Source organism: Arthrobacter parietis, assembly GCF_039530425.1.
GTDB classification, from domain to species: Bacteria; Actinomycetota; Actinomycetes; order Actinomycetales; family Micrococcaceae; genus Arthrobacter_D; species Arthrobacter_D parietis.
In genome coordinates this window covers 503,255-559,107 of record NZ_BAAAON010000002.1, presented here as the reverse complement: position 1 = coordinate 559,107, position 55,853 = coordinate 503,255, and the positions used below count along the sequence as shown (strand labels likewise).

At 63.3% G+C, this 55,853-nt stretch carries 55 protein-coding genes and 1 tRNA gene (2 of these 56 running past the window's edge); 32 read left to right on the top strand and 24 right to left on the bottom strand.

Features of this window, described 5'->3' with window-relative positions; translation table 11 throughout:
- The 5 genes in view from ABFX19_RS10805 to tkt are tightly spaced (at most 49 nt apart) and all read right to left on the bottom strand, a layout consistent with a single transcriptional unit that may run on beyond the window.
- Positions 1–341 carry the 5' portion of a glucose-6-phosphate dehydrogenase assembly protein OpcA gene (locus ABFX19_RS10805; protein ID WP_346028288.1) on the bottom strand. The gene continues 601 nt to the left of window position 1, outside the view, so only the first 341 of its 942 coding nucleotides appear in the window; its start codon is at positions 339–341; the stop codon falls past the left edge of the window.
- Entirely contained in the window at positions 338–1,879 is a 1,542-nt protein-coding gene (gene zwf, locus ABFX19_RS10800; protein WP_277357179.1) for a glucose-6-phosphate dehydrogenase, read from the bottom strand. The genes ABFX19_RS10805 and zwf overlap by 4 nt, the downstream gene beginning before the upstream one ends.
- Positions 1,880–3,517, bottom strand: a complete 1,638-nt coding sequence (locus ABFX19_RS10795) for a glucose-6-phosphate isomerase (protein WP_346028287.1) — start codon at positions 3,515–3,517, stop codon at positions 1,880–1,882.
- Between the two features lie 6 nt (positions 3,518–3,523).
- Positions 3,524–4,636 (bottom strand): transaldolase, encoded by a 1,113-nt coding sequence (gene tal, locus ABFX19_RS10790; protein WP_277357177.1) that lies wholly within the window; start codon positions 4,634–4,636, stop codon positions 3,524–3,526.
- Between the two features lie 49 nt (positions 4,637–4,685).
- Entirely contained in the window at positions 4,686–6,857 is a 2,172-nt protein-coding gene (tkt, locus tag ABFX19_RS10785) for a transketolase (protein ID WP_277357230.1), read from the bottom strand.
- Positions 6,858–7,302: 445 nt separating this feature from the next.
- Between tkt and ABFX19_RS10780 the strand changes: the two genes are divergently transcribed.
- Positions 7,303–8,253, top strand: a complete 951-nt coding sequence (locus ABFX19_RS10780) for a heme o synthase (RefSeq protein ID WP_277357176.1) — start codon at positions 7,303–7,305, stop codon at positions 8,251–8,253.
- A gap of 30 nt (positions 8,254–8,283) precedes the next feature.
- Positions 8,284–9,189: a dihydrodipicolinate synthase family protein gene (locus ABFX19_RS10775; RefSeq protein ID WP_277357175.1), complete on the top strand. Its 906-nt coding sequence runs from the start codon at positions 8,284–8,286 to the stop codon at positions 9,187–9,189.
- A gap of 2 nt (positions 9,190–9,191) precedes the next feature.
- On the opposite strand, the gene ABFX19_RS10770 is transcribed toward ABFX19_RS10775, so the two are convergent.
- From ABFX19_RS10770 to ABFX19_RS10760, 3 genes are read right to left on the bottom strand one after another with little or no spacing between them, the layout of a single operon-like run.
- The gene (locus ABFX19_RS10770; protein ID WP_277357174.1) at positions 9,192–10,142 is read right to left on the bottom strand and encodes a COX15/CtaA family protein; all 951 of its coding nucleotides are present in this window, start codon (positions 10,140–10,142) and stop codon (positions 9,192–9,194) included.
- A gap of 4 nt (positions 10,143–10,146) precedes the next feature.
- Positions 10,147–10,887, bottom strand: a complete 741-nt coding sequence (locus ABFX19_RS10765) for an ABC transporter permease (protein WP_346028286.1) — start codon at positions 10,885–10,887, stop codon at positions 10,147–10,149.
- Entirely contained in the window at positions 10,884–11,831 is a 948-nt protein-coding gene (locus ABFX19_RS10760) for an ABC transporter ATP-binding protein (protein WP_346028285.1), read from the bottom strand. Before ABFX19_RS10760 ends, ABFX19_RS10765 begins: the two co-directional genes overlap by 4 nt.
- A 191-nt stretch (positions 11,832–12,022) precedes the next feature.
- Between ABFX19_RS10760 and ABFX19_RS10755 the strand changes: the two genes are divergently transcribed.
- The 6 genes from ABFX19_RS10755 to ABFX19_RS10730 all read left to right on the top strand — a co-directional run bounded on the left by ABFX19_RS10755 (position 12,023) and on the right by ABFX19_RS10730 (position 17,221).
- Positions 12,023–12,862, top strand: a complete 840-nt coding sequence (locus ABFX19_RS10755) for a helix-turn-helix transcriptional regulator (RefSeq protein ID WP_346028284.1) — start codon at positions 12,023–12,025, stop codon at positions 12,860–12,862.
- Complete coding sequence (sufB, locus tag ABFX19_RS10750) at positions 12,862–14,337, top strand: Fe-S cluster assembly protein SufB (RefSeq protein ID WP_056547588.1); 1,476 nt, start codon at positions 12,862–12,864, stop codon at positions 14,335–14,337. The genes ABFX19_RS10755 and sufB overlap by 1 nt, the downstream gene beginning before the upstream one ends.
- On the top strand, positions 14,337–15,635 hold the full coding sequence (gene sufD / locus ABFX19_RS10745) for a Fe-S cluster assembly protein SufD (protein WP_277357170.1): 1,299 nt from the start codon (positions 14,337–14,339) through the stop codon (positions 15,633–15,635). Before sufB ends, sufD begins: the two co-directional genes overlap by 1 nt.
- Positions 15,635–16,012 (top strand): non-heme iron oxygenase ferredoxin subunit, encoded by a 378-nt coding sequence (locus tag ABFX19_RS10740; RefSeq protein ID WP_277357169.1) that lies wholly within the window; start codon positions 15,635–15,637, stop codon positions 16,010–16,012. The genes sufD and ABFX19_RS10740 overlap by 1 nt, the downstream gene beginning before the upstream one ends.
- A gap of 73 nt (positions 16,013–16,085) precedes the next feature.
- Positions 16,086–16,859, top strand: a complete 774-nt coding sequence (gene sufC / locus ABFX19_RS10735; protein ID WP_056547845.1) for a Fe-S cluster assembly ATPase SufC — start codon at positions 16,086–16,088, stop codon at positions 16,857–16,859.
- Positions 16,860–16,891: 32 nt separating this feature from the next.
- Positions 16,892–17,221 (top strand): metal-sulfur cluster assembly factor, encoded by a 330-nt coding sequence (locus ABFX19_RS10730; protein ID WP_056547596.1) that lies wholly within the window; start codon positions 16,892–16,894, stop codon positions 17,219–17,221.
- 74 nt (positions 17,222–17,295) lie between these two features.
- On the opposite strand, the gene ABFX19_RS10725 is transcribed toward ABFX19_RS10730, so the two are convergent.
- Complete coding sequence (locus ABFX19_RS10725) at positions 17,296–17,820, bottom strand: O-acetyl-ADP-ribose deacetylase (RefSeq protein ID WP_277357168.1); 525 nt, start codon at positions 17,818–17,820, stop codon at positions 17,296–17,298.
- Positions 17,821–17,933: 113 nt separating this feature from the next.
- Here ABFX19_RS10725 and ABFX19_RS10720 point away from each other — a divergent pair, with 113 nt between their 5' ends.
- Together ABFX19_RS10720 and ABFX19_RS10715 are read left to right on the top strand one after the other, a co-directional pair.
- The gene (locus tag ABFX19_RS10720; protein ID WP_277357167.1) at positions 17,934–19,340 is read left to right on the top strand and encodes a class I adenylate-forming enzyme family protein; all 1,407 of its coding nucleotides are present in this window, start codon (positions 17,934–17,936) and stop codon (positions 19,338–19,340) included.
- Positions 19,318–20,508: a thiolase family protein gene (locus tag ABFX19_RS10715; protein WP_404800678.1), complete on the top strand. Its 1,191-nt coding sequence runs from the start codon at positions 19,318–19,320 to the stop codon at positions 20,506–20,508. The genes ABFX19_RS10720 and ABFX19_RS10715 overlap by 23 nt, the downstream gene beginning before the upstream one ends.
- Positions 20,509–20,536: 28 nt before the next feature.
- Here the strand turns inward: ABFX19_RS10715 and ABFX19_RS10710 are convergent, their stop codons facing one another.
- The 3 genes from ABFX19_RS10710 to ABFX19_RS10700 are packed head-to-tail and all read right to left on the bottom strand — an operon-like array spanning position 20,537 to position 22,553.
- Positions 20,537–21,169 (bottom strand): energy-coupling factor transporter transmembrane component T family protein, encoded by a 633-nt coding sequence (locus ABFX19_RS10710; RefSeq protein ID WP_346028283.1) that lies wholly within the window; start codon positions 21,167–21,169, stop codon positions 20,537–20,539.
- A 29-nt stretch (positions 21,170–21,198) separates the two neighbouring features.
- A complete protein-coding gene (locus ABFX19_RS10705; protein ID WP_277357164.1) occupies positions 21,199–21,909 on the bottom strand; it encodes an energy-coupling factor ABC transporter ATP-binding protein in 711 nt (236 codons plus the stop codon).
- An 8-nt stretch (positions 21,910–21,917) separates the two neighbouring features.
- On the bottom strand, positions 21,918–22,553 hold the full coding sequence (locus tag ABFX19_RS10700) for a biotin transporter BioY (protein WP_277357163.1): 636 nt from the start codon (positions 22,551–22,553) through the stop codon (positions 21,918–21,920).
- Between the two features lie 140 nt (positions 22,554–22,693).
- Here ABFX19_RS10700 and ABFX19_RS10695 point away from each other — a divergent pair, with 140 nt between their 5' ends.
- On the top strand, positions 22,694–24,292 hold the full coding sequence (locus ABFX19_RS10695) for an ABC-F family ATP-binding cassette domain-containing protein (RefSeq protein WP_277357162.1): 1,599 nt from the start codon (positions 22,694–22,696) through the stop codon (positions 24,290–24,292).
- Here the strand turns inward: ABFX19_RS10695 and ABFX19_RS10690 are convergent.
- From ABFX19_RS10690 to ABFX19_RS10680, 3 genes are read right to left on the bottom strand one after another with little or no spacing between them, the layout of a single operon-like run.
- Positions 24,289–25,104 carry an SURF1 family cytochrome oxidase biogenesis protein gene (locus ABFX19_RS10690; protein ID WP_346028418.1) on the bottom strand — a complete coding sequence of 272 codons (816 nt, stop codon included), beginning with the start codon at positions 25,102–25,104 and terminating at the stop codon, positions 24,289–24,291. The two genes, ABFX19_RS10695 and ABFX19_RS10690, sit on opposite strands and share 4 nt — an antisense overlap.
- A 2-nt stretch (positions 25,105–25,106) precedes the next feature.
- Complete coding sequence (locus ABFX19_RS10685; RefSeq protein WP_428831030.1) at positions 25,107–25,388, bottom strand: hypothetical protein; 282 nt, start codon at positions 25,386–25,388, stop codon at positions 25,107–25,109.
- Entirely contained in the window at positions 25,385–25,795 is a 411-nt protein-coding gene (locus tag ABFX19_RS10680) for a DUF3099 domain-containing protein (RefSeq protein WP_277357161.1), read from the bottom strand. The genes ABFX19_RS10685 and ABFX19_RS10680 overlap by 4 nt, the downstream gene beginning before the upstream one ends.
- A 125-nt stretch (positions 25,796–25,920) precedes the next feature.
- Between ABFX19_RS10680 and fabG the strand changes: the two genes are divergently transcribed.
- Complete coding sequence (gene fabG, locus ABFX19_RS10675; RefSeq protein ID WP_346028282.1) at positions 25,921–26,664, top strand: 3-oxoacyl-ACP reductase FabG; 744 nt, start codon at positions 25,921–25,923, stop codon at positions 26,662–26,664.
- Between the two features lie 67 nt (positions 26,665–26,731).
- Complete coding sequence (locus tag ABFX19_RS10670; protein WP_056547622.1) at positions 26,732–27,475, top strand: SDR family oxidoreductase; 744 nt, start codon at positions 26,732–26,734, stop codon at positions 27,473–27,475.
- 31 nt (positions 27,476–27,506) lie between these two features.
- On the opposite strand, the gene serB is transcribed toward ABFX19_RS10670, so the two are convergent.
- Entirely contained in the window at positions 27,507–28,388 is an 882-nt protein-coding gene (serB, locus tag ABFX19_RS10665) for a phosphoserine phosphatase SerB (protein WP_404800680.1), read from the bottom strand.
- Positions 28,389–28,543: 155 nt separating this feature from the next.
- On the opposite strand from serB, the gene ABFX19_RS10660 reads away from it, so the two are divergent.
- The 5 genes from ABFX19_RS10660 to lplAB all read left to right on the top strand — a co-directional run bounded on the left by ABFX19_RS10660 (position 28,544) and on the right by lplAB (position 32,491).
- Complete coding sequence (locus tag ABFX19_RS10660) at positions 28,544–29,329, top strand: ABC transporter ATP-binding protein (protein ID WP_346028281.1); 786 nt, start codon at positions 28,544–28,546, stop codon at positions 29,327–29,329.
- Positions 29,330–29,345: 16 nt separating this feature from the next.
- Positions 29,346–30,122 (top strand): sulfite exporter TauE/SafE family protein, encoded by a 777-nt coding sequence (locus ABFX19_RS10655; RefSeq protein WP_056547625.1) that lies wholly within the window; start codon positions 29,346–29,348, stop codon positions 30,120–30,122.
- 1 nt (position 30,123) lies between these two features.
- A complete protein-coding gene (locus tag ABFX19_RS10650) occupies positions 30,124–30,978 on the top strand; it encodes a TrmH family RNA methyltransferase (RefSeq protein ID WP_277357158.1) in 855 nt (284 codons plus the stop codon).
- Between the two features lie 81 nt (positions 30,979–31,059).
- Positions 31,060–31,314 carry a type B 50S ribosomal protein L31 gene (locus tag ABFX19_RS10645; protein WP_056547629.1) on the top strand — a complete coding sequence of 85 codons (255 nt, stop codon included), beginning with the start codon at positions 31,060–31,062 and terminating at the stop codon, positions 31,312–31,314.
- Between the two features lie 103 nt (positions 31,315–31,417).
- Positions 31,418–32,491 carry a lipoate-protein ligase LplAB gene (lplAB, locus tag ABFX19_RS10640; RefSeq protein WP_346028280.1) on the top strand — a complete coding sequence of 358 codons (1,074 nt, stop codon included), beginning with the start codon at positions 31,418–31,420 and terminating at the stop codon, positions 32,489–32,491.
- A gap of 4 nt (positions 32,492–32,495) precedes the next feature.
- On the opposite strand, the gene pepN is transcribed toward lplAB, so the two are convergent.
- A complete protein-coding gene (gene pepN / locus ABFX19_RS10635; RefSeq protein WP_346028279.1) occupies positions 32,496–35,102 on the bottom strand; it encodes an aminopeptidase N in 2,607 nt (868 codons plus the stop codon).
- Between the two features lie 118 nt (positions 35,103–35,220).
- On the opposite strand from pepN, the gene ABFX19_RS10630 reads away from it, so the two are divergent.
- The 3 genes from ABFX19_RS10630 to ABFX19_RS10620 are packed head-to-tail and all read left to right on the top strand — an operon-like array spanning position 35,221 to position 38,595.
- Positions 35,221–36,828: a circularly permuted type 2 ATP-grasp protein gene (locus ABFX19_RS10630; protein WP_346028278.1), complete on the top strand. Its 1,608-nt coding sequence runs from the start codon at positions 35,221–35,223 to the stop codon at positions 36,826–36,828.
- Complete coding sequence (locus tag ABFX19_RS10625; RefSeq protein ID WP_277357154.1) at positions 36,821–37,747, top strand: alpha-E domain-containing protein; 927 nt, start codon at positions 36,821–36,823, stop codon at positions 37,745–37,747. Before ABFX19_RS10630 ends, ABFX19_RS10625 begins: the two co-directional genes overlap by 8 nt.
- The gene (locus ABFX19_RS10620; protein ID WP_346028277.1) at positions 37,744–38,595 is read left to right on the top strand and encodes a transglutaminase family protein; all 852 of its coding nucleotides are present in this window, start codon (positions 37,744–37,746) and stop codon (positions 38,593–38,595) included. Before ABFX19_RS10625 ends, ABFX19_RS10620 begins: the two co-directional genes overlap by 4 nt.
- Before the next feature lie 56 nt (positions 38,596–38,651).
- Here the strand turns inward: ABFX19_RS10620 and glgC are convergent, their stop codons facing one another.
- Positions 38,652–39,893, bottom strand: a complete 1,242-nt coding sequence (gene glgC, locus ABFX19_RS10615) for a glucose-1-phosphate adenylyltransferase (protein WP_235563243.1) — start codon at positions 39,891–39,893, stop codon at positions 38,652–38,654.
- Positions 39,894–39,977: 84 nt separating this feature from the next.
- Between glgC and glgA the strand changes: the two genes are divergently transcribed.
- Positions 39,978–41,171: a glycogen synthase gene (gene glgA / locus ABFX19_RS10610; RefSeq protein ID WP_346028276.1), complete on the top strand. Its 1,194-nt coding sequence runs from the start codon at positions 39,978–39,980 to the stop codon at positions 41,169–41,171.
- Here the strand turns inward: glgA and ABFX19_RS10605 are convergent.
- Positions 41,168–43,255 (bottom strand): acyl-CoA dehydrogenase family protein, encoded by a 2,088-nt coding sequence (locus ABFX19_RS10605; protein ID WP_277357151.1) that lies wholly within the window; start codon positions 43,253–43,255, stop codon positions 41,168–41,170. The genes glgA and ABFX19_RS10605 overlap by 4 nt on opposite strands.
- A complete protein-coding gene (locus ABFX19_RS10600) occupies positions 43,252–43,974 on the bottom strand; it encodes a TetR/AcrR family transcriptional regulator (RefSeq protein ID WP_404800676.1) in 723 nt (240 codons plus the stop codon). Before ABFX19_RS10600 ends, ABFX19_RS10605 begins: the two co-directional genes overlap by 4 nt.
- A 110-nt stretch (positions 43,975–44,084) precedes the next feature.
- On the opposite strand from ABFX19_RS10600, the gene ABFX19_RS10595 reads away from it, so the two are divergent.
- From ABFX19_RS10595 to ABFX19_RS10570, 6 genes are all read left to right on the top strand, one after another.
- On the top strand, positions 44,085–45,422 hold the full coding sequence (locus ABFX19_RS10595; protein WP_346028275.1) for an acetyl-CoA C-acetyltransferase: 1,338 nt from the start codon (positions 44,085–44,087) through the stop codon (positions 45,420–45,422).
- 2 nt (positions 45,423–45,424) lie between these two features.
- Positions 45,425–46,765 (top strand): 3-oxoacyl-ACP reductase, encoded by a 1,341-nt coding sequence (locus ABFX19_RS10590; protein ID WP_346028274.1) that lies wholly within the window; start codon positions 45,425–45,427, stop codon positions 46,763–46,765.
- On the top strand, positions 46,765–47,688 hold the full coding sequence (locus ABFX19_RS10585; RefSeq protein WP_346028273.1) for a MaoC family dehydratase: 924 nt from the start codon (positions 46,765–46,767) through the stop codon (positions 47,686–47,688). The genes ABFX19_RS10590 and ABFX19_RS10585 overlap by 1 nt, the downstream gene beginning before the upstream one ends.
- A gap of 156 nt (positions 47,689–47,844) precedes the next feature.
- Complete coding sequence (locus ABFX19_RS10580; protein ID WP_346028272.1) at positions 47,845–48,810, top strand: trypsin-like serine peptidase; 966 nt, start codon at positions 47,845–47,847, stop codon at positions 48,808–48,810.
- A gap of 101 nt (positions 48,811–48,911) precedes the next feature.
- Positions 48,912–50,150, top strand: a complete 1,239-nt coding sequence (locus tag ABFX19_RS10575) for a kynureninase (protein WP_346028271.1) — start codon at positions 48,912–48,914, stop codon at positions 50,148–50,150.
- 72 nt (positions 50,151–50,222) lie between these two features.
- Positions 50,223–50,306 (top strand) — tRNA-Leu (locus tag ABFX19_RS10570).
- A gap of 149 nt (positions 50,307–50,455) precedes the next feature.
- On the opposite strand, the gene ABFX19_RS10565 is transcribed toward ABFX19_RS10570, so the two are convergent.
- Positions 50,456–50,773, bottom strand: coding sequence for a hypothetical protein (locus ABFX19_RS10565; RefSeq protein ID WP_277357145.1), 318 nt, complete (start codon positions 50,771–50,773; stop codon positions 50,456–50,458).
- 224 nt (positions 50,774–50,997) lie between these two features.
- On the opposite strand from ABFX19_RS10565, the gene ABFX19_RS10560 reads away from it, so the two are divergent.
- A complete protein-coding gene (locus ABFX19_RS10560) occupies positions 50,998–51,240 on the top strand; it encodes a hypothetical protein (protein WP_277357144.1) in 243 nt (80 codons plus the stop codon).
- A 58-nt stretch (positions 51,241–51,298) separates the two neighbouring features.
- Here ABFX19_RS10560 and ABFX19_RS10555 read toward each other — a convergent pair whose 3' ends face one another.
- The gene (locus tag ABFX19_RS10555) at positions 51,299–51,901 is read right to left on the bottom strand and encodes a DUF6318 family protein (protein ID WP_346028270.1); all 603 of its coding nucleotides are present in this window, start codon (positions 51,899–51,901) and stop codon (positions 51,299–51,301) included.
- A gap of 183 nt (positions 51,902–52,084) precedes the next feature.
- On the opposite strand from ABFX19_RS10555, the gene ABFX19_RS10550 reads away from it, so the two are divergent.
- Together ABFX19_RS10550 and ABFX19_RS10545 are read left to right on the top strand one after the other, a co-directional pair.
- Positions 52,085–53,386 (top strand): M20/M25/M40 family metallo-hydrolase, encoded by a 1,302-nt coding sequence (locus tag ABFX19_RS10550; RefSeq protein ID WP_346028269.1) that lies wholly within the window; start codon positions 52,085–52,087, stop codon positions 53,384–53,386.
- Positions 53,386–54,543: an acyl-CoA dehydrogenase family protein gene (locus ABFX19_RS10545; RefSeq protein WP_277357141.1), complete on the top strand. Its 1,158-nt coding sequence runs from the start codon at positions 53,386–53,388 to the stop codon at positions 54,541–54,543. The genes ABFX19_RS10550 and ABFX19_RS10545 overlap by 1 nt, the downstream gene beginning before the upstream one ends.
- Positions 54,544–54,553: 10 nt before the next feature.
- Here the strand turns inward: ABFX19_RS10545 and ABFX19_RS10540 are convergent, their stop codons facing one another.
- Positions 54,554–54,787: a DUF5703 family protein gene (locus tag ABFX19_RS10540; RefSeq protein WP_277357140.1), complete on the bottom strand. Its 234-nt coding sequence runs from the start codon at positions 54,785–54,787 to the stop codon at positions 54,554–54,556.
- 41 nt (positions 54,788–54,828) lie between these two features.
- Here ABFX19_RS10540 and ABFX19_RS10535 point away from each other — a divergent pair, with 41 nt between their 5' ends.
- Complete coding sequence (locus tag ABFX19_RS10535) at positions 54,829–55,095, top strand: hypothetical protein (RefSeq protein ID WP_277357139.1); 267 nt, start codon at positions 54,829–54,831, stop codon at positions 55,093–55,095.
- Between the two features lie 58 nt (positions 55,096–55,153).
- On the opposite strand, the gene ABFX19_RS10530 is transcribed toward ABFX19_RS10535, so the two are convergent.
- Positions 55,154–55,853, bottom strand: the 3' portion of a protein-coding gene (locus tag ABFX19_RS10530) for an aldo/keto reductase (RefSeq protein ID WP_346028268.1). It continues 236 nt past the right edge of the window; the window shows 700 of its 936 coding nt (coding positions 237–936); its start codon lies off the right edge, out of view; the stop codon is at positions 55,154–55,156.

The window sequence follows — 55,853 nt, the reverse complement described above, 5'->3', positions numbered from 1 at the left end:
GGGAGCAGAAGCGCCGAAACGAGAGACTCGCTTTCTCCTGCCAGCTCTCCGTAACCGCGCAGGACGATCACCTCGGACGCGCCGGCGTCGCCGCCGACCCGGATCTGCGCGTCGAGCCGAGTCTGTGCGGAGTCGGTTCCCTCGGCCAGAACGATGATGCGGCAAGGATGTTCCCTGCTGGCTTCATTTGCAGCGAGGATCGCTTCTTCCTCGTGGCCGGAACGGGTGATGACCACCAGCGTCAGCACCCTGCCAAGGGCGACAACGCCGCCCTTGTCCCGCATGGTCATGATTTCCTTTGAAACCTTGGAGGTTGTTGTATCAGGTAGATCGACGATCATGGCCGCCTCCAGGTCCTTCCATCACGGGCCAGCAATTCATCAGCGGAGTCCGGACCCCAGCTGCCGGGAACGTATTTCTCGGGTGCTGAGGGGAGGGTTGACCAGTACTCTTCGAACGGATCGAGTATCTTCCACGACAGTTCCACCTCCTGGTGGCGCGGGAACAGCGGCGGTTCTCCGAGCAGCACGTCGAGGATCAGGCGTTCGTAAGCTTCCGGACTGGATTCGGTGAAGGAGTGGCCGTAACCGAAGTCCATGGTTACGTCGCGCACCTCCATCTGCGTTCCGGGAACCTTCGAACCGAAACGGATAGTGGCGCCCTCGTCCGGCTGGACGCGAATGACTACGGCATTTTGTCCGAAATCTCCCTCCCCGTGATCGCGGAACAGAAGATTCGGTGCACGCTTGAAGACGACGGCAATCTCCGTGACCCTGCGGCCCAAGCGTTTACCGGCGCGGAGGTAGAACGGTACACCGCTCCAGCGCCGGGTATTGATGTCCAACCGGATTGCTGCGTAGGTTTCCGTCGTGGAATCGGCTGGAATACCGTCCTCGTCCAGGAAGGCGTTCACCAGTTCGCCTCCCTGCCAGCCGCCGTCGTACTGTCCCCTGGCAGAGTGGGTGGACAGATCGTCAGGCAATTTGACGGCGGCAAGAACTTTTTCCTTCTCAGCGCGTAAATCCTCCGCGTTGAATGAGATCGGTTCCTCCATAGCTGTCAGGGCCAACAGCTGGAGCAGATGGTTCTGGATGACGTCGCGCGCAGCTCCGACACCGTCGTAGTAGCCGGCCCTGCCGCCGATGCCGATGTCCTCCGCCATGGTGATCTGGACGTGGTCAACGTAGTTGGCGTTCCAGAGCGGCTCGAAGAGCTGGTTGGCGAAACGGAGAGCGAGGATGTTCTGGACGGTTTCCTTGCCAAGGTAGTGGTCAATCCGGAAAACCGCATCGGGAGGAAAGACCTGCTCAACGATCGCGTTCAGCTCACGGGCGGATTCCAGGTTGTGGCCGAACGGCTTCTCGATAACCACCCGGCGCCATTTGCCTTCCTCCGGCTGAGCGAGGCCATGCTCGGACAGCTTCTGGCACACCAGCTCGAACGCCTTGGGCGGAATGGAGAGGTAAAACGCGTGATTACCCCGGGTTCCGCGCGTTGAGTCGAGGTCCTCGACGGTCTTCTTGAGCTCTATGAAGGCGTCGTCGTCGTCGAAGTTTCCCTGAACAAACCGGATGCCGGCTGAAAGCTGTTCCCACACCGACTCGTCAAAGGGGGTTCGGGCGTACTGCTTCACCGAGGTCAGAACCTCCTGGGCGAAGTCCTCATCACTCCAGTCCCGGCGTCCGAACCCCACCAGCGCGAAACTCGGAGGCAGCAGTCCGCGGTTCGCGAGGTCATAGACAGCCGGCATCAGTTTTTTGCGCGCAAGGTCACCTGTCACGCCAAACAGGACCAGCGACGACGGTCCAGCGATCCGGTTGAGGCGTCGGTCCCGTGGGTCCCGCAGTGGATTTCTGAACTTGGTGCTGTTATCAGGCATCTACCCGTTTCCGTTTTCAGCTGATCGGGCGGCCAGGTGATCAATGACGTCGTGAAGCTGCCGGATGCCCGCAGGGCGGTCTGACAGGTGGAGGCGCAGGACCGGACGGTGCGCATCTTCGAGAACCTTTGCGTCTCCTGCGGCCTGGGCAGCGATCAACTCACCGAAGCTGAAGGGCCGTTCGGGAATTACCAGGTCCTCTGTAGTAGCTCCGGTTATCTGGAGGTACGCGCCCACCGGTGTTCCGCCCTTGTGGAACTGCCCGGTGGAGTGCAGGAAGCGGGGCCCCCAACCGAACGTCACCGGACGGCCGGTTGCCCGCGCCAGGGCCGGTCGGATCCTGGCCAGCGGAGCCTCAGCGATGCGGTCGAGATACGCCTGTACCGCAAGGTAGCCGTTCGGCTCCAGCGATCCGATCAATGCCTCGAGCGCTTCACCGAGCGTAGCTGCCGAGCCGAGCAGGCTTCGGCTGCCGCGAACCTCGACAGCTCCGTCCACGAAGTTCGGGGCTGCGGCCCCGGGCCGCTCGTCCAGCAGTCCGCGGGCGGCCTGCTTGGCCGCCTCCACATCCGGCTGATCGAATGGGTTGATACCCAGAAGCCTGCCGGCGACGGCGGTTGCGAATTCCCATGCCAGGAGCTGGCTGCCGAGGCTGCCTCCGACGGCGATGGCGTTCCCGGCCGGCTCGGTGTTGGAGTCGGGAGAGACCAGATGGACTGCCAGTACGTCCGGTGCACCCGAGGACAATTCAGGAGCGCCCTGTTCTGCAACAACGGGAAGGACTCCTGTTCCCAGCTTGCCGGTTGATTCGGCAATGAGCTGTTCGACCCAGTCGCCGAGGCCGATGATTCCGGACCCTTCGTCAACGAACACGATCTTGTCGCGTAGCGGTAGGGTACCGCCGAGAACTGCGCCGAGGCGCAAACCGACGTTGCCGGCGTCGTCATCGAACAGGAATTCACCGATGGATTCCGCGTCATCAAGCAAGGTGGCCACATCCGCCCCCGCGAGGCCTGAGGGCACGAGGCCGAACGCGGTGAGGGCGGAATATCGGCCTCCCACTGTCGGATCAGCGTTGAAAACGGCGCGGTAGCCGGCAGCCCGGGCGGGTTCATCCAGTGGTGAGCCGGGATCAGTGACGATGATGATCCGGCTCTTGGCGTCTACTCCGGCATCAGTGAAGGCCTGCTCAAAGACCCGGCGCTGGGAGTCGGTTTCTACCGTTGAACCCGACTTCGAGGACACCACAATGGCGGTGGTCCCGATGCGCTCGGCCAGTGCCCCGCGAACCTGTGCAGGATCGGTTGAGTCGAGAACAGTCAGCTCAACCCCGGCGGACCGGGTAATGACCTCAGGCGCAAGCGACGAGCCACCCATGCCGCAGAGCACAATGTGGTTCACGCCCTCGTTTGCGAGATCGCTGCGCAGCTGCTTGATCTCCGGCAGGAGGGCGCGAGAGGCATCGATCAGGTCAACCCAGCCCAAACGGACCGATGCCTCAGACTCAGACTCAGGTCCCCACAGGGTGGAGTCCTTGGCCATGATCCGCGAAGCGACCTTCTCCTGCACGAGTTCGGGCATGGCCCGCTCGATCGCTTCAGCGGCGGCCCCGGATGCGTTGACAAAGAGGGTAGCCATGAGTGATCAGCCCTTCGCAGATTCGAGCGCGGTAGTGACTGTTTCGAGGAGTTCGCCCCAGCTGGCCACGAACTTGTCCAGACCCTCTTCCTCAAGCAGGTGGACGATTTCCTTGTAGGAGATTCCGATGTTCTCGAGCCGGTCCAGGATGTCGTTGGACTCCGCATAGGTGCCGGTGACGGTGTCGCCCGCGATCTCACCGTGGTCTGCAGTGGCTTCGAGGGTCTTCTCCGGCATGGTGTTCACAACGCCGGCGGCCACGAGACCCGTGACGTACAGCGTGTCCGGGTACGCGGGATCCTTGACGCCGGTCGAGGCCCAGAGCGGGCGCTGCGGGTGGGCACCGGCTGTTGCGAGGACCTTCCAGCGCTCGGAACTGAAGGCTTCTTCATAGACCTGGTAGGCGAGACGGGCGTTGGCAAGCCCGGCCTGGCCGCGCAGCGCCGCTGCTTCATCGGTTCCCATGGCGTCGAGGCGCTTGTCGATCTCTGCATCCACGCGCGAAACGAAGAAGGAAGCCACCGAATGGATGGTGGAGAGATCATGCCCGTTGTCCTTCGCCTGCTCAAGGCCCAGCATGAAGGCGTTGATGACTTCGCGGTAGCGCTCAAGCGAGAAGATCAGGGTCACATTGACGCTGATTCCGGCTGCGAGGGTTGCCGTGATCGCTTCGAGGCCTTCAACGGTGGCGGGGATCTTGATGTGGACGTTGCTGCGGCCCACCGCATCGAACAGGTGCCGGGCCTCGGCGATGGTGCCCGCCGTATCGCGGGCAAGCCGGGGATCAACTTCGATGGACACGCGTCCGTCGACTCCGCCCGTCTTCTCAGCGACCGGGGCAAAGATGTCGCACGCCTGGGCTACATCGGTAGTGGTGATTTCGAAGACGGCAGTGTCGACGTCCGCGCCGGATGCAGCAAGCTGCTTGACCTGCGCTGAGTAGGACTCGCCGTTCTTAAGCGCTGCGGCGAAGATGCTCGGGTTGGTAGTGACCCCGACGACGTCGCGGTCAGCGATTAGCGCCTTCAGGGTTCCAGTGGTGATCCGCTCACGGGAGAGGTCATCCAGCCAGATGGACACGCCGGCTTCGGAAAGTGCGGCGGTAGGGGTGGGAGTCATTGCGTTTTCTCCTTGATCCAGGGTGGATTGTGCTGTCTGTGACGCAGTGCTAGAGGTGATCGCCGGTTGTCGAAGCAGGGGCGCCGGCTGCTGCCGCCGTCCCGTCCGGAGCACTGCGTGTCCCGGCGGCAGCGATCGAATCGCGGGCAGCCTCGACCACGGCTTCGGAGGTAATTCCGAACTCGCGGAACAGGGTCTTGTAATCGGCTGAGGCACCGAAGTGCTCAAGCGAGACGGAGCGGCCGGCATCGCCGACGAGCTCCCGCCAACCCTGGGCAATTCCGGCCTCTACTGATACGCGGGCCCGGATGCCCGAGGGCAGAACTGACTCGCGGTATGACTCATCCTGCTTGTTGAACCATTCGAGGCAGGGCAGGGAGACGACGCGCGCGGCGATGCCGTCCTTCTGCAGCTCCGAGCGGGCCTCGACGGCAAGTTGGACTTCGGACCCGGTAGCGATCAGGATGACGTCCGGGTCACCGTTGGGCGCTTCGGCAAGGACATAAGCACCTCTGGCGACGCCTTCAGCCGAGGCAAAGGTGTCTCCATCCGCTTCACCGGCGCCGCGCTCCCAGGTGGGGATGTTCTGTCGGGTGAGAACGATACCGGCAGGGTTCGAGGTGTTCTCGAGGATGGTGCGCCACGCAACCGCGACCTCATTCGCGTCGCCCGGGCGGACAACGTCCAGACCCGGAATCGCGCGGAGCGACGCAAGCTGCTCGACGGGCTGGTGGGTTGGCCCATCTTCACCGAGCCCGATGGAGTCGTGGGTCCACACATAAATCGCAGGCACTCCCATGAGCGCGCCGAGTCGGATGGCCGGCCGCTGATAGTCGCTGAAGATCAGGAAGGTGCCCGAGAATGCCCGCGTGCTGCTGTGCATGACAATGCCGTTTACTATGGCGGCGGCAGCATGTTCGCGGATACCGAAGTGCAGAACCCTGCCGTAGGGGTTTCCGGACCAGGCATCAGTCTGCTTGCTGACAGGCACGAAGGATGGAGATCCCTCGATTGTGGTGTTGTTGGATTCCGCCAGGTCTGCTGAACCGCCCCAGAGTTCCGGCAGCACTGGACCGATTGCACTGAGTACCTTGCCGGAAGCGGCACGGGTGGACATATCCTTGCCGGCCTCGAACTCAGGAAGGCTCGACTCCCAGCCGTCGGGAAGTTCGCGGGCGGAGATGCGGTCGAGCAGCGCGGCGCTGTCTGGATTGGCGGACTTCCAGGCACTGAACGTGTCTTCCCAGCTCCTGCGGGCTTCCTGGCCGCGGTCCACAACCTTCCGGGCGTGAGCCAGGACTTCGTCGTCGACCTGGAAATGCTGTTCCGGATCGAGTCCCAGGGTGGACTTCAGCGCCGCAACCTCGTCCTTGCCGAGCGCTGAACCGTGGATCTTGCCCGTGTTCTGCTTGTTGGGAGCAGGCCAGCCGATGATGGTGCGGAGGGAAATGATGGAGGGGCGGGAGGTCTCTGCCTTCGCGGCCTTCAGGGCACTGTAGAGCTCGGCGATGTCCTCCACGTATTCACCGGTTTTGGTCCAGTCCACCCGCTGGGTGTGCCAGCCGTAGGCAGCGTAGCGGCCGAGGACATCCTCGGTGAAGGCGATATCTGTGTCGTCCTCGATGGAGATGTGGTTCTCGTCGTAGATCATCACGAGGTTACCCAGTTCCTGGTGACCGGCGAGGGAAGACGCCTCGGAGGTAACGCCTTCCTGCAGGTCGCCGTCGGAAGCGATGACCCAGATGGTGTGGTCGAACGGGCTCTCACCCTGCGGCGCTTCCGGGTCAAGGAGGCCGCGCATGCGGCGCTGGGCGTAAGCGAAACCGACGGAGGAGGCGAGGCCCTGGCCGAGCGGGCCAGTGGTGATCTCGACGCCCGCGGTGTGGCGGTACTCGGGGTGGCCCGGGGTCTTGGAGCCCCAGGTCCGCAGCGCCTTCAGGTCCTCGAGTTCGAGGCCGTAGCCGGAGAGGAAAAGCTGAATGTAGAGGGTCAGCGAGGTGTGCCCGGGGGAGAGTACGAAGCGGTCACGGCCGGTCCACTCCGGGTCGGTAGGATCATGGCGCATGAATTTCTGGAAGAGGAGGTATGCCGCCGGGGCGAGGCTCATCGCCGTTCCCGGGTGCCCGTTCCCCACCTTCTCTACCGCATCCGCCGCGAGTACACGGATTGCGTCTACCGCACGCTCATCCAGTTCGTTCCAGTCCAGGTCCTGCTTTTCCAGCTGTGGCACGTTCACCGGGCCCCTCTCTTTACGTCACGGCCAGCGCCGCGGCGCCGAGTGGGACTGCGCCACGGAAGCGAAAGTCCCCGCGGCCAGCCGGCCGTTCACCGTTGAAAACTTGAATACTGCTGCGTTTCGACCACACCGGAAATCCCCGCACGCTGGGTGCTGCTGACACATCTGCCGAGTAAAAAAACTCCTCGGGCCATTCCTTGTGTGTCCCGGCGTGCGGGAGTGATCCAGGCGATACAGGCCAGCTTAGCGCTTTCGATTCCGAATGCGCGTGGCCCGGACTTTTGTGAAGGGTCACACAAAGACACGAACGACGGCGCTGGGATCCCGCCCGCTCCGGCCTCCCTCTTTTCTACGAGCTGTAAAAAACTCGTATGGACCGGGTATGATGGCGGTGGACTTTATCCTCAATTCAGAAGCAGAGCATCCTCCCGTGAATTTCGATCAGGTGGCAGTTGCGCCCAGCGTGAATCAGGCAGGCAGCGGCGTATCCCGCAAGCTTCGCGCGTATCTGGCACTGACCAAACCGCGGGTCATTGAACTGCTGCTGGTCACCACCCTTCCCACCATGATCTTCGCCCAGGGCGGATTTCCGTCGCTCGGCCTGGTCATAGCCACCATGGTCGGCGGTGCCTTTGCTGCCGGAAGCGCGGGTGCTTTCAACTGCTATCTCGACCGTGATATCGACAAGGTGATGAACCGAACGGTCAACAGACCATTGGTGACCGGAGAAGTGACACCGCGGGAAGCGCTGATTTTCGCGTGGGCCCTGGGCATCGCATCGGTCGCCATCCTGTGGGTAGGCACCAACCCTCTCGCTGCCTGGCTCGGAGTGGGCGCAATCTTCTTCTATGTCGTCATCTACACGCTCATCCTGAAACGTCGGACAGCGCAAAACATCGTGTGGGGCGGGGCAGCAGGCTGCATGCCGGTGCTGATTGCATGGGCTGCAGTGACAGGAACGGTGGAATGGCCGGCGGTTGTGCTCTTCCTGGTGATATTTCTATGGACGCCGCCGCACTATTGGCCGCTGTCCATGAAGTACAGCGATGACTACAATGCAGCGAACGTGCCCATGCTTGGTGCCATTGCGGGCGCTGGAGTTGTCTCCGTTCAGGTCGTTCTCTATGCCTGGGCCACGGTGATTTGCTCGCTCCTTCTTGTTCCCGTGGGCGGGGCAGGTTGGGTTTACGCCGTCGCGGCAGTTCTCAGCGGCGGCTGGTTCATTCTGGAGTCCCATAAACTGCACGCCTCGGCCCAAGCGGGGACAGCCACGGGCAAGACGGCGATGAAGGTCTTCCACGGATCAATCAGCTACCTCACCGTGCTGTTTCTGGCTCTCGCTATTGATCCCTTCGTCGGGACTGCAATCTTCGCGAGCTAGGCAGCAGCGCTCTCCACCTAGGATGGTGGAATGGTCTTCACCGGAGTCGTTGCCTACCCCCTGACGCCTTTCACTGCGGACAGCGCGGTGAACTCAGCCGAACTTTCGCTCCTTGTGGATCGTCTGGCCCGGTCGGGGGTCGATTCCGTCACGGTGCTCGGGTCCTCCGGCAGCTTTGCCTATCTTGACGGTGATGAACGGAAGCGGGTCATTTCCTGCGCGGTGGACGCCGCCGCAGGCCGCGTTCCGCTGGCGGTGGGTATCAGCGCAGTCGCTACCCGGGAGGTAGTTGCAGGAGCACGGGCCGCGGAACGGCTGGGGGCGGACGGGGTGGTTCTCTCACCTGTGTCCTACCTGCCGCTGACCGACGACGAGCTCATTGCGCTGGTGGAGGAAGTAGCCTCTGCAACTACTCTGCCCATCTGCCTGTACAACAATCCGTCCACCACCCAGTTCTCCATCGACGTGGAATTGGTGGGTCGGCTTGAGCACGTGCCCTCCCTGGTCGCTTTCAAGGACACGGCTGCTACTCCCGCAGAATTCGCCGATCGCGCGGCACGGTTGCGGGGAGCGCTCAACCGGCGGATCAGTCATGGCGCCAGCGGCGACCCACTTATAGCGACCGGCGAGGTGACCGCGGACGCCTGGCACACGGGCCTCGCAGCGCTCTTGCCTGCCAGCTACCTGGCGTTCCGCGCCGCGGTGCTGAAAGGTGATCCGGCGAGGGTGTCCGCGGAACGGTCCCGACTGGTGCCGGTGGTCCAGGCCGTCCACCGCCTGCGGAAGCTCAGCGGTCTGCATGCCCTGGGCAGGGCGTGCGGGGTGGACGCCGGAGATCCGCGACGGCCGCTCCTTCCGATCGCCGGAAGCGAGCAGCGCGACCTGGCGCGGCTGGCTGAGGCGTTCGACGACGTCGAGGACGGCGTGCAGGGCTGACGCTAGTCGGCGCCGGTAGCAGCTTCTACCCGCCGGCGGGAATATCCGATGTAGATGGCGTGCGCCATCGCCGCCGTGAGCACGGAAGCTCCCAGCATGTGCAGCGCAACCAGGGCCACCGGCAGGTGGAGGAAATGCTGCAGGTAGCCAACAGCGCCCTGCGCAAAGACGACGACGGTCAGAAGAACCAGGGCGAAGCGCAGGCGCTGCGCAACCCGGAGCCGGTACGCAGCGAAGACCAGCACGAGTACCGTCAATACGAGCAGGTAGACCGGGGCGGCATGGATGCGGGTCATCAGATCCGGGTTGAGGTTGTTCCGCGCCGCACCCGCGTCTCCTGCGTGGGGCCCCGATCCGGTGACCACCACACCGAGCAGCACCGCGGCGGTCACCAGTACCCCCGCGGCGGCGAGGAGCTGTCGAAGCAGCGGTGTGGCACGCGGAGTGTTGTCAGCTTCCGCCTCAGCGGGGGAAAGCCGTGTGCGGTTCACCAGCACCGTGGCCACCGTAATCAGGACCATCGAGATGATGAAGTGCCAGCCAACCACCCACGGGTTGAGCTGAGTCAGGACCGTGATCCCACCCACCACAGCCTGCGCGGGGATCCCCGCGAAAAGAACAACGGCGGGCACAAAAAGGTCCCGCCGGGTCTTTCGCATGTTCCACAGGACCACGAGCATGGCGATCGCGATCGCGGTGAGGACGAAGGTGAGCAGGCGATTCCCGAATTCGATGATGCCGTGTACGCCCATTTCCGGGGTGGTGACCATGGAGTCAGCAGTGCACAGCGGCCATTCAGGACAACCCAGGCCGGATGCGGTGAGCCGCACTGCACCACCTGTGACGACGATCAGGATCTGGGAGACAAGCGAGGCAAGCGCCAGCGCGCGAACCGACGGTGTGACTGTCCGGGGTAGGCGCTCGACCAGACGGGCAGGGGAGATTTGAGTCATGTTCCTAACTCCATTTGAACCAGCGGACGGCGGCCAGGCCCACGACGGCGGCCCAGCCGCACAGCAGTGCGAAGGACAAGGCATCGAATGTGCCGGAGGTAAGGGCAGTGCGCAGCCCGTCGCCCAGTGCGGCTGAGGGCAGCAGCGCAACGACGGGCTGGATGACCTCGGGCATGCTGCTGCGGGGGATGACAGTACCGCCGACGGCTGCCAGCAGAACCCACGCCAGATTGGTCACAGCAAGGGTTGCCTCGGGCCGGAGGGTTCCGGCTATCAGGAGCCCCAGAGCAGTGAAGGCCGCGATTCCCGGCACCAGCATGGCAAGTGCCGGAAGAATCCCGCTGAGCGGGGGCTGCCAACCAAGCAGAACCGCCATCGTGCTGATGACTGTGATTTGGATAGCGAGAACCGCACCCACCGCGAGGACCTTCCCCAAAATCAGCCCACTGCGGCCGAGCGGGGTGGTCGAAAGGAAGCGAAGCACACCGTAACGGCGGTCGAACCCGGTTGCGATCCCTTGTCCGGTGAATGCCGTGGAAAGTACGCACAGCGCAATCACACCCGGGGTCCCTGCCTCGAGCCGCGGCACGCCGAGAACATCGAAGAAGGGGGTGAAGGCAATGGCGCTCAGTGCAAGCAGGGGGAGCACGATGGCCAGAACGAGCTGTTCCCCATTGCGAAGCATGGCGATCGTCTCATACCTGCCATGCTGCAGGACCCGCACGGGCAGCGGGGAAGCGCTCATCGGATACTCCGTCCGGAGACATCGAGGAAGACGTCCTCCAACGAGCGGGAGGTCAGGGAGATCGAGGCCGGCAGGATGCCGTTCTCTGCCCACCAGGCAGCGATGACTGCCAGGTCCTCTGGTGTTAGTGCGCCGTTCACGCAGTATTTGCCGGGCGAGGGCTCAGAGACATCGAGATGGACCAGGCGGTCGGCGGGCAGTGTGAGGCCGATCTGCGCTTCAAACCGAAGCTCCTGGGCGGCATCCGCGGTATGGGCGGTCAGTTCGGCCACTGTTCCCTGTCTGACCGTCCTGCCCTGGTCAATGATGTAGACGTAATCCGCGAGCCGTTGGGCGTCGTCGAGCAGGTGAGTGGTCAGAATGATCGCAAGGCCTTCGTCCCGAAGCTCCGTAATCAACTCGAAGACGATATTGCGTGACTGCGGATCAAGTCCTGCACTTGGCTCATCGAGGAAGAGCACTTCAGGATTACCCACGAGGGCACACGCAAGGGCAAGGCGCTGCTTCTGGCCTCCCGAGAGCCGCCTCACCGAGGTCCGTGCGAATGAGTCGATTCCAAGCCGGGCTGCCAGCTGCTCGACATTGAGGGGTGAGGCATACATGCCGGCCACGTGGTGCAGCAGGGGCAGTGGCCGGACTGCCGGAGGCAGCCCGCCCTCCTGCAGCATGATGCCGACGCGGCTGCGAAGTGGGGCGCCCGCGCGCCACGGATCTTCGCCAAGGAGGCGCACGCTGCCGCCGCTGGGCTTCTGCAGGCCCTGCGCGCACTCGAGCGTGGTGGTCTTGCCCGCTCCGTTGGCGCCCAGCAATGCGGTGACGCTGCCCATGTCAGCGCGGAGACTGACGCCGTCGAGCACGCGGATCATCTTGCCGTCGAGGGATGAGACTGGGCCGAAGTCCTTGACGAGCCCGCTGACTTCGACGGCGGGAGGGGAGGAAGGCACCGGATAATTCTACGCCACGTAGTAGCTGTCTCACGATGGCTCTGTCGGCACACCGGATGGGTAGCCTCGCCTTACTGGAAGCGGGTGGGCTTCTGGAATAGATTAGGACATGGTTATGTTGTCTTAATTGGCTCGTTCCGCTCAATTCGAGCTCCAAGCCTACTTCCCAATGCACCCTTAAGGAGGCCACGTTGTCACATTCCGTTGTCCCGGGCCGTACCAAGGGAGATAGCGTTTTCGGTGGAGTTGACGATGCCGATTCCCGCCGCGCCGTCGATGAGCGGACCAGGGACAAAGTGCTTTCCGCAGTACTTGAGCACGGTCCGGTGAGCGCGGCTGAACTCGGCGACCGGCTGGGTTTCACGCCGGCGGCGGTCCGGCGCCATCTTGACGCGCTGTCCCGTGACGGCCTGATCGAGGTCAAAGTCATCGGCAGTCCTTCCCCGGGTGCAGGCCGTCCCGCGCGCCGCTATGTCCTCAGCCAGCGGGGCCAGACACGGCTGGGCAACGATTATCTGCACATCGCGCAGGCAGCGCTAGGTCAGCTACGGGAGATCGCGGGGCCTGACGCCGTCCGCCAATTTGCAGCGGGCAGGTTCGCCGACATGGAGGAGCGGTACCGGCCGGTCATTGAGTCCGCGGGAGACCGCCTCGAAGACAAGGCTGCAGCGCTTGCAGAAGCACTGAGCCTTGACGGATTCGTCGGCTCCACACGGGAAATCGGCAGAAACGCACCCCATGCGGCGATGCTGAGCGTGCAGCTCTGCCAGGGACATTGTCCCATTCAGGAACTCGCGGCTGACTTCCCCGATTTCTGTGAACAGGAAACCGATGTTTTTGCCCGGCTGCTCGGCGTGGACGTTCGCAGGCTGTCCACTCTCGCAGCCGGCGGCCACGTCTGCACAACACACATACCGATCGGCCGCATCGCGCGCGCCGGTGAAACTGCCCGCCAATCACCCGAAAGCGACGCCCCGGCGCCGCACCCATACGTAACAAACGTCTCCAACCATCAGCAAGGAAGGCCGTGATGACGGATCAGACAGATCAGAAGGCATTGGTTCCCGAGGCCGTGCCCGCAGGAGTACTCAGCGACATCCTCGAGAGAAATCCGGAGCTCGAAGGCATCGGTACCTACGAGTATGGCTGGTCCGACAAGAACGACGTCGGCGCCAACGCCCGTCGCGGCCTGAGCGAAGAGGTTGTCCGCGACATCTCCGCCAAGAAGAACGAGCCCGAGTGGATGCTCGATCTCCGGCTGAAGGGTCTGAAGTACTTCGACCGCAAGCCGATGCCCAACTGGGGCGCGGACCTGTCGGGCATCGACTTCGACAACATCAAGTACTTTGTGCGGTCCACCGAAAAGCAGGCCGGTAGTTGGGAAGACCTTCCCGACGACATCAAGAACACCTACGAAAAGCTCGGCATCCCTGAGGCTGAGCGTAATCGCCTGGTTTCCGGCGTCGCCGCGCAGTACGAATCCGAAGTTGTCTACCACCAGATCAATGAGGAACTCGAGCGCCAGGGCGTCATCTTCATGGACACCGACACCGCGCTGCGGGAGCACCCTGAGTTCTTCGAGGAGTATTTCGGTTCGATCATTCCGGTCGGTGACAACAAGTTTGCTTCACTGAACACCGCTGTCTGGTCCGGAGGCTCTTTTGTCTACGTACCGCCCGGTGTCCACGTTGAGATTCCGCTGCAAGCCTACTTCCGCATCAACACGGAGAACATGGGTCAGTTCGAGCGGACACTGATTATCGCTGACGAAGGCTCCTACGTGCATTACATCGAAGGCTGCACGGCACCCATCTACACGTCAGACTCGCTGCACTCCGCCGTCGTCGAAATTGTGGTCAAGAAGAATGCACGCGTTCGCTACACCACAATCCAGAACTGGTCCAACAACGTCTACAACCTGGTAACCAAGCGGGCCATCGCGCATGAAGGCGCCACCATGGAGTGGATCGACGGAAACATCGGCTCCAAGGTAACCATGAAGTATCCGGCTGTCTACCTGGTCGGGGAGCATGCCAAGGGCGAGACGCTGTCGATCGCATTCGCCGGCGAGGGCCAGCACCAGGACACCGGATCCAAGATGGTCCACATTGCGCCGAATACGAAGTCTTCGATCATCTCGAAGTCGGTCGCCCGCAGCGGCGGGCGTGCCGCATACCGCGGTCTGGTGCAGGTCCGGGAGGGCGCAACTCACTCGGCCAACACCGTACGCTGTGATGCCCTGCTGGTTGACACCATCTCCCGCTCAGACACCTACCCGTACGTGGACATCCGTGAAGACGATGTCACCATGGGCCACGAAGCCACGGTCTCGCGAGTGAGCGAAGAGCAGTTGTTCTACCTTATGTCCCGAGGGATGCCCGAGGACGAGGCCATGGCGATGATCGTGCGCGGATTCATTGAACCCATTGCACGTGAACTCCCCATGGAGTACGCGCTCGAACTGAACCGCTTGATCGAACTCCAGATGGAAGGAGCCGTAGGTTAATGGCTGAAACCACCCAGTTGACCCCCGAACTGACTGACGAGAAGGCCCGTATCGGATCACCGTCGAGCCCGGAGAAAATTGCCATTGACGGCTTCACCGAGGAAGGCGAAAACCTTTCCCCGACGAACACCGGCGCCGAGCAGCACGGGTTGAAGAAGCACAGCCACGGGGATGACCCTGTTGTGCCGGAAGCATCACGCGGCGAGCGGCTTAAGTCCTACAAGTTGGCCGATTTCCCACCGCTGACCGGCCGCGAAGAGGACTGGCGGTTCACGCCGATCAAGCGCCTCCGCGGTCTGCATACCGATGCCCTGACAGGCAGTGGGCCCGAGGTTACCGTGTCCGGTGCATCGAACATCCTGGTGGAAACCGTCGAGCGCACGGATTCCCGCTTCGGTTCCGCAGCGATTCCTGAGGACAGGGTTGCCGCGGCCGCGTGGGAGGCGGTTACGCAGGCAACCGTCGTGACCATCCCCGATGAGACGGAAGCCGACTGCGACGTCACCATCTCGATCAACGGCACCGATGAGGCTCCCGCTGCACAGCACCTCATCATTTCTGCAGGGAAGTTCTCCAAGGCTGTCGTGGTGCTCGACCACCATGGCAAGACCACTCTGGCGCAGAACATCGAGATTGTGGTCGGAGACGGCGCGCAGCTCACGGTGGTAAGTGTCCAGGAATGGGACGACGACGCCGTACACGCCTCCTCGCAGCAGGCGAAGATCGGCCGGGACGCCCGTTTCAAGCACGTGGTCGTCACTCTGGGTGGCGACCTCGTGCGGCTCACGCCGTCGTCGTTCTTCACCGCTCCGGGCTCCGAAGTGGAAATGTACGGCCTCTACTTCGCCGATGCAGGACAGCACCTTGAGCAGCGGCTCCTCGTTGACCACGCCGTACCGAACTGCAAGTCCCGCGTCACCTACAAGGGTGCCCTGCAGGGACAGGACGCGCACACTGTCTGGGTAGGCGACGTGCTGATCCGCAAGGAAGCCGAGGGAACGGATACGTACGAGACCAACCGGAACCTGTTGCTCACCGACGGCACCCGCTCGGATTCCGTACCGAACCTCGAGATCGAAACCGGCCTGATCGAAGGCGCCGGACACGCGAGCGCAACAGGCAGGTTCGACGATGAGCACTTGTTCTACCTGATGGCCCGCGGGATCGATGAGAAGACGGCCCGCCGTCTGGTAGTGCGCGGATTCCTCAACGAGGTCATCCAGCAGATCAAGGTTCCGGTACTGGAAGAGCGCCTCACGGAAGCCGTGGAGCGCGAGCTGGCTGCAGGGAACTACTGATGACCCGGACACCTGAGAACGGCACCGGGCCGCAGGGCGAGCTCGTCTGCAATGTGAATGATATTGAGGTCAAGCAGGCGCTGCGGATCCTCATTGACGATTACCCCGTAGCAATCGTCAAAGATTCCGACGGCGGCATCCACGCAATCGGCGACACTTGCTCCCATGCCGATATTTCCCTTTCCGAGGGTGATGTCGAGGGCTGCAGGATCGAGTGCTGGGGACACGGTTCCCAGTTCGATCTGCGCAGCGGCATGCCGCTCCAGCTTCCCGCCTACGAGCCTGTGCCGGTTTTTGCACTTGAGATCCACGGTGACGAGGTTTACGTCGACATCACTACGGTGACCAACTCGGCGCCTGTCCCCGATCGCGGCTAGAACTGTCACGAGCCAAAACACTTTCGAACATTTGAGCAACCCTGCACTGCAGGATGCAAAGGAGAACCCAAAGATGTCCACCCTTGAGATCAAGGATCTGCACGTCAGCATCGAGACGGAACAGGGCGCCAAGCCCATCCTCAAAGGCGTCAGCCTGACTATCAACACCGGCGAGAGCCACGCCATCATGGGCCCGAACGGCTCCGGAAAGTCGACTCTCGCATCCACCATCGCCGGTCATCCCCGTTACACCGTGGACAGCGGCTCGATCACCCTCGACGGTGAGGACGTCCTGGAGATGAGCGTCGATGAGCGGGCCCGCGCCGGACTCTTCCTCGCTATGCAGTACCCGGTCGAGGTTCCGGGTGTCACCATGACAAACTTCCTGCGCACGGCCAAGACCGCACTCGACGGCCAGGCCCCGAGCCTCCGGCACTGGACCAAGGACGTGAAGGAGGCAATGTCGCAGCTGCGCATTGATGCCGACTTCGCTCAGCGCAACGTGAACGAGGGCTTCTCCGGCGGCGAGAAGAAGCGCGTGGAGATCCTTCAGCTCGAACTGTTCAAGCCGAAGTTCGCCATCCTGGACGAGACCGACTCAGGTCTCGACGTCGACGCGCTCAAGGTGGTGTCAGAGGGCGTCAACCGTGAGCACAGCAAGGGCAACATGGGCACCCTGCTCATCACCCACTACACACGCATCCTGCGGTACATCAAGCCTGACTTTGTGCACGTCTTTGTCGACGGCCGAATCGCTGAAGAGGGCGGCCCTGAGCTCGCCGATCGCCTGGAGGAAGAGGGCTATGACCGCTTCCTCGTTGCCGGTACAGCTACTGCCGGCGCCTGATCCGGCTACCGACACAAAGAGAGGCTCCTGACATGAGCGATGTGAACGCAGCACAGACATCCCTTGAGGATGTCGAAGAGTCGCTGAAGGACGTCATTGATCCTGAGCTCGGCGTGAATATTGTCGATCTTGGTCTGTTGTACGGCTTGAAGTACGCCGACGACGGCGCTCTGCTGATCGACATGACCCTCACCACCGCAGCGTGCCCCCTGACCGACGTGATCGAGGAACAGGTGGGGCAGGCGCTCGATGGGGTAGTCGACGACTGGAGGCTCAACTGGGTGTGGATGCCGCCGTGGGGGCCCGAAAAGATCACCGACGACGGCCGCGATCAAATGCGGGCACTGGGCTTCAATATCTAGCCCATCCGGAACACCGGTCCGCACACAAGGGGAGGCAGCGCTGCGAGCGCTGCCTCCCCTTGTGTGCGTCAGTGTCAGCCTTTACTGTTCGTGTGAGCGTGCCGAAAGACCGAAACAAGCCGCTCCGAAAACAGCACGAAGCTGATCTGCCGGATACCGCCGTCGTAGTCAGCAACCCTCGCGAACGCAATTCTGGCCACCGCGTCGGGGTCCCAACCAAAGATCCCGGCGCTGATCGCGGGAAAGGCAACCGAGCGTGCGCCCAGCTCGTCGGCGACCTTGAGACTCTGTCGGAAGCAGGACTCAAGCAGCGCGGGGTCACTCTGGCCCGCATGGCGGTTGGGACCGACGGTATGGACTATCCAGCGGGCAGGCAGCCTGAATCCCGGCGTCGCGACAGCCTGACCCACCGGCAGCCCGCCGGGCAAAGAATTCGCGCGGATTTCACGGCACGCTTCGAGCAGTTCCGGCCCCGCCGCCGCATGGATGGCACCGTCCACCCCACCTCCGCCCAGCAGCGATGAGTTCGCTGCATTGACGACGGCGTCGACGTGCTGGGTGGTGATGTCACCGTGGAGGATCTGGACTTCCGGTGCCATGACGGTCACATCCGTTCTGCCCGGTGACAGGACCGCGCGGTTCGACAGCGATGAGCGTGTGCACCAATGTACTAACGTTTGCGGTATTGCCAGAAGAGGGAGACGCCCCAACCATGCCCTTCATCGACCGTCTGCTGTACTGGGCACGCCGCGAACCCGGGCGGAATGCCGTCGTCGCCGGGTCCCTGCGGCTGACCTACGGCGAGCTGGCTGCACGGGCGTCCTCACTGCAGTTGCCTGAAGGAGGAATGATCGCCCTACAGATCAGCGATCCGGTGCATTTCGCCGTTGCTTTCACCGCCGTGGTTGGACAGGGTAGATGCGCCGCCGTCCTTGATCCCCGCTGGCCGAGTGATCTTCGGGTCAGGATCCTGGAGGCCCTCCATCCGGACGCCGTGATCACTTCAGCGGATCCGACGGAGGCCGCGCACCCGTCTTCGCTGGCCGACGCAGCTGCCGACGCGCGCTTTTACTGCGGATTCACCTCTGGCACGTCCGGAGTCCCGAAAGGGTTTGTACGAACTGTCGGTTCGTGGTCCCGCTCACTGGAGCGGAGCGTGAACTGGTTCGGTGTCACTCCGGGGTTGCGTGTCTGTGCACCGGGTCCGCTGGCTGCCAGCCTGAATCTGTACGCCCTCGCCGAGTGTCTCTACGCCGGTTCGACCTTCCACTCACTGGCACCCGGGGATAGGGCAGCGACAGGTCCGCTGACGGCGCAGGTCCTGAGGTCCGAGCGCATCGAGCATCTCGTCGGGGTCCCGTCCACACTGCGGCTGGCTCTGGACCGAATCGAGGGAGAACTACCGGAACTGCGCACCGTGGTATCCGGCGGCGCCCGGCTTTCCGCGGCGGACACCCAGATCATCCTGCGCAGTGCGCCGGCCGCCCGCGTCTTCGAGTACTACGGCGCGTCGGAGCTGAGCCTGGTCACCGCCCGGCGGGTGGACGGCTTTGACGGGAACGATGTCGGCCGTCCCTTCCCAGGGGTGCGGATCAGGATCGACGCGGACAGCGGTTCCGGCCGGCACGGCAACGTGGGTACCATTTCCGTCCAGACCGACACAGCGATCGAAGGTTATCTCTTCGGAGACGACGGACGCGCCTTCCGGCGCGACGGGAGCTGGGTCACGGTGCAGGACCAGGGCTGGATTGACGACGACGGCGCGCTGCACCTGACCGGTCGGCACGGCGACATGCTCGTGGTCGCGGGAAGCAATGTCTATCCGAGCGAGGTCGAAGCCGCGCTCGCGACGGCAGGTCATCCGGCCGCCGTCGTGCTCGGGGTTCCGGACGCACGCCGTGGCTGCGCGCTGGCCGCTGTCATCCAGGCGCGCCCGGATGCCGTCATCGACACCCGGGCCCTTCGCACCCGGCTGAAGGAGCTGCTGCCCGTCGATAAGGTGCCGAAACTGATCCTCCGAACCGGGCGGCTACCGTTGACCACCGCGGGGAAACCGGATCGCGCCGCGCTGAAGGCGTCAGTAATAGGAAGGGACGGTGCCCTTGAGCGGCTTGCCTGAGGACCGTCGGGACGAGAGGCGGGCCGTCATTGCCCTCTGCCGCCGCACACCGTTCGGCCGCCTCCGCGGGGTGTTCTCGTCGACCGAGGCGCATGATCTGCTCGCAGCCGTCCTGCACGCCGCGTACCGGGACGCCGGCCTTCCGGAGAGTGGCCTGGCGGACGTCATCATCGGCAATGCCGCCGGTGGAGGAGGCAACGTCGCGCGGTTGGCAGCGCTGGCCGCGGGCCTGCCGGTGGAGGTACCCGGCCTCACGATCGACCGTCAGTGCGCTTCCGGTCTCGACGCGATCTCGTTGGCCTGCCGGCTCGTGGAGTCGGAGGCAGGCGCTTGGTTCATTGCCGGGGGTGTGGAAAGCTGCAGCACCGCTCCCTTGCGCGCGCACCGGTTGACCTCGCTGCCCGGAGCGCCCGACTTCTTCTCCCGCGCGCGGTTTGCACCGGAGACTCACGGCGATCCGAGTGCCGGCCAGGCAGCTGAGAACGTTGCCGCCGCCTTCGGCATCCAACGTGACGAGCAGGACCAGTACGCCCTCCGCAGCTACACCCGCACCGCCGCAGCGCTCGATGGAATGTCGGCGGAGATAGTTCCGATTGCCGGCTGCGACACGGACGAGACACCACGTCGTGGGATGACATCGAAGGTCCTGTCCCGATTCCCACCGGCATTCACGGCGGCCGGGAGCGTTACCGCCGGCAATTCCTGTGCCGATGCAGACGGAGCGGTAGTCGCCGTCGTGACGAGTCGTGCACGTGCCAGGGCGGCGGGCTTCAACACAGTGCTTGAATTCCACGGTTCTGCATCTGCCGGAGGGGCACCTGCCCTCTTTGGAACCGCCGGCGCGCACGCGGTGCTGAAGCTCCTCGAAGGGATCCAGTTGAACAGGAACGCTGTATCCACCTGGGAGTACAACGAGGCCTTCGCGGCGCAGGTGCTCGCCTCGGCGCAGCTGTTAGGAGTTGCCCCTGAACGTCTCAACCTCCACGGCGGGGCTCTTGCCTATGGCCACCCATATGGTGCTTCGGGCGCGATGCTTGTTGCCAACCTTCTGCGCCAGGCCGCCATGCCGGGCGGCCCCCGGGACGACGGCGGCTGGTCGGTGGCTGCGGTGAGCGCAGCCGGCGGCGTAGGGACAGCCGCCGCTTTCCGTACGGTGAGCCTCCAGTAGCAGCGGGAGGATCCGCTGCCCAGCAGCCCTACGAACCGGACCGGAATGCTCCACCGGGAGTGCCGCCGTCGTGATCTGCTTCCGCGAGACCGCGTGCTGCGAGCGCATCTCCGGTCTGCTGTGCATAGGCCACCGCACCGATGAAGACGGGAAGGATCAGCGCGCGTGGATTGCGTTCCAGGCCGCGGGCACGGGCCGCGTCGCGGGAATCCTCCGCAGAGCCGACCAGATAGGGGATGCTGCGCAGCATCAGTGCGACGGTCAGCCCAAAGCGTTCCGGATCGGCGCCAAGCGGCTGCAGCGGACGAGCCAGTGAAACCAGTCCGTCGAGAATGCGTTGGCTCTCGGTTGTCAGCGTGATCAGCAGGGCAGCCAGAACGCAGGTCACGATGTTCCCGACTACGAGGAACGCTGGAAGGAGTCCCGCGCTGAACCACTGGAACGCTCCAAGGACGACGATGAGCAGCCACATCTTCCGAAGGGGCTGGAGCAGCTCGCGGAACCCAAGCCGAGCACCCCCGAGGTAGGCCAGGACAACCAGGCCCAGACCGGCCAGTGTGGCTTCCAGCGAACTTAGTGCCAGGACCACCACCGACAGCACAGCCACCGGCAGGAACTTGGCCCACAGGGGAGCGCCATGCAGGATCGATCTGCGCTCCACATACGCGCCAAGCAGGCTGGCGTGACCCCTCACAGCGGCCCTTCAGCGGACGCATCATGCAGGCTGAGCTCGCGGTAGGCGGCGACGGCGTCGGCGGGGACGCCGTCGAATATCACCCGGCCGGAATCAACCACCAGGGTGCGTTCAGCCTGCAGCGCGAAGTCCAGCGAATGGGTGGTGAAAATGACCTGCTGGTCAAGACCGCGGAACAGGCGCCGCACGCGTTCTGAGTTACGGAGGTCAAGGAGGGTGGTCGGTTCGTCCGCAACGAGGACCTTGGGATCACACGCAAGGACGGTTGCGAGGGCGAGGAGCTGGCGTTCACCGCCCGAGAGGTCGTAGACGCTCTGATCCGCAAGATGCGCGAGTCCGAATCGGCCGAGAACTTCAACAGCTGCCGTGCGCCGCGCCCCGCGGTCTCGGTAGCGCCGGCGCAGGGACAGCTCCACGTCTTCACGACCGGTGGGCATCACCAGTTGGGACAGCGGGTCAGTGAACATGAAAGCCACGCTTTGCCGGACCGCCGCGCCTTTGCGCGCGGTGTCCAGCCCGTCGACCGTCACCTGACCGGACGTCGGCAGGACCAGTGAATTGATCAGTTTCAACAGGGTGGACTTGCCGGATCCGTTTGCGCCGATGATGCTGATGCGGCTTTCTACCAGTGAGAGATTCAGCGGTGCCAGGATGGTTCGTGGTACCGGATGATCTGCCTGTACGGCTGCTTCGCTGAACTGGATCATTGCCTAGCTCAGCGCCGGCGGGCTGAACGGGACTGGAGACGGGGGAACGCCTTGAGAACACTGAGCCCGATTGCAGCGGCCGCCAGGTTCTTCAGGACATCTCCGGGGAGGAAGACGACGTCGGCTGCGATGGCAGCGGCGAGGTCAAGTTTTGCATTGATCATCATGCCGATGATTCCCAACGGATGTGTGATGAGCAGGCTCGTCACAGTGCAGGCAACGAACAGTGCAAGGAACCGGTAGCGGGAAAACCGGCGGAAGACGATGCGTGCGAGGAAGCCGACCACGAAGGCTGCAATGGGAAAGGCGATGATGTAACCGGCTGATGGGCCGAAGAGGACACCGATACCGCCTCGGAACTGGCTGAAGATCGGCAGTCCCGCGAGCGCAACGGCCACGTACAGGCTGAGGGCTGCGCCCGCCCGCCACGGGCCGAGCACAATTCCGGTCACCATGATTGCCAGGGTCTGCAAAGTGATCGGCACCCCCACCTGCCCCACCGGTATAGCGGGTAGGATGGCACTGGCGGCCACGACGGCTGCGAAGACCGCGATCAGCGAGAGATCGGTCGCATTCCAGGAAGAACGAGCCCGTGCCGGAGTATCGGCGGGTGTGGAATGCGGAGCCGGATTCGTCTGTTGCATCGTGACGCTTTCTGTGAGATCTACACAACGGTGAGCTGTTACTTACCGAGATTAGTGCGGAAAGAAGCAAACGCTTTTGTAGGTTTCCTACAACATTGAGGTCCGGCCTACAGCGCCGGAACAGGAAAGGCCCAGCCACCGTGATTACCGTGTCGAATCTTGAATTGCGCGCGGGCGCAAGGCTGCTCATGGATCAGGTGTCCTTCCGGGTGGACCGGGGAGACAAGATCGGGCTCGTCGGGCGAAACGGCGCCGGCAAGACAACGCTGACCCGGGTATTGGCGGGGGAGGGTCTGCCGGCCGCCGGCACCATCACCCGCACCGGGGAGATCGGCTACCTGCCGCAGGACCCGCGCACTCCCAACATGGAGCAGTTGGCCCGTGACCGGATCCTCTCTGCCCGCAACCTGGACGTTGTTGTCCGGAAGCTGCGTGAGACGCAGGACCAGATGGCCAGTGAAGATACCACCGTCCGGGACAAGGCTATGGCTCGCTATGACCGCCTGGAGACGGAGTTCCTCGCTCACGGCGGCTACGCGGCAGAAGCCGAGGCGGCTGCTATCTCCTCGAATCTCGCGCTTCCGGAACGAATCCTCAACCAGCCGCTGAAAACACTGTCGGGCGGTCAGCGCCGACGGGTGGAGCTCGCGCGCATCCTTTACTCCGGCGCTGAAACCATGCTCCTCGATGAGCCGACCAACCACCTGGACGCTGACTCCATTACCTGGCTGCGGGAATTCCTGAAGAATCACCAGGGCGGGCTGATTGTCATCAGCCACGATGTGGAGCTGCTTGAAGCGACCGTCAACAAGGTGTTCCAGCTTGATGCGAACCGGGCCACCATCGACCTGTACAACATGGGGTGGAAGCGCTACGTCCAGCAGCGTGAGACCGATGAGCGGGCGCGCAAGCGGGAACGGGCCAACACCGAAAAGAAGGCCCAGGTGCTGATTGACCAGGCCAACAAGATGCGCGCCAAGGCAACCAAGGCGGTCGCTGCCCAGAATATGGCAAAGCGGGCTGAGCGGATGCTCTCCGGGCTCGATGACGTACGCGCACAGGACCGCGTCGCAGCTCTGCGCTTCCCCGAACCGGCGTCGTGCGGCCGCACGCCGATGACGGCAGAGGGTCTGAGCAAGTCCTATGGCTCGCTGGAAATTTTCACCGACGTCGATCTGGCCATCGACCGCGGCTCCAAGGTGGTGATTCTCGGGCTGAACGGTGCGGGCAAAACCACCCTGTTGCGCATGCTTGCGGGGGTTGACAAGCCGGATACCGGCGAGATCATCCCCGGTCACGGACTGAAGGTGGGCTACTACGCCCAGGAGCACGAGACGCTTGACACTGAGCGCACCGTCCTCGAGAACATGCGGTCTTCGGCACCGGACATGCGGGACGCAGAGGTCCGCGGCATTCTCGGTTCCTTCCTGTTTTCCGGAGACGACGTCGACAAGCCGGCAGGAGTCCTCTCGGGCGGCGAGAAGACCCGCCTCGCCCTTGCAACGATCGTGGCATCATCCGCCAATGTGCTGCTGCTCGATGAGCCCACCAACAACCTGGACCCGGCAAGCCGCGCGGAAATCCTGGGAGCCCTGCGGAACTACTCCGGCGCGGTGGTGCTCGTCAGTCACGACGAGGGCGCTGTGGACGCGTTGAACCCGGAACGGGTAGTGCTGCTGCCTGACGGCGTGGAAGACCTCTGGAACGACGACTACCTTGACCTGGTGACGCTCGCCTAGAGTCCCTGGGCGTCCAGAATCGCATCCTCTTCCTGCTCGGAGGAGGGGCGGCGGCGTGCCCGTGCAGGCGCTGACTGCGCATGCTCGTCCTCATGGTCGATGCGGTACTGCTGCCGGGCGGCATAACCCAGACCGACGAACAACAGCACTCCGAAGGCGAACCACTGCATGGAATAGGACAGGTGCGGCCCGAGATCGATAGCCGGCTTGGCCGGCGCGATCGGGGCTGTGGCCGGGGCCGGTGTTTCGCTGGCTACCAAACCGTACGCAGCGGTGGAAATCGGATACTCCAGCTGCGATTGATAGGCAGCCAGGTCAATGGAGGCCAGTTGTCCCTGCGGCGCCGACCGGTCCAGGTCCGGCTCTGCCGGACGAATGCGTGCGACGACGGTGACTTCTCCCTCCGGCGCCGGAGGAACTGTATCGGGGCGGCCCGCGCGGTCGTTGCCAATGGGCAACCACCCACGGTTGATGACGACGGCGGTGCCGTCCTGGAGCTTCAACGGAACCAGAACTTCGTAGCCCGGCCGGCCGCCCAGCGGCCGGTTGCGTACGATGCGCTGGTTGGCGGAGTCATAGTGTCCGACGAGCGTGACAGGCGCCCATTCCGTTGCCCCATCGAAAGACTCAAACAGCGACGGCGAGTAGGGGATCGGCGCGAGATCATAGTTTGCCTCGACCGTGTTCACGGTAGCCGCCGCCTGGTCCCGGCGGTCCAACTGCCACAGCCCCAGTGCGCTGCAGGCTGCGGCCAGCACCAGAACGAGCGCCAACCAGCCGAACCAGCGGGGTGTCGCCAGGTATTTCAGTATCTTCACGACGCCGCCGAACTGCCTTCCAGCGGCAGCGTCTGCTTCCAGAGTCCTCTGGTGGTGAGGTACTCCTCCAGCCACTCGCGGTGCTCGCTGCAGGCCAGCCACGTCTTTCTGCGCTCAGGAGTGTGAATGCGGGGGTTGTTCCAGAGGAGTTGCCAGGACGCACTCTGTCCGCAGGCTTTCCGGGAGCAGATGGGGTTGCCGTGCGCTGTAGATGCAGCCCTGGTTGAAGACTGCGCTGTTGAGGGAACTGCGCCCGGCAACTGGTCGAAGATGCTCACGATGTTCCTTCCTGCTTCCCGGCTTCCTGATCGAGCTCCGGCTCGTCTTCGATGATCTCGCCCTGCAGCGTGACGGGCTCCTCTTTCACTGCCGCCGGTGCCGGTGCTTCCAGTTCCGCGGCAGGAGCACGGTCGAGCAGCGAATCGCTGTGGGCGAGGTTGCTGGTGTCGCTTCCACCATTCGCTATGATCACCGCGAAATAGGGAAGGAACACGGCTCCCGCGATCATGACCCACTGCAGCCAGCCCTCCACCACGAAAACGAGGATCAGGCAGACCATGCGAATTCCCATGGACACGGAATACTTGATCATCCGCTGGCGCATGTCATCGCTGTGCGCCTCGCGGGCATCACTGATGTTATGGATTTCCGGGCGGCGCTTTGACTGAAGGCTCAGCTTGATCATCACACTCCAAGGGGACTATTCCATTGTCTCACTCCGGAGCCCCCACTTAAAGTTCCCGGCAACACCGGTCAGTGCAGATAGGATCGAACGGATGCTCAGCACCGCTCCCTCCGAAAGGACCCTCCGTGCAGGAACAAGACACCGCTGGAACGCCCGAGAAGAAAACCGGACGCAGCGTCCTGGTAACGGGAGGCAACCGGGGGATCGGGCTGGCAATTGCTCAGTCCTTCCTCGCCAACGGTGACCGGGTGGCCATCACGTACCGAAGCGGCAATGTTCCGGCCGGGATGCTCGGGGTGAAAGCGGACGTCACGGACAACGCGCAGGTCGATGCCGCCTTCAGCGAAGTTGAGAACACCCACGGCGCTGTTGAGGTGCTGATCGCGAATGCGGGTATCACCAGGGACACCCTGCTTCTTCGAATGAGTGAAACGGACTTCACGGACGTCGTAGACACAAACCTCACAGGCTCCTTCCGGGTGATCAAGCGGGCCAGCAGGGGGATGCTTCGCCTGCGCAAGGGCCGGATTGTCCTCATCTCGTCAGTGTCCGCGCTGTATGGAGCGCCGGGACAGATCAATTATTCGGCGTCCAAGGCCGGGCTCGTGGGAATTGCACGCTCGCTGACGCGGGAACTCGGATCCAGGGGAATCACCTGCAACGTGGTTGCTCCCGGCTTCATCAACACGGACATGACCGCCGCCCTTCCGGTCGAAACCCAGCAGACCTACCTCTCCTCCATCCCGGCCGGCCGGTTCGCGGATGCAGACGAGGTTGCCAATGTGGTCCGTTGGGTTGCCAGCGACGAGGCGGCCTACATTTCAGGGGCCGTCATCCCCGTTGACGGCGGACTCGGAATGGGTCACTGACTACCACCACAGCAGTTCTTCGCACTACACAGCCAAAGGCACAACCGAATCAAGGAGGGCCCCGGACATGGGCGCACTGGACAGCACAACGGCAATCGTCACGGGATCGTCCCGCGGAATCGGCGCTGAGGTGGCAAAGCTCCTGGCCGCGCAGGGCGCCGCCGTCGTCGTCAATTACCGGCAGAAGGCGCCCCGGGCCAACAAGGTGGTCGCGGGCATCGAGGCCGCCGGCGGCCGTGCCGTGGCAGTGGGCTCGGACCTGACTGCCCAGGACGGCGCACAAGCACTCGTGGACGCAGCTGTGCAGAATTTCGGTGGACTCAACCTGCTGGTCCTCAATGCCTCCGGAGGTATGGAGTCCGGCCTCGGAGAGGACTACGCGCTCAAGCTCAACCGGGACGCACAGGTCGGCATGCTCACAGCAGCTCTTGACGCCATGCCCGCCGGCTCCCGCGTCGTCTTTGTCACGAGCCACCAGGCCCACTTCATCAACACGGTGGAAACTATGGACGCCTACGAGCCGGTAGCGCGCAGCAAGCGCGCTGGTGAGGATGCGCTTCGGGAGATGGTTCCGGCGCTGACCGAACGCGGCATCAGCTTCGTCGTCGTCTCCGGAGACATGATCGAGGGCACGGTCACCGCTACCCTGCTCGACCGCGCGGCGCCGGGCGCCATCGAGGCCCGCCGGCAGGAGGCCGGACGCCTCTACACGGTGGAGGAGTTCGCGGCCGAGATTGTTGCCATGGCAACCGCTGATGTTCCCACCGGCCACACAGAGTACGTAGGCGGAGCTGAGCACTTCACGCGCTAGCCCTTAGCCGGCTGCCGCGAAGAGCATGGACCTACAACCGCACGAAGTGGCGGACCACGTCAAGATAGGGAAAATTCACCGCAACATCAGCGGCTGACCGCACCGCCGGCTTGGCGTTGAACGCGACGCCAAGCCCGGCAGCGGCCAGCATGTCCAGGTCATTGGCGCCGTCGCCCACTGCCACCGTACGTTCGAGCGGTATCCCGGCGGCCTCGGACCATGCCCGCAGGCAGCGTGCCTTCTCCGCCCGGTCCACCACCGGACCGATCACCGAACCCGTGAGCGTGCCGGCGTCCACGCCCAGTTCATTGGCTTTGGCATGGGTGAGGTTCAGGCGCGCGGCCAACGGCTCGAGGATCTGGCTGAATCCGCCCGAAACCACCGCAACAACATGACCAGCATCCAGGAATGCCGCGACCAGATGTTCTGCACCTTCGCTCAGCTCGATCCGGGTGCCGACATCATCGATGACACCCTCAGTCAGCCCGGCGAGCACGGCTACCCTCGCATGCAGACTCTGTGCAAAATCCAGTTCGCCGCGCATTGCGGATTCCGTGACGGCAGCAACCTCCGCTTCCCGGCCGGCGTGTGCTGCAAGGAGCTCGATGACCTCCTGCTTGATGAGGGTCGAGTCCACATCCATGATGAGCAGTTTGGTTCCCTCGCCGAGGAGCGCCGTAGGCACCACCGCGATGCCCGTTTCATCTGACAATAGCGGCGCAACCGTCGTGCGAAGCGTATCGATGCCGTCATCGGAACTGACGGTCAGGCAGGCAACCTGGTAGCGGCCGTCGTCGTTCCGGCTTTCACCGACGACGACGGCGCCACTTTCCTGCAGGGCGCGGCGCACCCGCAAGCAGTGAGCATCCTCCAACCGGGCGCCGAAGCTGACCACCCTGAACATCTCCGCCACGTGCGCCAACGGCCTTTCCTCGATCCGAATCTCCTTTGTCATTATGATCCCCTGCCCGGCGGCGGTGAAACCGGTGACGGGCCATACGGATTTCCGGTCATGCCGCCGCTGTTCATTTAACGTTCAAGGCTGCTCTTGGCCTAGTGTCTACTGTCATGAGTGATGTTCTGGAACTCTCCGGGGTGAGTCTTGTCCGCGGAGGAAAAGCGCTCCTGGACGACGTCAACTGGCAGGTCCGTGAGGGCGAGCGCTGGGTGGTTATGGGCCCCAACGGCGCGGGCAAAACCACGCTCCTGCAGATCGCAGGCGCGCGGATCCACCCAACGCGCGGCGTGGCGGGAATCCTCGACGAGGTGCTGGGAGCGGTCGACGTCTTCGAGCTGCGGCCCCGTATCGGCCTCGCCTCGGCGGCGTTAGCGTCCCAGATCCCGGAACATGAAACCGTGCTCAACGTGGTCGTTACTGCCTCCTATGGAGTGACCGGCCGCTGGCGCGAACAGTATGAGCGGCTGGATGAGCGTCGGGCCTTCCGGCTGCTCGACGCCTGGGGTGTGTCCACCCTGATGAACAGACCCTTCTCTTCGCTGAGCGAGGGCGAACGCAAACGTGTCCAGATAGCGCGTGCCCTGATGGCTGACCCGGAGCTGCTCCTGCTCGATGAGCCTGCCGCCGGCCTGGATCTGGCCGGGCGCGAGGACCTCGTCGCGCGCCTCAGCGAACTTGCTGCGGATGAGGATTCGCCGGCGATCGTCCTGGTGACGCATCACCTCGAAGAAGTACCTCCGGGCTTCACTCACGCGATGCTCCTGCGTGAGGGTTCAGTGGTGGCGGCTGGACCCGTCGGTGATGTGCTGGTGGCCGAACACCTGAGCCTGGCGTTCGACATGCCTCTCGAAGTTACCCAACGGGATGGCCGTTACAGCGCCGTCGCGCGGTCCTAGCAGCGGAAGATACTTCGTGGACCTGTGGCGCGATGCGCTGATCCTACTCGGCGGTTTGTGGGCCGGAACCATCAACACGATCGTCGGTTCCGGCACCCTGGTGACGTTCCCCATTCTGGTTGCCCTGGGGTATGCCCCGGTGACCGCCACCATCAGCAATGCCATGGGACTCGTGGCCGGCAACGTAACCGGCGCGTGGGGGTACCGGGAAGAGCTGAAGGGCAACGGCCGAACCCTGGCCCGGCTGTTGCCAGCTTCGCTGCTCGGAGGCATTGCCGGTGCGGCCCTCCTTCTCAACCTCCCCGAAACCGTCTTCGGGCTGGTGGCGCCGTTCCTGATCGTGGTCGCGCTCGGGTTTGTGATCTTCCAACCGAAACTGCAGCGTTGGGTGCGGCGGCGCGCTGAGACCAAAGCGCCCACAAGATCCCATCCGTTGGCACTGACGGTGCTCGTCTTCCTGGCCGGCGTCTACGGCGGATATTTTGTCGCCGCGCAGGGCATTCTGCTGGTGGGGATCCTGGGCATTTTTCTTTCCGGCACCATGCAGTCAGCCAACGCGATGAAGAACGTCCTTGTGCTTGGGGTGAACCTGATCGCAGCTGTCTCCTACATGCTCTTTGCCTTCGATCGCATCGAATGGTGGGTTGTCCTGCTCATCGCCGTTGGTTCCCTTGTGGGCGGGGTTATCGGGTCCAAGGTCGGCCGGCGCCTTTCCCCCCTCATTCTGCGGAGCGTCATTGTGGTTCTCGGCCTGGTTGCGCTCTACGTCATGATCGTGCGGCTGGTGAGCTAGCGTGGCCCTGGAGCGCCTCGCCGACGCGGCAGACCCCCGGGTTACTGATTACACCGGACTGACCGATACGCAGCTGCGTCGGCGCCGCGAGCCGGCTGAGGGCCTGTATATCGCCGAAAGCACGAAGGTGCTCCGGCGGGCCATCGACGCCGGGCATACGCCGCGATCGTTCTTCCTGACGGACAAATGGCTCCCGGACCTCGAAGACATCCTTGCCCGTTTCCCGGACACACCTGCCTATGTCGGGTCCGAGTCGGTACTGGAGGACATCACCGGCTTCCACCTTCACCGCGGCGCCCTGGCGGCCATGAATCGCCCTGCTCCGCTGGCACTGGAGGATGTGCTGCATAGCGCGCACCGCGTGGCGATCCTCGAAGACATGGTGGATCACACCAACCTGGGCGCGGTTTTCCGTTCCGCAGCGGCGCTCGGCGTGGATGCGGTCCTGATCACGCCACGCTGCGCTGATCCGCTGTATCGAAGGGCTATCAGGGTCAGCATGGGAACGGTCTTCCAGGTGCCGTGGGTGAGGCTGGACTCGTGGCCGGGCAGCATCGCAATGCTACGCGCGTCCGGGTTTCTGGTGGCGGCACTGGCCCTGGCACCGGATTCGCTCGAGCTGCAGGAGCTGTCGCAGCGCGATCCGGACCGACTGGCCCTCATTTTGGGCACTGAGGGTGAGGGGCTCTCGCAATCCACACTCGAACAAGCAGATATCTCCGTCAGGATTCCGATGAGTTCCGCCGTGGATTCCCTCAACGTCGCAGCGGCAGGCGCCGTCGCTTTCTGGGAGTGCAGGTCGAGTGCGGTCCAGCGCTCCGAGAGCTCTTTCGCGGATCCCCCTCGCGTGCGGTAGAGTTGGTTGCTGGCCTACGGGCCGTCAACTTTCAAACCACCGGTGCCTGGCAAAATCCAGGCAACTACAGAAGGTACTCCCATGAAGTCTGATATCCACCCCAAGTACGCATCGGTCGTCTTCCGCGACCTCGCTTCTGAGAAGTCTTTCCTCACCCGCTCAACCGTTACTTCCAACAAGACGGTTGAATGGGAAGACGGAAACACCTACCCGCTGGTAGAGGTGGAAATCTCTTCGGAGTCCCACCCGTTCTACACCGGCAAGCAGCGCATCATGGACTCCGCCGGCCGCGTCGAGCGCTTCAACCAGCGCTTCAAGGGTTTCGGCAAGAAGTAGTTCGCCTGAACAGTGTTGCTGGGCCCGAACCGGAATTTCCGGTTCGGGCCCAGCGCTTTAAGCCGTATACCAAGGGGTAGCCGGAAGGTGCAGCAGGAGGATCATGGATCACGGGGCCACACGGGAATTTCACGGTGAATACAAGGTTGCCGGCGGCAAGCTGGTAGTGGTGGACACCGACGTCGCAGGCGGGAAGCTGAGTCGGGTGTCGGTGAACGGTGATTTCTTCCTGGAGCCGGACGAGGCGCTGGATGACATCAATGCCGCCCTGGAAGGGCTTGAGACCGATACTCCCCACGGCGAATTGGCATCGGCGATCCGACGGGAGCTGCGACCGGATGCGCAACTCTTCGGCTTCTCGCCGGAAGCAGTCGCCACCGCCGTCCGCAGGGCGCTCGGAAAGGCTTCCGGCTTCGCTGACCACCAGTGGGAGATCATCGGTCCCACGCCGCTTCCCACCGCCATGCACGTCGCGATGGACGAGGTGCTGACCCGTGAGGTGGGTGCCGGCCTGCGTAACCCAACCCTGCGCTTCTGGGAGTGGGAAAGCCCCTCGGTGGTCATCGGCAGCTTCCAGTCCATGCGCAACGAGGTAGACGCTGACGCGGTTCGTCGCCACGGGGTGAGCGTGGTCCGCCGCATGAGCGGCGGCGGAGCCATGTTCATGGAGCACGGCAACGCCATCACCTATTCGCTCTACATCCCGCAGTCACTGGTGGATGGAATGAGCTTCGCTGACTCCTACCCGTTCCTCGATGACTGGGTGATGGAAGGATTGAAAAAGCTGGGGATCTCCGCCTGGTACCAGCCGCTCAACGACATTGCAACGGATATCGGCAAGATCGGCGGCGCGGCGCAGAAACGGCTGAGCAACGGCGGCATGCTCCACCACGTGACGATGTCCTACGACATCGATGCCGACAAAATGCTCGAGATCCTCCGGATCGGACGCGAGAAGCTCTCCGACAAGGGAATCAAGAGCGCCAAGAAGCGGGTGGACCCCCTTCGTCGGCAGACCGGACTGACACGGGAGGAAATCATCCAGGTCCTGAGCGAAACCTTCAGGGAGCGCTACCAGGCCGTAGACGGGATCCTGACAGAGACCGAACTGGCAACGGCGCAGATGCTGGTCGAGGAGAAGTTCGGTACTGACGAATGGCTTTACCGCGTGCCGTGATTCGTCAGCCCGCGGCCTGTTGAGCCCGCAACGCGCGCAGCAGGTGGTCGCGTTCCTCCACCACGATCCTCCGGAGGGATTGAGGTGACCCCGCGTGTTCATCCAGCCAGGAATCTGTCAGCACCAGCACCGGATGGTCTTCAGGAACAGATTCCTCGGCGAGGTCCTGATCGCCGGGATACAGTCCACGCACAATCCTTGCCGACATTTCAATCGGCAGCTCCCGCCATACCCTCTCAATCTCCTGGAAATAGGCATCGACATACGGTTCACGCAGTTCCGACGGTCCTTGCTGGAAACCGACCATGGTGGCGCTGAGCAATTCGTTGGACAACCGATCACCGAAGACGGCCTCCTTCCACGCTCTGGCCTTGACGGCAGCGTCCGGGAACGACGTGCACGCCGTCGTGAAGCCGGTTCGGCCCGATGCAGTGCGGTCGCGCTGGAGGGCGGCTTCGAGTTCATCAACCGTGGCAAGGTTCTGCGCCGCCAACGCCTGCCACAGCTGCCAGGTGAGTTCGTCGTCGATCACCAAACCGTCAACAGTCTCCGTGCCTTCCAGCAGGCCGCGCACCAGGGGCGCATGGGTTGCTGTGTTCCGGGCGGTTGCGGCCAGCGCCCGTGCCCAGACCAGCTGATGATCAGAACCGGGTGTGGCGGCTTCCAGCCCGCGGAGCAGGAAGCGCGTGAAGCGCTCGCGCAGAGCCATCCGTGCCGGGACCGGAGCATAGTGTTCGACGGCGTGCCGGGCGTTCTGAAGTAGCTGCTGGAGAATCCCTACGCCCTCCTCGGCCGGCGCTGTCCTCCCGACCGCCTCCACGTAGTCGTCTGCGCTGAGAATGCCGTCACGAGTCGAGGACCACAATGCAGCCAGGCATACAGCCCTCGCCAGGGGTTCCTCCAGCCGGTCCGCGGAGGACAGAAGCGTTGCGAGGGAGCGATCATCGAAGACGAGCTTTGCATAGGTCAGGTCATCGTCGTTGATGAGCAGCAGATCGGGCTGTGCGCTGCCGATGAGTTCGGGAACCTCCGTGCGGTCCCCGTCCAGCAGGACATCGTGGGAGGCGGTGCGGAGCAGCCTGCCGTTCGGATCAAGCGAGTAGAGCCCTAAACGGACGCTGTGCGGGCGGGGAGCAGGTGTTGAACTCACGGGGTCGAGCGCCTGCTGGAGGATCGCCAGGGAGGTATAGACGCCGTCGTCGTCGGTTTCCACCTGAGCGGCAAGCTGCGGAACTCCAGAGGTCTGCAGCCACCGCTGTGCCCAGTCCGACATGTCCCTGCCCGAGGCTTCACTGAGAGCTCCCAGCAGGTCATCGAGAGTAGTGTTCGAGAAGGCGTGCTTGCGGAAGTAGGATCGTGCCGCGGACGCAAAAGCTTCGAAACCGGCGTAGGCCACGAGCTGCTTCAGGACCGAGGCACCCTTGGCATAGGTGATGCCGTCGAAATTGAGCTTCGCGGCTTCCAGGTCCACGATGTCCGCGACGATCGGGTGGGTGGAAGGCAGCTGATCCTGCAGGTAGGCCCAGGCCTTGCGCCGGGTGGCGAAGGTGACCCACGAGGTCGGCGAATCCAACGCCTCCGCTACCGCGAGCGCTCCCGAGAAGTCAGCGAAAGATTCTTTCAGCCACAGATCATCCCACCAGGTCATCGTCACGAGATCGCCGAACCACATATGCGCCATCTCGTGCATGATCGTATTGTCCCGCGCCTCGTACTGCGCGTGTGTGGCCCTCGACTGGAACACATAGGACTCGGTGAAGGTCACCAGACCGGGGTTTTCCATGGCACCGAGGTTGTATTCGGGCACAAAGGCCTGATCGTATTTCCCGAACGGATAAGGGTACCGGAACAGGTCGTGGAAGTAGGTGAGTCCCCGGCGCGTGGTGTCGAAGATCCGCGCCGCATCGAGGTGCGCGCTGAGCGACCGGCGGCAGAACAGGGACAAGGGGATGGTCAGCACCTCTCCGCCGTCCAGAATGCCGGTCCATTCGTCAGTCACGGATTCGTATGGACCGGCCAGGACCGTCGTGATGTAGGTCGAGATGCGCATGGTCGGCGCGAAGTGCCAGGTCGCGGAGCCGTCGTCGTGCTGGTCGCGGCTGGTCTCGGCGCCGTTCGATGCGACGGTCCACCGCTCCGGGGCGCGAACATGGAAGCTGAAGGACGCCTTGAGGTCGGGCTGTTCGAAGCAGGCGAAGACACGGCGGGCGTCGGCTGGCTCGTACTGGGTGTACAGGTACGTCTCACCGTCGGCGGGATCCTCGAATCGGTGCATACCCTCGCCGCTGCGGCTGTACAGCGCCGTACCGTCCACGATCACGGTGTTCTGCTCAGCAAGCTGGGGGAGCATGATGCGCGCGCCGTCAACAACCTGCTCTGGATCCAGAACCGCACCGTTGAGCGTGACGGATTGCACCCTGGCGGGAATGAAGTCGAGGAAAGTGTCGGCACCGGGGGAGGAACAGTCGAACGTCACAACTGTCCGCGATGAGAACCCGGTACTGCCGGCATCCTCCGCGGTGCGTACATCCAGCGTGATCTCATAGCTGGAGACGGTGATGATTGCTGACCGGTCCGCCGCCTCATCGCGGCGCAGATTCTCGTTGTGCACCGGCCTATTCAACCATGATCGGTGCGGCCAGCCGCGATGACTGTCGAGGGCACCACGGCGCGCAGCCGGTCCGTGGCGCCGGTAGGTAAACACGTCCGATACATGGCAATGTGGAGCCATGTCCGAGCTCTTTGAAGACTACGCAACCGTCGCACGGCGCACTGTCGCTTACGACGAGATGTTCGACGACGCCAATCAACCGCGCTCCGAATACAGACCCGTGGCTGCCGCCCTTGAAGAGCTCAACCTAGCCGATGTGACCGCCCGGGCGGACTCGATGGCGCGGACGTTCCTCGATCGCGGAGTCACCTTCGATTTTGCGGGGGAGGAGCGGCCCTTCCCGCTTGATATCGTGCCTCGCGTCATAGCCGGGTCCGACTGGGACTCACTTGAACGCGGCGTGACGCAGCGGGTACACGCACTCGAAGCCTTCCTCAACGACATCTACGACAAGATGAGCGTCGTGTCCGACGGCGTCATTCCCCGCCGCCTGATCACTTCCTCGGCGCACTTCCACCGGGAGGTGGCCGGCTTCGATCCGGCCGGAGGGGTGCGCGTGCATATTTCCGGAATCGACGTGGTGCGGGACGCCGAAGGCACTTTCCGCGTCCTCGAGGACAATGTGAGGGTCCCCAGCGGCGTCAGCTACGTGCTGGAGAACCGCCGGGCCATGGCAAAGGGGCTGCCCGAGGCCTTCGGCCAGCAGCACATCCGTCCGGTCGAGGAATACCCGCGCCGTCTGCTTGCAGCGCTGCGAAAGACAGCGCCGCCCGGAGCGGAGGACCCCACCGTCGTCGTGCTCACGCCCGGCGTGTTCAACTCGGCGTACTTCGAACACACCCTGCTCGCCGGGCTTATGGGCGTGGAGCTCGTCGAGGGACGGGACCTCATCTGCCGGAGCAACCGGGTTTACATGCGGACGACGGCCGGGGAACAGCGCGTGGATGTGATCTACAAGCGCATCGACGATGAATTTCTCGACCCGTTGCAGTTCCGGGCAGATTCGGTGCTCGGTTGTCCCGGGATCGTCAACGCGGCGCGGGCAGGCACTGTGACCATCGCTAACGCGGTAGGAAACGGTGTGGCCGATGACAAGCTCGTTTACACCTACGTGCCGGACCTGATCCGCTACTACCTCAATGAGGAGCCGATCATCGCCAACGTTGACACCTTCCGGCTGGAGGAACCAGTTGCCCGGGAGGAAGTGCTGGACCGGCTCGACGAGCTGGTGGTGAAGCCCGTGGACGGATCGGGCGGCAAGGGTCTGGTGATTGGTCCTGATGCGACGGCGGACGAGCTTGCCGCACTCCGGAACCGGATTCTGGCCGATCCCCGGGGCTGGATTGCGCAGCCTGTCCTGCAGCTCTCCACCGTGCCCACAATGTCCGGCGGTCAGTTCGGTCCCCGCCATGTTGATCTTCGTCCGTTTGCGGTGAATGACGGTGAGAACGTGTGGGTCCTGCCCGGAGGGTTGACCCGGGTAGCCATGAAGGAGGGCTCACTGATCGTGAACTCCAGCCAGGGAGGCGGATCGAAGGATACCTGGGTGGTCGACGGCCAGTCAGACAGCGCGCCCGTCCGTCCCGAAGCCGCTCCGGTGACCGAGCGGGTCAGTGTGTGGCCCGTTGAGACGGGGTGGCGGGACCGGCAACCCGAACAACAGCAACAGCAGTTGCATGGGCTCCATCAGAACAGCGGTGAAGGAGAGGTGCACAACAATGCTTAGCCGGATTGCCGAGTCGCTGTTCTGGATCGGCAGGTACGTTGAGCGGGCTGACGGCACCGCCCGTATCCTCGATGTTCACCTTGAACGGCTGAACCAGATGCCTCGTCCCGTTCAGCGGGACGTCTCGCGGCAGCTGCTCGGAGTTATGGGCAGCAAACCTGAGTCTGATGACTTCGGCCTGCCTGATCTCATCGAGGCACTCGCCTTCGATCGCAGCAGCGCTACTTCCATCGCCGGAGCCCTCGGCGCTGCACGGGAGAACGCGCGTCGGGCCCGGGAAACGGTGTCCGGAAGCGTATGGGAGGGGCTCAACACCACCTGGTACGGACTAACGCAGCATCGGAAAGACGTAGTCGGGACCTACCGCTTCTGCCACTGGGTCATCGAACGCACCGCCATGGTGCGCGGTCTCTCGGACACCACCATGAGCCACGATGAGAGCTGGCAGTTCCTGGTGCTCGGGCGCAGTCTTGAACGGGCAGACATGACTGCCCGGATGCTCTCCACGCGTGACGTTCACGCATCCGGCCTGTCGTGGGTGAACATGCTCCGCTGCGCCGGCGCGTACGAGTCGTTCCTGAGAACCCGGCGCGCATCCTTCGGCGAACAGCACGCGGCTCAGTTCCTCCTGCTGGACCGGCTGTTTCCGCGTTCGATCGTCTACGCCCTGAGTGATGCCGAGAAGTGCCTCGCGAACCTGAACCCGGCCTACCAGCGCGTCGGCTTCATCAATGACGCCAGCAGGATCGTGGGCCAGGCCCGCACCTTCCTTGAGTTCCATCAGACGGACGACCTCATGCTGGAGCTGCCCGAGCATATGGAAAGAGTCCAGAAGGCGTGTGCGCGTGCCTCTGATGCCGTCTCACGCACGTATTTCTCGCAGGCAGCGGAACTGTCCTGGGTAGGGGAGGTCTCATGAGCCGCTTGCTGATTGAACACCGGACCGGCTACGACTATCTGCGCCGTGTGTCGCTGTCCTACAACGAAGCGCGCATGACCCCGCTGACAGATTCTCAGCAGGTGGTGCTCGAATCAACGGTCACCCTCAATCCGTCCGGTGCATCAATGGCCACCTACCGTGACTACTGGGGTACCCGTGTGACGTCGTTCGATGTCCACGTGCCCCACGACCGGCTGGAAGTGTCGGCGCGGACCCTCGTGGAAGTCAGCCGCACTGAACGCATTCCAGCTCCGGAGGAAGTGGTGAGCTGGCAGCACCTGCGCTCCGACGAAGTTGTGAACGATTACGCTGACTGGCTTCCGGACACGCCTCTGACGGAACCCGATGCTGAAATCCGCTCGCTGGTCCGGGATGTCGTCGGCGGCGAGGACCCCCATGCCGCCGCGCACTCCGTTTTTGATTGGCTCAAGGGCGAGATGAAGTACGTGCAGGGCGTTACAGGTGTGCAGTCCAACGCCCGTGATGCCTGGTCCGAGCGCCAGGGGGTTTGTCAGGACCTTGCTCACGTCGCGATCGGCGCACTGCGCAGCCTCGGTATTCCCGCCCGGTACATTTCGGGATACCTGCACCCGCGCAGGACGGCGGCAGTCGGTGAGGCGGTGGCGGGACAGTCCCATGCCTGGGTCGAGTGGTGGGACGGCGAGTGGCGCGGCTGGGACCCGACCAACAGCGGCCCCGTCAGCGACTTCCATGTGTCTGTGGCGCGGGGCCGTGACTACCGCGATGTCTCGCCTCTGAAGGGCATCCTCTCGGGCGGCGGTGGGTCCTCACTCAACGTGACGGTGGAAATCACCCGCGTAGCCTGACGGTGGGCTGCGGACCAAACGGACCGCGGCCCACCGCCGCGCTGCGCAATCTCCCGTTACCCCTCGACTACCTGCCCCTTGCTGAGAATTGTCAGTCCGGACTCCGTCACCGTGAATCCGCGGCTGATATCCAGTTCGCGGTCCACGCCGATCTTGGCACCGGGGGGAATGTGGACGTTCTTGTCGATAATCGCCTTCCGGACAACCGCTCCTGAACCAATCGCCACGTGATCGAGCAGGACGGAGCCCGTCACATCGGCTCCCTCGTCGACGAAAACGTCCGTGGCCAGGACCGATCCCTGCACCGCACCACCGGAAATGACGACGCCGTTCGAAACGATCGAATCGTGCGCGACACCTGAAACGCCGCTCGCGCTCCGGACAAACTTGGCGGGCGGGGAAATGCTCTGCCGGGTGTAGATCGGCCACTCGAGGTTGTACAGATTGAACAACGGGAGCGGGGTGATGAGATCCATGGTGGCGTCATAGTAGGAATCCAGCGTGCCGACATCGCGCCAGTACTGGCTGTCCCGATCGGTCGATCCGGGAATCTCGTTGGTGGTGAAGTCATACACAGCGGCATCTCCACGCTCCACGAAGTGGGGGATGATGTCCCCGCCCATGTCGTGTTTGGTGTTGAGGCGTGCGGCGTCAACCTCGAGGGCTTCGATCAGGGCGTCCGTATTGAAGACGTAGTTGCCCATGGACGCCAGGAAGCTGTTGGGGTCATCGGGAAGTCCGGGCGTTGTCTCGGGCTTCTCGACGAAAGCCGAGATGCGGCCGGGATCATTGGAATCGACTTCGATGACGCCGAACTGGTTAGCGAGATGAAGCGGCTGCCGCACAGCTGCGACGCTCACCGACGCCCCGCTGCGCTGATGCGCTTGCACCATCTGCTCGAAGTCCATCCGGTAGACGTGGTCCGCTCCGATGACGACGACGATGTCCGGCCGCGCGTCATGGATCAGGTTGAGAGACTGGTAAATGGCGTTGGCACTGCCCAGGAACCAGCTCTTGCCGCGCCGCTGCTGCGCGGGCACGGAGGCGATGTACTGCTGCAACTGGGTGGACATGCGCCAGGTCTCGGAGATGTGCCGGTCCAGGCTGTGCGACTTGTACTGGGTGAGCACCACAATCTGGAGATAGCCGGAGTTGACCACATTGGACAGCGCGAAATCGATGAGCCGGTAACTGCCGGCAAAAGGAACCGCAGGTTTGGCCCGGTCCGCCGTGAGCGGCATGAGCCGCTTTCCTTCGCCGCCTGCCAGTACCACCGCAAGCACTTTCTTGACTGCCACGGGTAACCCCTTCCGCTCGTCCTTGAGTATGACCACGTTCGACTCACACTAGAGGACTCGCCCGCCCTGCACTACGTTGTAGTTGTGCGAATAGACATTGTGACAAAGGAGTTCCCGCCCGAGATCTACGGCGGCGCAGGCGTTCACGTAGCGGAATTGGCTCGCGTGCTCGCCGGGCACGTCGATTTAGCCGTGCACTGTTTCGGCGCAGAACGTCCAGCGGACTATCACGGCGCCCGCGTGAGCACCTACGGCGTCCCTGACGGGCTGACGGATGCAAATGCGGCGGTGCAGACCCTGGGCACGGATCTGTCCATCCTGCAGGGCATCAGCGGTTCGGACCTGGTGCACTCCCACACCTGGTATGCCAATATGGCGGGCCACCTCGCCTCGCTCCTGCACGGCATCCCGCACGTGCTCAGTGCACACAGCCTGGAACCGTTGCGTCCGTGGAAGGCCGAGCAGCTCGGCGGCGGCTATGCGCTTTCGTCCTGGGTGGAGAAAACAGCATATGAGTCTGCTGCGGCGGTGATCGCGGTTTCCGACGGCATGCGTCAGGACATTCTGCGCTGCTACCCGGAGGTTGATCCTGCCCGAGTGCAGGTTGTGCACAACGGGATTGACACCAAAGCGTGGATTGCAGACCGCAATGACGACGCCGTCCGTGCGCTGGGAATCGACCCAGACCGTCCCAGCGTGGTTTTCGTGGGCAGGAACACCCGTCAGAAGGGTGTTCCGTACCTGCTGCGCGCTGCTGCGAAGCTGGCAGCAGACGTGCAGTTGGTGCTGTGCCTGGGAGCGGCAGATACGCCGGAACTTGCCGCCGAGACCGCCCGCCTGATCGACGATCTGCGTGCGCAGCGCGGTTCAGTGATCCTGATTGAGCGGATGCTCCCGCGGAATGAGCTGGTCCAGGTACTCAGCCACGCAACCGTCTTCGCCTGCCCCTCAATCTATGAGCCGCTCGGCATTGTGAATCTTGAGGCGATGGCTTGCGGTGCTGCGGTGGTAGCGAGCGCAACAGGCGGCATCCCCGAAGTGGTGGACGACGGCGTAACGGGCGTACTCGTGCCCCTCGAGCAGGTTCAGGACGGAACAGGAACCCCACTTGATCCAGAGGGGTTCGTGAATGACTTTGCGCAGGCACTCAACGCGCTGGTTGCCGATCCGGAACGCGCCCGCGCCATGGGAGGGCGCGGACGCATCCGGGCGGAGGAGCACTTTTCCTGGGACTCTATTGCAGAGTCCACGCTGAGTGTTTACCGATCGGTTCTCTAGCGGGTTTGAGCTTTGCGCGCGATCAGGATCTTCTCGTCCAGCGGCGCATCATGGCTGGCTCGCTGGATCCGTGCGTAGGCGCGGGATTCCTCCTGCCGCTCACGCTCGGCCCCCGTTGCGATGGCCGCCCGCAGATGCTCAGGGCCGTACCCGAACGCGTTGACCAGATCGACGGCGTGCGGCCGCAGCTTCAGGAGCAGCCGGTTGATGTACGGGCCGAGGGTGCGGGCGCGCTGGGCTGACAGCCGGCCGTTCATCAGGTACCAGCCGAGGTTGTCCTCGATGAGGCACAGCCCAAACAGGTCACGGAGCCAGGTGAGTACCTGCCGCGTTCCTGCATCCTCGGTCTTGGCGAGCGCCGCTGTGAACGCCTCCCACTGCAGAAGTTCGGCGTGCGCGCGTGCAGCCTGTATCAGTTCCTGCTGATGCTGGTTGAAGATTTTGGCGGCCTTCGCCGGCGGAAGCTTGCGCGCGCCCCGGAGCTCTCCGGCGAGTTCGCCGACCATGGTGTCAACGCGGCCGCACAGCAGCTCGTGCTGTGTTCCCTCGTCCCTCAGGGCAATGGCGGATTTTCGCTCCGAACCGGTGTCAACGACCGTCTGCAACACTCGCCGCAGGCCCGTTCGGTGAAGGGTCCGGTCTGCTGCCTGAGTTGCGACGAAGCGCGCGAGGACCCCAAAGTCAACTCCCTGGAATTCCTTGGCATAGTCAGCGAGGAGCCGCTTGGCCACGAGTTGCAGGAGCACGTTGTTGTCGCCCTCGAAGGTGGTGTAGACATCGAGATCTGCCCGCAGCGAGGTGTACCGGTTCTCGGTGAGGAAGCCTGCCCCTCCGCTGGCTTCCCGGCATTCCTGCAGCGTGTCCAAAGCGTGCCAGGTGGAGAGCGGCTTCAGCGCTGCAGCGAGGGTTTCCAGGTCCTGGCGGTCTTCGTCGGTGTCATGTTCACCGGAGAACACACCGTCGAACTTCGCCAGCAGCTCCTCGTGTGCAAAGGATGCGGCATAGGTGGTTGCCAGGCGGGGGAAGAGCCGACGCTGGTGCAGCTGATAGTCGAGGAGTACTTCCTCGGACAACTCGGAGGTAGTGCTGAACTGGCGCCGTTCCACCGAATACTGGATCGCAGTCTTCATGGCCAGCTTGCTGGCGGCTACGGCAGCGCCGTCGAGTGAAACGCGACCCTGAACGAGGGTTCCAAGCATGGTGAAGAAGCGGCGGCCTGGAGATTCGATCGGCGAGGTGTAGGTTCCGTCCGCTGCGACATTCCCATAGCGGTTCAGGAGGTTCTCCCGGGGAACCCGCACCTGCGTGAAGTGGAGCCGTCCGTTGTCTATGCCATTCAGACCGCCCTTCAGCCCGTCGTCCTCGCCGCCGATCCCGTCCAGAAAGTTTCCTTTCTCATCCCGCAGGGGAACGTACAGGGCGTGCACGCCGTGATTTACTCCGCGGGTGATCAGTTGCGCGAAGACAACTGCTGCTTTTCCATCGCTGGCCGCGTTGCCGATGTAGTCCTTCCACGCTGCACGGAACGGCGTATGGAGGATGAACTCTTCGCTCTCCGGGTGGAAGGTGGCAGTGGTAGCGATGCTGGAGACATCTGATCCGTGCCCGGTCTCCGTCATGGCGAAGCACCCGGGAATTTCCATGTTCATGATGCCTGGGAGCCACCGATGGTGGTGATCCTCGGTTCCGAGGTGCAGCACTGCGGCCCCGAACAGGCCCCACTGAACACCTGCCTTGATCTGGAGAGAGGGGTCGGCAACCACCAGTTCTTCAAAGCCGGCGACATTCCCTCCGTGGTCATCCGACCCGCCCAACTCCGTGGGGAACGCCCGGTGCACCGCTTTGTTCTGAACCAGAAGGTGAAGCTGGTCCAGACAGCGTGCGCGGTGCTCCGCACAGGATGCGCCCTCAGCCTTATGCAGCGACGGATCAGCTGCGAGCGCGCGTGCAGCGCGGCGGGAGTCGGCCCACCGGCCGAGCAACTGCTCGCCCAACGCTGCAACGTCAACGACGGCGGCGTCGTCGTCGTGGATTGGAAGGGTCGCGGGGACCGAGAATTCGGGACGCGTTGCGGTCTGGGTCATGATTCGTCCTTCGAACGTGGATTGCGGCGGGAGGTATGGGCAAGGGGTGCGCTCGGCACGGCGGCAGCGATGCCATCAAAGAGCCAGGCAGTAATGGAGTCTGCGAGGTCAGGCTCAGTGGGCCGGGCCGGGCCGGGAGGCGTCGACAACCATTGTTCGCCCGCGGCACGGACCATTCCGATGGCGGCGCGAGGCCAAAGAGCCAGCGGTTGTGGAATAGCTGCCGCCGGCGGTTCTTGGGCGAGGTATTCCTCCATGGGGCTGGCGAGCATGACCGAGATGGCGTCGAAGAAGGAGCTGAGCGTGGGCGACGCGTCCAACGTCGACGCCGAATCCGGTGTTGGCTGGGTCACGAAAACATAGACGCTCGGCGAGGATGAAGCCATCTGCAGGTACGCAGAAACCATTGCCCGCAGACCGTCCCTCGGCGTGCTGGCCTTCCGCGCGGCTTCGATGAGGTGTTCCTGCATGCGACCCACCACAACCTCGCCCATTGCACGCTGCAGACCTGCTTTGTCTCCGAAATAACGGTAGAAGACGGATTTTGAGGTATCTGCCGCCGAAGCGATGTCCTCCATGGAAGCGCCCGGACCGATCCTGTGGACTGCCTTGCGCGCAGTCCTGATCAGCTCCGCGCGGCGGGCTTCGCGATGTTTTGACCACCTGCTGGAACGTCCGTCCGCGGTGGGGCGTCTCATGGGCGCCATGATCTGATTCACGATACCCAGCGTATCAGGTACGCTGGGTATCGATAACTGAGGTGTTGCCCGCGAGAGATCAGAGGTTTGATCCTGCAGCCGCTTCCACCCTTCAAGTCCAAGGAGCAGCAGTGAGTAATCTTCCCGACCAGCAGAACGCCACACCCCAGAGCAGCAGTGGTCAACGCGGCGCGCGGAGCGCCGTCGTGATTGGAGGCAATCGCATCCCATTTGCCCGCTCGGGTGGACCATACGCGCAGGCGTCCAACCAGGAGATGCTGACGGCCGCTCTGGACGGCTTGGTGGCGCGTTTTGGGCTACAGGGGGAGCGAGTCGGAGAGGTTGCTGCAGGCGCCGTCCTCAAGCACTCCCGGGACTTCAACCTGACCCGCGAGGCGGTGCTGGGATCAGCCCTCGCCGCAGACACGCCGGCTTATGACGTGCAGCAAGCGTGCGCCACCGGCCTCGAGACGGTGATTGGGCTCTCCAACAAGATCAAGCTCGGACAAATCGAATCAGGCATTGCCGGTGGAGTCGATTCGGCTTCAGACGCGCCCGTAGCGGTGAGCGAGGGCCTGCGACGGGTATTGCTTGAACTCGCGCGCGCACGGTCTACCCCGCAAAAACTTGCTGCACTGCGTAAACTTCGTCCCGTCGATCTCAAGCCGAATGCCCCGACAACGGCGGAGCCCCGCACCGGCCTGTCCATGGGGGAGCACCAGGCAATCACTACCTCGCGCTGGAACATCAGCAGGCAGGCCCAGGACGAGTTGGCGCTGGCAAGCCACGCCAACATGGCCGCTGCCTATGACCGCGGGTTCTTCGACGACCTCGTCACGCCCTTCCGCGGGGTCTCGAGGGACGGAAACCTGCGCGCTGACACCTCCCTTGAAAAGCTGGGATCGCTCAAGCCGGTATTCGGCCGGAACCTGACCGGGGAGGCCACCATGACCGCCGGTAATTCCACCCCGCTGACAGATGGTGCGGCGGCGGTACTCCTGGGCTCCGAGGATTATGCGCGCAAACACAATCTGCCCATGCTGGCGAACGTTGTGGACGCTGAAGCGGCCGCCGTTGACTTTGTGCACGGTAAGGAGGGGCTCCTGATGGCGCCGGTCTACGCAATGCCGCGCCTGCTGCAACGCAACGACATGACGTTCGATGACTTCGACTTCTTCGAAATTCACGAAGCCTTCGCCAGCACCGTGCTGAGCAGCCTCGCCGCCTGGGAGGACGAGGATTTCTGCCGCACCCAGCTCGGTCTTTCCGGTGCGCTCGGAACAGTGGACCGCACCAAACTCAACGTCAACGGTTCTTCGCTGGCCGCGGGTCATCCGTTCGCAGCGACCGGAGCACGCATTGTCGCTTCGCTGGCTAAGTCCCTCGCCGAGAAGGGCTCGGGACGCGGTCTGATCTCGGTCTGTGCTGCCGGGGGCCAAGGCGTCGTGGCTATTCTGGAGGCGCGCTGACCATGACGGACACCTATCTCAACCTGGTCAACGCCCAGCCTCTCAGCAGGATCGCGAAGGCCGCCGGTCTGCCGCGGCCGGTCCCGCTCCGCCGTTACGCTCCAGATGCGCCGCTCGTGCCGGGGCCGGTTTTGGTGCTGGGCCGCTCCCGCAGCACGCAGGACATGGCTGCAACACTGCTCGAGTGGAACCTGGACGTCCGTCGGCACCTCCGGCCAAAGGAGAAGTTTGGCGCGGCCGTCGTTGTGCTTGATGATTTAGCACACCCCGGCGAGCTGTCGGAGGTCTTCCTCGAACTCGGCCACGGACTGCGGAACCTGCTTCCAGGCGGGCGCATCATCACAATCTCCCGGCCCGTCACCTCCGAAATCTCCCCCCAGACCGCTGCCGCCCGGCAGGCCGTCGACGGGACGCTGCGCAGTCTGGCGAAGGAACTGCGGGGAGGAGCGACCGCTAACGGGATCCTCCTTGGTGAGGGTGTGAATACAGCCGCACCCAGCGTCCGAGGGACACTCGAGTTCCTGCTCTCCGGCAAAAGCGCCTATGTGGACGGGCAGTTCATCGCAGTAGGGTCGGATCACGGCGCGCCGCCCAAGTCTGCAGAACTGCCACTCGCCGGCCGCACGGCTGTAGTGACCGGGGCCGCACGCGGGATTGGTGCGGAGATTGTCCGTGTCCTCCGACGCGACGGTGCGCACATCATCGCCGTGGACGTACCGGCGGCGGGGGAGCAGCTGGCGCAGGTAGCCAACCACGCCGGCGGCACGGCTCTGCAGGTTGATGTCACCGCTCCTGACGCCGCCGAGCGAATCCTTCGGCACGCTGCCACCCGGTACGGCGGACTCGACATCATGGTTCATAACGCAGGCATCACCAGAGACCGGCTGCTCGCCAACATGGACCAGGCTCGATGGAGCTCCGTGCTCGCTGTCAATGTTGAGTCCCAGCTCCGCATCAATGAAAAGTTGCTCAGTTCGGACCATTTCAACAGCAACGGCAGCATTGTGTGTCTGGCCTCCACCAGCGGGATCGCCGGCAATCGGGGCCAGACAAACTATGCAGCGTCCAAGGCAGGCGTGATCGGCATGGTTCGCGCCACTGCCGATGCCCTGGCGGGCTCCGGGCGCACCATCAACGCCGTCGCACCGGGATTCATCGAGACGGACATGACGGCGAGAATTCCCTTCGCCACCCGCGAGGTGGCACGGCGCCTGAGCAGCCTGCAGCAGGGTGGGCTCCCCCTGGACGTAGCCGAAGCGGTCTCATTCCTCGCCTCGACCAATGCTGCCGGAATCAACGGTCAGGTCCTGCGTGTCTGCGGACAGAACCTGGTAGGTGCCTGATGGATCGCCGCTTGGACGCTCCTCCGAAGCTGCCGACGCTCTACGCTGCGGCGCTGGCGCGTCAGGCAAGGAACGCGCTGCGCAGGCCCGCGCCCGCGGACCCGTTGCCGACAGAGCGACACAGGGTTGACAACGTCACGGCCACGCAGGAGAAGCTTGACGCTTTCCAGCGCCTGATGGGCCGCCCGCAAGCAGAGTTCCTCCCGTCAGGGTATCTCCACACCCTCGCGTTCCCGGTGGCGGTCAGCGTTCTTGCCAGGCCGGACTTTCCGCTTCCGCTGCTCGGTATGATCCACCTCAGTAACGAGATCCACCACCTGCGTCCGATTTCGCTCAGCGAGCGCCTGAGTGTCACCGCCTGGGTCGAAAATCTGTTGCCGCATCACAGCGGCGCCCAGGTGGACGTCTTGGTTGACATCAAGACTGACTCCGGATCCGTCTGGAGAGGCAGGTCCACCTATCTGGCGAAGGGCGTCAAGGCGAACGGGCCGGCGGGTACGGCCGTGCCGTCCGCGGGCGAGCGCCGGACCGAACAACTACCGGAATTTCACACCCGCCAGTGGGCACTGGCGAGCGACATCGGGCGGCGTTACGCGAGCGTCTCGGGTGACTACAACCCTATCCATCTGAGTGGGATCTCGGCGCGGGCAAGTGGTATGAAGCGGCCTATTGCCCATGGCATGTACCTGGCCTCGCGCATGGCGGCAGAGATGGGCCCCGGGGACGCAACACCCTTCCGCTGGACAGTTGAGTTCAGGGCTCCGGTCACCCTGCCCTCAAGGGTATTCCTGTCGGCGGGCATGGACAGGTCAGTAACGGCCCAGTGGCAAGGGGCCGAAGTGACCGCCTGGGATCCGCGTCGTCGTCGTAAGCATTTTTCCGGTCGAATGGAAAGGCTGGGAGACAGCGCAGGCGAGGAATAATTGCATGACCCTCCTTCAATGTCCAGAGGGACGGCCTGATTCGCCATCAGTTTCAACCCAGATGGTCTCCTGGTCTGTGATCGGCCTTTCGAACAGTGCAGACTCCAGAAGTCAGCTACCGCTGACGGTTCACCACTGATCGAAACGAGGAATTTCGTGAATTCACGAGGTTTGAAGGCAGCCGTTCTCGCAGCATCGACGCTGATGGCTACGGCACTGATGACCGGCGGGGCGGCCCAGGCCGCTCTGCAGACGCCGCTGAAGGCGCCGGCGGCCACCATCTCCCATGCACAGACCGACTCCCAGGATGCGCTTGAGGCGTACTGGACCCCGGAGCGGATGAAGAACGCAAAGCCAGGCAACACCATCAACTCACAGGGCTGGGGGGAGCAGGGCCGCTCCATCATGCCGAAGGCAGGCGCGGATGCCCTTGCTGCACCACAGCCCAAGGCAGCACCGGTCAAGCGTGCAGGTAGCCCTGCACCGGTGTCGCATATCGGGAAGGTCTTCTTCACGCTCGGCGGCCAGAACTACGTCTGCTCGGCCAATTCGGTTCAGAGCTTCAATCAAAGCACCGTTGCCACCGCCGGGCACTGCACCTATGACATCAACGCCGGCTGGGCAAGCAAGTTCGTGTTCGTGCCCGCCTACAGCAACGGGTCTGCTCCATACGGCATGTGGTCGGCAACGTCGCTGCATTCCACCAGCGAATGGATCTCCCGCAACGACATCAGCTACGACGGCGCCTTCGCCGTTGTAGCGCCGTTGAACGGGCGCACGCTGGCCGCCACCGTGGGTGCGTCGAGGATCGGCTTCAACCTCGCCCGCGGTCTCACCTACACCGCCTACGGTTATCCCGCAGCTGCTCCCTTCAACGGGGAATCCCTGAAGAACTGCTATGGCACCGCCTCACGCGACCGGATCGGCGGCACACAGTCCCAGGGCATCCCGTGTGACATGACCGGCGGGTCTTCCGGCGGGCCCTGGTTCATCGGATCGGGCTCGTCCGGCACACAGAACTCCGTGAACAGCTTCGGCTACAACACCCAGAAGAACGTCATGTACGGACCGTACTTCGGAAGCTCCATCCAGAGCGCGTACACCAACGCGTCCAACCGCTAGCGCACAACGCTTACCGGTCCGGAAAGGCCGGCTCCACCTCACGCGGTGGGGCCGGCTTTCGCGTCACCGGTGAGCCGGTGTTGCGCACCTACACTGATTGCATGACGAACGACTCCCTGCTTGCCCGTGCCCGCACTCTTGATGCGGAGGACCCCCTGGCCTCCTGCCGCGCGCTCTTTGAAGGCCACGACGACGATGCTATTGCGGCCTATCTGGACGGAAATTCGCTCGGGCGCCCGCTGAGGGCAACCACGGAGCACCTACCTGAGTTTGTGCGGAAACAGTGGGGCGGCAGGCTCATCCGTGGCTGGGACGAGGAGTGGCTGCAGCTTCCCCAGAGAATAGGGGACCGCATCGGGCGGGTTGTGCTAGGTGCGGCGGACGGCCAGTGTGTCGTCGCCGATTCCACGAGCGTCCTGCTGTACAAGGTCATTCGAGCAGCACTCGCCGCTCGCCCGGGCCGGACGGGCATAGTGATCGAACGGGGCAACTTCCCCACTGACCGGTTCATCGTCGAAGGAATCGCGGCCGACCGCGGACTGGCGGTTCACTGGGTGGAGGCAGCATACGACGCTGGTCCCACCCCCGAGGAAGTGGCAGGCGCACTCGGCACGGACACCGCCGTCGTCGTCCTCAGCCATGTTGCCTACCGGTCGGCCCACATCGCCGACATGGAAGCGATCACCCGGCTTGTGCACGAGGCTGGAGCGCTGATTGTGTGGGACCTAAGCCATTCTGTGGGGTCGGTGCCTGTGCGGTTGGACGCCTGTGGGGCGGACTTCGCGGTCGGTTGCAGCTACAAATACCTCAACGGCGGGCCTGGTGCACCTGCCTGGGCTTACGTGGCCCGGCGGCACCTCGCTGATCTCGTCCAGCCCATTCAGGGCTGGCTGGGAAGTGCCGATCCGTTCGGGATGGGTTCGAGCTACCAGCCCGCGGATGGAATCCGCCGCATGATCTCGGGTACGCCACCGATCCTCGGCATGCTTGCGCTGCAGGACATGCTCGACCTCATCGAGGGTGTGGGTATCGAAGCCGTTCGAGCCAAATCGGTGAAGCTGACCTCCTTCGCCATCGAAGCAGTCGACGAACTGATGGGTCCAGCCGGAGTGAACGTTGCATCGCCCCGTGATGCTGCGCAGCGCGGCAGCCACATAACCATTGACCATGAGTCTTTCAGAACGGTGCTGCCCGGGCTGTGGAAGGACGGCGTCATTCCCGATTTCCGCAACCCCGATGGACTCCGTCTGGGCCTGTCCCCGCTGTCCACCTCATTCGAAGAGACGTTGATTGGTATCCGCGCGATCGCGGACCGGCTTCCCGCGAAGGTACTCGATTAAACTCTTGGGCCATGCTCGTGTTAGAGTTTTTCTCGCTGCTTTCGAGGGTTTTGAGCCTCGAAATCACCACCTGCGCGGGTGGCGGAATGGCAGACGCGCTAGCTTGAGGTGCTAGTCCTCTTATTGAGGGTGGGGGTTCAAGTCCCCCTCCGCGCACAACAAAAACCCCGGATTTCCGGGGTTTTTTTGTGCCCTCGACCACGTCGATGCTGTCGCCAAACCCATCGCATGGGTTCGGCTGGGCTGCGCACTTCGCCGGCCAGGCGCGGACGCGGGCCTCCGGGAGGAATCAGGAGCGCCGCTGTCTAAGGGCAAGGGTCACCGGACGAATACCCCTGCACTCCGTGTCGCGCACCTTGATACGTGCCAGCGTTGTGCTGAAACTTCTCGCCATCGGGCAACTCACTGTAGGTACGCGGTCTGCTCAGGTCCTTGTGGCGGGCCAACAGTCCCAGGAGGGTCACCACAGCCCCGGCTGCGATCAGGAGCGATCCCGCGACGACGGCCGCTATGCCCAGGGCGTCGCTCTTACCTTCGATGACATCGGCGAATGGAAGTAGCGAGGCGGTCAGACCTACCACGATCGATAGTCCGCCGGTGCTGAGCAGTTTGGTGTGAGACATCATTTTTCCCCCCGGTTGGATACTCCATTGAAGCATCGGTATGGGATGCATCACAGGTGCAGTGCGCTCAAACTTCGCCAGTCGGGCGGTGTCTCAGGAACACTGGGAGGCAGGATAGACACCCTCGATGGGCGCACCGGAATCACTGATAGGGCATCTGCTACAAGTACCTTGTGCTTACAGTGGGCGGGTGGTCCACCCGGATACGTGATGAGAGGTTATCGATGAGCCAGGAGTGGTACCGGAACTTTGACAAGCGGATGTCGCTCTCCATCTCAAACTCGTGGCGAAAGCATAATGAGGCCGCTGGAAAACGTCAGATCCTCGCGGGGTCCGTCTTCGCCCTGATTGGCATCTGCCTGCTCGTCGCAGGTGTGAGCCGGTATGTTGACGTGGCCTACAGGGACGGAAGCAGTGGTCTCGCGGTGGCGTTCTTCCTCTTGATCACAGCTCTTGGATCTGGTTAAACGGCAGCACCCGCTCCTGTCGAAGGCAGGGAGCGGGTGCGTAACACGTGGACGGGTCCTACTCGGTGGCAGGAAGTTCCGCGTCCGGCGTCTCCTCGAGGTAGGTGGCCTTCCAGGCACCATCGGAGTACACCACGGTGGCGGAGTACATTGAACCGGCAGGATCGAAGGGGCGAGTCTCCTCCACGTCGCCGGCCTCATTGAACTCGGTGTAGGCATCCGGATTAACTGGAATCATCGCGTCAACCTCGACACCTTCCGCCACCTCCTCGGCGGCGGTCGTGATGAGGATTTGCTTCACCTTGGGCTGCCCGCCCAGAATCCAGCCGCCGTCGTCGTAAATGCCCTTAATTGTTTCTGCATTCGCAACCGCTGCCTCAGCACCGTCCAGCGAGGCGAGCAGTGCCTCCACATCGCCAGTCTGCTGGGCATAGGACTTGAGCTGGAAAACGTGGTGCAGAAAAGCCTTGGCGCCGTCAGCGGTGGGTTCGCCCATGAGGTCATTGACAGCAGGCTCGGCGATGTTCTGTGCAGGTGCGGTTGAGCTTGCCGCCGTGGGCGCCGCGTTGGATCCGGTGGCGGCAGAGTCGGTGGACTCCCCGCAACCGGTGAGCACAGCGAGGGCGACGGCGGCGGTGGCCGCAATCTTGATGGTCTTCATGATCTCCCCAGAAAGGTAAGTGATGCGCCCGAAGTGGCGTCGACGCCCATCAGGATAGCCGTAGCCTGAGGCAACGGAAGCCGAAGCCGGCTTGAACGTGCTGGAAATCACACGGCATGGGCAGACTCCGGACGCGGCATCGGTAGGCTGGTCCCAACACCCGCTATTCGATGGAGGTCTGCAATGGGCGTCGCCCCCGAAGAAGAAGTTGTCCGGATCTGCCGGGAACTCATCCAGATCGACACTTCGAACTTCGGAGATAACCAGGGACCAGGAGAGCGCAAGGCTGCAGAATATACGGCAGGTCTCATCGAAGAGGTAGGGCTCGAGGCGCAACTGTTCGAGTCAGCCCCCGGACGGGCTTCCGTTCTGACCCGGATGTCAGGAACCGACTCCAGCCTTCCAGCCCTGGTGGTGCACGGCCACCTCGACGTCGTACCTGCTCAGAAAGAGGACTGGAGTGTCGATCCGTTCAGTGCAGAGGAGCGCGACGGATTGATCTGGGGTAGGGGAGCGGTGGACATGAAAGATATGGACGCCATGATTCTTTCCGTCCTGCGCTCCATGCAGCGCGATGGCACACGGCCCAAACGAGACCTCATCTTCGCGTTCTTCGCAGACGAGGAAGCCGGCGGAAACTACGGCGCCTCCTGGCTGGTGGACAACAAACCTGAACTGTTCGACGGCGCAACTGAGGCGATCTCGGAGGTTGGCGGGTTCTCGGCAACCATCGGCGGCCAACGCACATATCTTCTGCAGACGGCAGAGAAGGGTATCTCCTGGCTTCGGTTGGTGGCGCACGGCCGCGCAGGCCACGGTTCACAGATCAATACCGATAACGCTGTAACGCAGCTCGCACGGGCAGTAGCGCGCATCGGTGAACATCAGTGGCCGATCGAGCTTACGCCGACCACGCGACAATTCCTCGACGGCGTCACGGAGCTGACGGGGGTTGAGTTCGACGCAGATAACCCGGAAATCCTGTTGAAGGAGCTGGGAACCGTTGCGCGCTTCGTCGGCGCAACCTTGCAGAACACGTCCAACCCCACAGTGTTGAAGGGCGGCTACAAGCACAACGTCATCCCCGGCAGCGCCGAAGCGCTCGTTGATGTCCGCACTCTGCCCGGACAGGAAGAGGAGGTTTTCGAGACGATCAAGTCGCTGGCGGGCGATTCCGTGGATGTCAGCTACGAGCATAAGGATGTCTCGCTCGAAGTACCGTTCGCGGGGAACCTGGTGGACCGCATGGTGGATTCGCTACTCGCCGAGGACCCCGGAGCCAAGGTGCTGCCCTACACTCTTTCCGGCGGAACCGACAACAAGTCGCTGAGCCGGCTCGGCATCACGGGTTATGGGTTTGCTCCTTTACGGCTGCCCGATGACCTCGACTTCACCGGCATGTTCCACGGCGTGGATGAGCGGGTGCCCACCGATTCACTCCGCTTCGGTGCGCGCGTGCTCAACCGTCTACTCACAGGCAGCTGATGAGTTCCGTCGCAGAGGAAATGCTTCCAGCGGATCTCCTCGAGCGGTTCCGTGCACGTGCGGCGGACTACGATGCACGGAATGTTTTTTGCACGGAAGATTTTGAGGAGCTCGCTTCCCGTGGCTACCTGCGCCTCTTCTGTCCGGAGCACGACGGCGGAGCAGCCGTGGGCATGGCCCAGGCAGTGGCCTGCCAACGCAGGCTGGCATCGGCCGCCCCTGCCACGGCCCTCGCTGTGAACATGCACCTGGTCTGGACGGCTGTGGCCAGGCTGCTCGCACAGGAGGGAGACAGTTCGCTGGGCTTCATCCTCAGCGAGGCATCCGCGGGAGAAATATTCGCCTTCGGGCTCTCGGAGCCTGGCAATGATTCGGTGTTGTTTGATTCGAGCACCGTCGTAGAGCGTCGCCCGGATGGCGGCTACGCATTCACGGGCACCAAAATCTTCACCAGCCTTTCGCCCGTGTGGACCCGGCTTGGTGTGTTCGGAAAGTGCATGGATGAAGACGGTGAACGGTTGGTTCACGGATTCGTCACCCGAGGCTCGGCCGGCACAGAGATCCTGGAGGACTGGAACATGCTTGGCATGCGGGCGACGCAGTCCCACACAACCCTGCTGAACGGCGTCGTGATTCCACCGGCAAGGATCTTCCGGAAGCTACCGGTCGGGCCGAATCGGGATCCACTTGTCTTTGCAATCTTTGCGGCGTTCGAGACGCTGATCAGCGCCGTCTATGCCGGCATTGCCGACCGCGCCCTTGAGTTGGCTGTGCAGGCCGCGCTCCAGCGGGCTCCGGGGATGGATGGAATTCCTGTTGCATCGCGTCCTGGCGTGCGTTCAGCCGTGGCAGACGCCGCCATGAGCTGGGAGCGCGTTGATGCCCACATTAGGCTGCTGGCCTCGGACCTTGATTCCGGGGCAGCTCATGGGGATCATTGGTTCGCTAAACTGGTGGCGCTGAAGATTCACTCCACGAGCGCCGCCCGCGAACTGGTGGACGCGGCAGTGTTTCTATCCGGCGGAAAGGGTTACTCCAATGACAGCGAGATCAGTCGCATCTCGCGGGACGTAGCAGCGGGTTTCTTTCATCCGTCCAACCTGGAGTCGGCGCGCCGCACGGTTGCATCGGCGTGGCTTGGTCCTGAGCAGCAGTAAGAACCACTGCTCAGGCGGTGCGCTCTACCCGGAGCACTTTGCGCCGTAGCCAGAAGCGTCGGTGACCGTTTATGTAAATGCAGCTCCGCTCCAGTTCCCACTTGCCGTACTCTGCATGCTCAGTCAGTAGCTGGCGCGCCATGGAGAGTGGTTCGCCGGCGTTGACGGTGAGCACGAGGTACTCATACTGGCGGCCGTAATCCCGTTTCCGAATGGCGGTTGAGTTCAGAAATTGTTCGCGCATTTCCCTCCAATTTGCTTCACTTTACCGATAACGTCTAGACCATGAGCATCGATCCGCGTGTCGCATTGCAATCGCTGGTTTCCGCACTGGAAGAACACCTCGCCGCGGCAGCATCACGCAGGGGAGAGGATGATCCCGCGGTCGAAGCCGCCTATCTTTCCATCGCCGATTCTTTTGAGGCGTACGAGGAATCGCTGTATGACGCCTACGGCGAAGTGACTCCCCTCGTCATCTACGAAGACGACGAGGAAGATGACGAAGAGGGCAGCAGCGGAAATGGAGTGCGGGAACCGGCCAGCGGCTCCTGACCTGGCCGTCAGCTTTCGGCCGCGACGCCGCATCGAGACCGTTTCGGGATGTGAGCGCTCAGCGTGGCGCGGAGACCTCGTCCAACACCTCGGAGATCTGCGCAGGAAGAGGCGCCAGCGAGCATGCCAGCAGTTCCTTCAACTGCGCGCCAGTGCGTGCTCCGAGCACGGCCGAGGCGACGGTGGGGCGTTGGAGAAGCCAGCGAAGCGCTACTTCGGCGGGTGAAAGTTCCAAACCTCTCGCGGCGGTGGCGACCGCTTCAGTAATGCGCGCTGCCCGCCCTGACAGGTACGGTTCGAGGTAGCCGGCCCACTCATCGGACGCGGCACGTGAGTCAGACGGCAGCTGCGATCGATACTTGCCTGTCAGTGCACCGCGTCCAAGCGGTGCCCATGCGAGCGTTCCCACTCCGAGAGCGTCCGAAGCCGGTAGCACCTCGTCCTCCGGGCGACGGCTGAGCAGTGAATACTCCGTCTCGTGGACCGAAAGGGGAAACCCCGCCGTTGAACATAACCGGGTCAATTCCCAACCTGTGTAATTGGTCACCCCTACATAGCGTGCCTTGCCCGACCTGTAGGCGTATTCGAGCGCAGCCAGCGTCTCCTCTACGGGTATGTTCGCACCGGTAGCGGGTGCCATCCAGATATCAACGCTGTCGGTACCCAGGCGCGAAAGCGAAGCATCCAGGGAATCCAGCAAGCCTTTTCGGGACGCGTCGAGGCGTCCCTCGGACCAGTGCCGCGGAATGCCGCCGGAC

What these genes read in the sequence shown, in the direction of transcription:
- zwf (WP_277357179.1), bottom strand. Translation starts at nt 1,879, where the DNA reads ATGCCTGATAACAGCACCAAGTTCAGAAATCCACTGCGGGACCCACGG.
- ABFX19_RS10795 (WP_346028287.1), bottom strand. Translation starts at nt 3,517, where the DNA reads ATGGCTACCCTCTTTGTCAACGCATCCGGGGCCGCCGCTGAAGCGATC.
- tal (WP_277357177.1), bottom strand. Translation starts at nt 4,636, where the DNA reads ATGACTCCCACCCCTACCGCCGCACTTTCCGAAGCCGGCGTGTCCATC.
- ABFX19_RS10775 (WP_277357175.1), top strand. Translation starts at nt 8,284, where the DNA reads ATGGTCTTCACCGGAGTCGTTGCCTACCCCCTGACGCCTTTCACTGCG.
- ABFX19_RS10770 (WP_277357174.1), bottom strand. Translation starts at nt 10,142, where the DNA reads ATGACTCAAATCTCCCCTGCCCGTCTGGTCGAGCGCCTACCCCGGACA.
- ABFX19_RS10765 (WP_346028286.1), bottom strand. Translation starts at nt 10,887, where the DNA reads ATGAGCGCTTCCCCGCTGCCCGTGCGGGTCCTGCAGCATGGCAGGTAT.
- sufB (WP_056547588.1), top strand. Translation starts at nt 12,862, where the DNA reads ATGACGGATCAGACAGATCAGAAGGCATTGGTTCCCGAGGCCGTGCCC.
- sufD (WP_277357170.1), top strand. Translation starts at nt 14,337, where the DNA reads ATGGCTGAAACCACCCAGTTGACCCCCGAACTGACTGACGAGAAGGCC.
- ABFX19_RS10740 (WP_277357169.1), top strand. Translation starts at nt 15,635, where the DNA reads ATGACCCGGACACCTGAGAACGGCACCGGGCCGCAGGGCGAGCTCGTC.
- sufC (WP_056547845.1), top strand. Translation starts at nt 16,086, where the DNA reads ATGTCCACCCTTGAGATCAAGGATCTGCACGTCAGCATCGAGACGGAA.
- ABFX19_RS10730 (WP_056547596.1), top strand. Translation starts at nt 16,892, where the DNA reads ATGAGCGATGTGAACGCAGCACAGACATCCCTTGAGGATGTCGAAGAG.
- ABFX19_RS10725 (WP_277357168.1), bottom strand. Translation starts at nt 17,820, where the DNA reads ATGGCACCGGAAGTCCAGATCCTCCACGGTGACATCACCACCCAGCAC.
- ABFX19_RS10720 (WP_277357167.1), top strand. Translation starts at nt 17,934, where the DNA reads ATGCCCTTCATCGACCGTCTGCTGTACTGGGCACGCCGCGAACCCGGG.
- ABFX19_RS10705 (WP_277357164.1), bottom strand. Translation starts at nt 21,909, where the DNA reads ATGATCCAGTTCAGCGAAGCAGCCGTACAGGCAGATCATCCGGTACCA.
- ABFX19_RS10700 (WP_277357163.1), bottom strand. Translation starts at nt 22,553, where the DNA reads ATGCAACAGACGAATCCGGCTCCGCATTCCACACCCGCCGATACTCCG.
- ABFX19_RS10680 (WP_277357161.1), bottom strand. Translation starts at nt 25,795, where the DNA reads ATGATCAAGCTGAGCCTTCAGTCAAAGCGCCGCCCGGAAATCCATAAC.
- ABFX19_RS10670 (WP_056547622.1), top strand. Translation starts at nt 26,732, where the DNA reads ATGGGCGCACTGGACAGCACAACGGCAATCGTCACGGGATCGTCCCGC.
- ABFX19_RS10660 (WP_346028281.1), top strand. Translation starts at nt 28,544, where the DNA reads ATGAGTGATGTTCTGGAACTCTCCGGGGTGAGTCTTGTCCGCGGAGGA.
- ABFX19_RS10645 (WP_056547629.1), top strand. Translation starts at nt 31,060, where the DNA reads ATGAAGTCTGATATCCACCCCAAGTACGCATCGGTCGTCTTCCGCGAC.
- lplAB (WP_346028280.1), top strand. Translation starts at nt 31,418, where the DNA reads ATGGATCACGGGGCCACACGGGAATTTCACGGTGAATACAAGGTTGCC.
- ABFX19_RS10630 (WP_346028278.1), top strand. Translation starts at nt 35,221, where the DNA reads ATGTCCGAGCTCTTTGAAGACTACGCAACCGTCGCACGGCGCACTGTC.
- ABFX19_RS10625 (WP_277357154.1), top strand. Translation starts at nt 36,821, where the DNA reads ATGCTTAGCCGGATTGCCGAGTCGCTGTTCTGGATCGGCAGGTACGTT.
- ABFX19_RS10620 (WP_346028277.1), top strand. Translation starts at nt 37,744, where the DNA reads ATGAGCCGCTTGCTGATTGAACACCGGACCGGCTACGACTATCTGCGC.
- ABFX19_RS10605 (WP_277357151.1), bottom strand. Translation starts at nt 43,255, where the DNA reads ATGACCCAGACCGCAACGCGTCCCGAATTCTCGGTCCCCGCGACCCTT.
- ABFX19_RS10590 (WP_346028274.1), top strand. Translation starts at nt 45,425, where the DNA reads ATGACGGACACCTATCTCAACCTGGTCAACGCCCAGCCTCTCAGCAGG.
- ABFX19_RS10585 (WP_346028273.1), top strand. Translation starts at nt 46,765, where the DNA reads ATGGATCGCCGCTTGGACGCTCCTCCGAAGCTGCCGACGCTCTACGCT.
- ABFX19_RS10575 (WP_346028271.1), top strand. Translation starts at nt 48,912, where the DNA reads ATGACGAACGACTCCCTGCTTGCCCGTGCCCGCACTCTTGATGCGGAG.
- ABFX19_RS10565 (WP_277357145.1), bottom strand. Translation starts at nt 50,773, where the DNA reads ATGTCTCACACCAAACTGCTCAGCACCGGCGGACTATCGATCGTGGTA.
- ABFX19_RS10560 (WP_277357144.1), top strand. Translation starts at nt 50,998, where the DNA reads ATGAGCCAGGAGTGGTACCGGAACTTTGACAAGCGGATGTCGCTCTCC.
- ABFX19_RS10555 (WP_346028270.1), bottom strand. Translation starts at nt 51,901, where the DNA reads ATGAAGACCATCAAGATTGCGGCCACCGCCGCCGTCGCCCTCGCTGTG.
- ABFX19_RS10550 (WP_346028269.1), top strand. Translation starts at nt 52,085, where the DNA reads ATGGGCGTCGCCCCCGAAGAAGAAGTTGTCCGGATCTGCCGGGAACTC.
- ABFX19_RS10545 (WP_277357141.1), top strand. Translation starts at nt 53,386, where the DNA reads ATGAGTTCCGTCGCAGAGGAAATGCTTCCAGCGGATCTCCTCGAGCGG.
- ABFX19_RS10540 (WP_277357140.1), bottom strand. Translation starts at nt 54,787, where the DNA reads ATGCGCGAACAATTTCTGAACTCAACCGCCATTCGGAAACGGGATTAC.
- ABFX19_RS10535 (WP_277357139.1), top strand. Translation starts at nt 54,829, where the DNA reads ATGAGCATCGATCCGCGTGTCGCATTGCAATCGCTGGTTTCCGCACTG.